Raw genomic sequence first — 54,626 nt, forward strand, 5'->3', positions numbered from 1 at the left:
GGATGATGATCGCCGGCTCGATCCTGATGGGCCGTGCGCTGGGGCCCATCGACCAACTGATCGGCGTGTGGAAGCAGTGGGGCGCGGCGCGCGATGCCTATCGCCGGCTGAGCGGCCTGCTCGACGAATTCCCTGCCCGCGAGCGACGCATGGAATTGCCCGAGCCGCGTGGCCACCTGCTGCTGGAATCGGTGGACGCGGCGCCGCCCGGCAGCGAGGCGCGCACCCTGCGTGGCCTGACCCTGGCGATCCCGGCCGGCTCGGTGGTCGGCGTGATCGGTCCGTCCGGCTCCGGCAAGTCGAGCCTGGCGCGGGTAGTGCTGGGCATCTGGCCGACCCTGCACGGCAGCGTGCGCCTGGACGGCGCCGAGATCCGCCAGTACGAGCGCGAGACCCTCGGCCCGCGCATCGGCTACCTGCCGCAGGACATCGAACTGTTCGCCGGCACGGTGGCGGAGAACATCGCCCGCTTCGGCGAGGTGCAGGCCGACAAGGTGGTGGAGGCGGCGCGCCTGGCCGGGGTCCATGAACTGGTCCTGCGCCTGCCGCAGGGCTACGACACCGTGCTCGGCGTCGGCGGCGCCGGGCTTTCCGGCGGCCAGCGCCAGCGCATCGCCCTGGCCCGGGCGCTGTACGGCGCGCCGACCCTGGTGGTGCTCGACGAACCCAACTCGAACCTCGACGACAGCGGCGAGCAGGCGCTGCTGGCGGCGATCCAGGCGCTCAAGGCGCGTGGCTGCACGGTGCTGCTGATCACCCACCGGGCCGGCGTGCTGGGTTGCGCCGACCGCCTGCTGGCGCTGAATGCCGGCCAGTTGCACCTGTACGGCGAGCGCGACCAGGTGCTCGCTGCCTTGAACAACCAGCGCGCCGCGTCGGCGTCGCGGCAACGCGCGGACTACCGGGTGGCCGGCTACGGCGCGCCGCAGGTGGTGGCCGCGCCGCGCCAGGGAGGTGTGGAATGACCCGCACGATGAAACGCGACGAGAACGCCTATGCGCGACTGGGCTGGCTGCTGGTCCTGTTCGGCTTCGGCGGCGCGCTGGTCTGGGCCGCCTTCGCGCCGCTCGACCAGGGCGTGGCGGTGCCGGCCACGGTGATCATCTCCGGCCAGCGCAAGTCGGTGCAGCATCCGCTGGGCGGGGTGGTCAAGCACATCCTGGTACGCGACGGCCAGCATGTGGAGGCGGGCGAGCCGCTGATCCGCATGGAACCGACCCAGGCCCGGGCCAACGTCGATTCGCTGCTCAACCGGTACGCCAACGCGCGGCTCAACCAGGCACGCCTGCAGGCCGAATACGACGGCCGGCGGACCCTGGAGATGCCCGCGGGGCTGGCCGAGCAGGCCCCGCTGGCGACCCTCGGCGAGCGCCTGGAGCTGCAGCGGCAGTTGCTACGTAGCCGCCAGACCGCGCTGGCCAACGAACTCTCCGCATTGCGGGCGAACATCGAGGGGCTGCGCGCCCAGCTCGAAGGGTTGCGCCAGACCGAGGGCAACCAGCGCCTGCAACAACGCCTGTTGAACAGCCAGCTGAGCGGTGCGCGCGACCTCGCCGAGGAAGGCTACATGCCGCGCAACCAGTTGCTCGAACAGGAGCGCCAACTGGCCGAGGTGAATGCCCGGCTGTCGGAGAGCAGCGGTCGCTTCGGGCAGATCCGCCAGAGCATCGCCGAGGCGCAGATGCGCATCGGCCAGCGCGAGGAGGAGTACCGCAAGGAAGTCAGCGGGCAACTGGCGGAAACCCAGGTCAATGCGCGGACACTCTGGGAGGAGCTGTCCTCGGCGCGCTACGAACTGCGCCACGCCGAGATCCGCGCGCCGGTCAGCGGCTACGTGGCCGGCTTGAAGGTGTTCACCGATGGCGGGGTGATCGGCCCCGGCGAATTGCTGATGTATATCGTGCCCAACAGCGACAGCCTGGAAGTGGAGGGCCAACTCGCGGTGAACCTGGTCGACCGGATCCACAGCGGGTTGCCGGTGGAGATGCTGTTCACCGCCTTCAACCAGAGCAAGACCCCGCGGGTCACCGGCGAAGTGACCATGGTCAGCGCCGACCGCCTGCTCGACGAGCAGAACAAGCAGCCCTACTACGCGCTGCGCGCCCAGGTCGACGCGACCGCGATGGGCAAGCTGAAGGGCTTGCAGATCCGCCCGGGGATGGCGGTGCAGGTGTTCGTCCGCACCGGCGAGCGCTCGCTGCTCAACTACCTGTTCAAGCCCCTGTTCGACCGCGCCCACGTGGCGCTGGCGGAGAACTGACCGATGACCATGCGCCGCTTGATGACCTGGCTGTTCGGCGCCTTCCTGTTGCTGCTGCGCGAGGACGCCTTCGCCCTCGGCCTGCTGGACGGCTATCACCTGGCCCTGGAGAACGACCCGCAGTTCCAGGCCGCGATCCAGGAGCACGAGGCCGGCAGGCAATACCGTGCGCTCGGCCGCGCGGCGCTGCTGCCGCGCCTGGTGTACAGCTACAACCGTGGGCGCAGTTGGTCCGATGTGACCCAGACCACCACCCGCGGCGATTTCAAGGAAGACCGCGACTACGACAGCTACGTCTCCACCCTCAGCCTGCAACAGCCGTTGTTCGACTACGAGGCCTTCAGCCGCTACCGCAAGGGCGTGGCCCAGGCGCTGCTGTCCGACGAGCGCTTCCGCAGTCAGAGCCAGGAGCTGCTGATCCGGGTCCTGGAGGCCTATACCGGCGCGCTGCTGGCCCAGGACCAGATCGAACTGGCGCGGGCGCAGAAGCGCTCCTACCGTGAGCAGTTCCAGCTCAACCAGCGCCAGTTCGAGCGCGGCAACGGCACCCGCACCGACACCCTGGAGACCCAGGCCCGCTTCAACCTGGCCCAGGCCCAGGAAATCGAGGCGCGGGACAGCCAGGATGCCGCCCTGCGCGAGTTGGAGCGGCTGGTCGGGGCGCCGCTGGAGATCGCCGACCTGGCGCCGCTCGGCGAACGCTTCCAGGTGCGACCGTTGAGCCCCGCCAGCTACACCGCCTGGCGTGACCTGGCGCTGGCCGAGAACCCCGAGCTTGCCTCGCTGCGCCACGCGGTGGACGTGGCCCGCTACGAGGTCGAGCAGAACCGTGCCGACTTCCTGCCGCGCCTGGGCCTGTACGCCAGCACCGGCAAGTCCAAGTCCGGTTCGGAAAACACCTACAACCAGCGCTACGAGACCGACAGCGTCGGCATCCAGTTGAGCGTCCCGCTGTTCTCCGGCGGCGAGACCCTGGCGGCGACGCGCCAGGCCACGCATCGCATGGAGAAGAGCCATTACGACCTGGACGACAAGGTCCGCGAGACCCTCAACCAGGTGCGCAAGATGTTCAACCAGAGCAGCAGCAGCGCGGCGAAGATCCGCGCCTACGAGATGACCGTGGAGTCGGCGCGGACGCTGGTGATGGCCACGCGCAAGAGCATCGCCGCCGGGATGCGGGTCAACCTCGATCTGCTGAACGCCGAGCAGGCGCTGTACAGCGCGATGAACGAGCTGTCCAAGGCCAAGTACGACTACCTCACGGCCTGGGCACGCCTGCGTTTCTACGCTGGCGTGCTGGACGAAGCCGACCTGGAACTGGTGGCGGCGAACTTCGTTTCCGGCGAGACGCCGGCGCGCCGCCGCGACTGCGCGACAACGGATTGCCCGGCACCGCTGCACACCCTGTCGCAGACCGAGACGGAGGAAAACCGGAGCGCGCTCAATTGAGAGCGCGAAGGACGTGCAGGCAATTGTTCGCCCGGCGTGAAGTCGATGTCGCGGGCGGGTCGACAGAAGTCGAACAATATGCACGGAATTGTTTTTTCAATAAGGCGCTATTTATATGAAACGGTTTTTATAACATTCCAGTGTCTTCGGTTGTTTATCTTTCCTGCATGATTTCATATATGCGGAAGTCGTTCGCTCATATGCTTTAAGTGTCGCTTAATTTTTTTCATGAAACCTGTGGACATTGGAAAATAAGCTGTGTCAGTTTGGACTTCGGCCTGATCCGGCCGATAACTGCAATTATCCAACCGATAATTGTATCCGAGTTATTTCCTTTACAACTTAAAGGGATATGACAATGTCCAGCAATTCTCTTGCATTGAAAGGTCGTAGCGATGCGTATACCCAGGTAGACAACTTCCTGCATGCCTATGCGCGGGGTGGGGACGAACTGGTCAATGGCCATCCGTCCTATACCGTCGACCAGGCGGCGGAGCAGATCCTCCGCGAACAGGCGTCGTGGCAGAAAGCGCCGGGCGACTCGGTGCTGACCCTGTCCTATTCGTTCCTGACCAAACCGAACGACTTCTTCAATACGCCGTGGAAGTATGTCAGCGATATCTACTCGCTGGGCAAGTTCAGCGCCTTCTCCGCACAGCAGCAGGCCCAGGCCAAGTTGTCGCTGCAATCCTGGTCGGACGTCACCAATATCCACTTCGTCGACGCCGGCCAGGGCGATCAGGGCGACCTGACCTTCGGCAACTTCAGCAGTAGTGTCGGCGGTGCGGCGTTCGCCTTCCTGCCGGATGTACCGGATGCGCTCAAGGGGCAATCCTGGTACCTGATCAACAGCAGCTACAGCGCCAACGTCAATCCGGCCAACGGCAACTACGGACGCCAGACGCTGACCCACGAGATCGGCCATACCCTGGGCCTGAGCCACCCCGGCGACTACAACGCCGGCGAGGGCGATCCCACCTACGCCGACGCTACCTACGCCGAGGACACCCGCGCCTATTCGGTGATGAGCTACTGGGAAGAGCAGAACACCGGCCAGGACTTCAAGGGCGCCTATTCCTCGGCACCGCTGCTGGACGACATCGCGGCGATCCAGAAGCTCTACGGGGCCAACCTGACCACCCGCACCGGCGACACGGTGTACGGCTTCAACTCCAACACCGAGCGCGACTTCTACAGCGCCACCTCGTCCAGTTCCAAGCTGGTGTTCTCGGTGTGGGACGCCGGCGGCAACGACACCCTGGACTTCTCCGGCTTCAGCCAGAACCAGAAGATCAACCTCAACGAGAAGGCGCTGTCCGATGTCGGCGGGTTGAAGGGCAACGTGTCGATCGCTGCCGGGGTCACCGTGGAAAACGCCATCGGCGGCTCGGGTAGCGACCTGTTGATCGGCAACGACGTGGCCAACGTGCTCAAGGGCGGCGCCGGCAACGACATCCTCTACGGCGGCCTCGGCGCGGACCAGTTGTGGGGCGGCGCGGGAGCCGACACCTTCGTCTACGGCGATATCGCCGAGTCCTCCGCGGCGGCGCCGGATACCCTGCGCGACTTCGTCAGCGGCCAGGACAAGATCGACCTGTCCGGGCTGGACGCCTTCGTCAACGGCGGGCTGGTGCTGCAATACGTCGACGCCTTCGCCGGCAAGGCCGGCCAGGCGATCCTGTCCTACGACGCGGCGAGCAAGGCCGGCAGTCTGGCGATCGACTTCAGCGGGACGCCCATGCCGATTTCGCGATCAATCTGATCGGCCAGGCGACCCAGGCCGACATCGTCGTCTGACGCGCTGAAACGGGCGCGGTTCGGTGCGGCGGTACGAACCGCGGCCCTTCGGCCGGCCGGGCACTGTTCGAATTGATAGGTGTCTTCCACAGGAGCGAAGTTGTGAACTGTGGCGCGCCCGTGGGCCGGCGGCCTGGCGGACGAACGGAGGCCCGCGGCGCCTGGCGCGCGCTGGCGTTCGAAGCGAGGATGGCGGGCGGCGTTCGCCGTGTCATCCGATGTTCCAGGCTTGAAGGAGATCTCTCGATGTCGGCAAGCGCGAAGCTCTCCAGGATGGTTTGCTTGCTCTGCGGTTTTTTCAGCACAGGTATCAGTATGGCCAGCAGTCTGATTCTTCTCAGCGCTTCCGAACTCGCCGGGCAATGGACCCTGCAGCAGGACGAGGCGCCCGCGATCTGCCACCTGGAGCTGCGCGACAGCGAAGTGGCGGAAGCCAGTGGCTACGACCTGGGCGGCGATACCGCCTGCCTCACGCGCTGGCTCCCCAGCGAGCCGCGCGCCTGGAGGCCTACCCCGGCCGGGATCGCGCTGCTCGAACGCGGCGGCCTGACCCTGATGCTCCTCGGTCGCCAGGGCGAGGGCGACTACCGGGTGCAGAAGGGCGACGGCGGGCAGTTGGTGCTGCGCCGCGCGACGCCCTAGCTCGCTTGCGGGTCAGATCACGAAGCGACCGATCATGCCCTTGAGGTCGTTGGCCAGGCGCGACAGCTCGTGGCTGGCGCCGCGGGTCTGCTCGGCGCCCTGGGTGGTCTGCACGGCAACGTCGCGGATGTTCACCAGGTTGCGATCGACCTCGCGGGCGACGTGGGCCTGCTCCTCGGCAGCGCTGGCGATCACCAGGGTGCGCTCGTTGATTCGCGTGGCGTGCTCGGCGATCTCGCCCAGAGCGTGATCGGCGGCCTCGGCCTCGTCGAGCATCTGCCGGGCGCGCTGGTCGTTCTCGCGCATCGCGGACACCGCGGTGTCGGTGCCTGCCTGTACGCTGGCGATCATGCCTTCGATCTCGTGGGTCGACTGCTGGGTGCGATGGGCGAGGGCGCGCACCTCGTCGGCGACCACCGCGAAGCCGCGGCCCTGCTCGCCGGCGCGGGCGGCCTCGATGGCGGCGTTGAGGGCCAGCAGGTTGGTCTGCTCGGCGATGGCGCGGATCACGTCGAGTACTTTTCCGATGTCCTGCGCCTGGCTGGCCAGGCCTTCCACCAGGCGCGCGGTCTGGCCGATCTCCTGGTTCATCTGGCGGATCGAGCGGACGGTCTGTTCGACCCGGGCGCGGCCATTGCTGGCAGCCTGTTCCGAGAGACTGGACGCCTCGGCGGTGGAACTGGAATTGCGCGCGACTTCCTCGACCGCGGCGCTCATTTCGTTGACCGCGGTGGCGGCCATCTCGATCTCGTCGTTCTGCCGGCTCAGCGAGCGGTTGCCTTCTTCGGTCACGGCGTTCAACTGTTCCGCCGCGGAGGCCAGCAGCGTGGCCGAATCGCCGATCTGCTCGATGGTGTCGTGCAGACTGGCTTGCATGCTGCGCATGGCGTTCATCAACTGGGCCGGCTCGTCGCGGCCTTCGCCGACGATCTCGCCAGTGAGGTCCTTCGCCGCGATGCGGTCGGCACAGTTCACCGCCTGGCGGATCGGCACGACGATGCTGCGGGTCAGCAGCCAGGCGATGCTCACGCTGGCTGCCAGCGCCACCAGCAGCACCAGGAGGATCGCGCGGGACGACCTCGAGTAGACCTCGGCGGCGTCCTCCACAGAGGCGCGGGCGGCCTCGCGATTGACTCCGATCAGTTGCTTGAGGGTCTGCTGGACCTGCTCGTAGCGTTGCAATTGCGCGCCTCCCATCAGGCTGCTGGCCTCTTCGGTGCGGTTCTGGCGCGACAGCGCGAGCAGGGCGGTGTGACCTTCCAGATACTCCTGCTGGCGCTGGACGAACTGGTCGAGCAATTGGCGTTCTTCATCCAGCGCCAGGAGCGGACGATAGTCGTGCTCCACCTTGGCGAGCGCGGCGACGATGCTGTCCATCCGTTGTTCCTGCTGCTCCATGCGTTGCATGTCGTGCAGCAGCACATGGTTCATCTCGCCCAGGCGCAGTTCGCTCATCAGGTTGCTGAGCTGGCCGGAGGCCTCGACGCTGGGCAGCCAGACCTCGCCGATCTCCTCGGCGGCACGGTTCAGAGAACCCATGCGGGTGTGGGCGAACAGCCCAAGGGCCACCAGCAGCAGGGCGATGATGGCAAAACCGATAATGGCGCGTGGGGCGATGGCGATACGACGAAGAATCATGGGTGGGGTCTCCGACCGGGCTGTGGGAAGTCGCTCGATACCTGTAGCGGGGAGCGGAAGGGTTTCTTGATGGTTGCCGGGATTAATTGGATTTTTCCTACTGTGCTTGTAGGGGTTTCATGTAGGTTTCGTGCGGGAGTGAGCTTTTCGGAAAGCGCTGTGCCGTTTTCGGCATCGTCCGGGTCGATTGCAGTCAAGAGAACCCCGGCGCGCCAGGCGACCCTACGGGGTCGACGCAGAAGAAAAAGGAGAAACCTGTGATTCGAATGACGCTGGACGAGGTCCGCGAACTGGCCGTGCGCATCCTGCGCCGGCACGCTTTCAGCGAAGCCCATGTGCAGGCGGTGGCCGACACCCTGGTGGCGGGAGAGCGCGACGAATGCGCCTCCCATGGTATCTGGCGGTTGCTCGGCTGCATCGCCACGCTGAAGGCCGGCAAGGTATCCGCCGACGCCGAGCCGGAACTGCACGACATCGCTCCCGGCCTGCTGCGGGTCGACGCCCATGGCGGGTTCTCCCAATGCGCATTCCGGCTGGGGTTGCCGCATCTGCAGGAGAAGGCCCGCAGCCAGGGCATCGCGGCGATGGCGGTGAACCGCTGTGTGCATTTCTCCGCGCTATGGGTGGAGGTCGAGGCGCTTACCGAGGCGGGTCTGGTGGCCCTGGCGACCACGCCGAGTCATGCCTGGGTGGCGCCGGCGGGCGGACGCAAGCCGATCTTCGGCACCAACCCGATCGCTTTTGGCTGGCCGCGTCCGGACGGCCCGCCGTTCGTCTTCGACTTCGCCACCAGCGCCGTGGCGCGTGGCGAGATCCAATTGCACGAACGCGCCGGCAAGCCGATCCCGCTGGGCTGGGGCGTGGACGAGCAGGGCGAGCCGACCACCGATGCCAGCGCCGCGTTGCGAGGTGCCATGCTCACTTTCGGCGGGCACAAGGGCTCGGCCCTGGCGGCGATGGTCGAACTGCTCGCCGGTCCGCTGATCGGCGACCTGACCAGTGCCGAGTCGCTGGCCTACGACGAGGGCAGCCGTTCTTCTCCCTTCGGTGGCGAACTGCTGATCGCCATCGATCCGCGGCGCATGCTCGGCGCCTCGGCGGAGGAGCACCTGGCGCGCGCCGAGACGCTGTTCGAAGGCATCGTCGAACAGGGCGCGCGATTGCCCTCGCAGCGACGATTCGAAGCGCGCGAACGCAGCGCCAGGGACGGCGTGACGATTCCCGAGGCGTTGCACCGGGAGCTGCTGGCGTTGCTGGAGTGAGCGCAAGGCGAGGGGCACGCCGGACAGCGTGGCGCAGTGAGGACGGGTCCGGCAGGCACGGCGTTATCCGCCATCCAGGTTTCCAGGCGCGCTCAAACCAGGGCCTCGCGCGTACTCCGGCCATCGACCAGGCGCAGCAGGCCCAGAGGGTTGGCGTTCTTCAGGGCGTCCGGGAGCAGGCTGTCGGGGTAGTCCTGGTAGCACAGCGGGCGCAGGAAGCGCTCGATGGCCAGGGTTCCCACCGAGGTGCCGCGAGCGTCGGAGGTGGCCGGGTAGGGGCCGCCGTGGACCATGGCGTCGCACACCTCGACGCCGGTCGGATAGCCGTTGAATAGCAGGCGCCCGGCCTTGCGTTCGAGCAGCGGGACCAGCCCGGCGAACGCCGCGAGGTCGTCCGCTTCGCCGATCAGGGTCGCCGTCAACTGGCCGTGCAGGTGGTCCAGCGCGCGGGCAAGTTGTTCCTCGTCGGCTGCCTCGACGACCACGGTGGCCGGGCCGAATACCTCTTCCTGGAGCAGTTCGTCGCCTTCCAGCAACAGGCACACGTCGGCCTTGAACAACTGCGGATGGGCCTGCTGCCCTTCCTGTGGCGCTCCGGCCAGGCGCTGGATGCCGGGGTGGCGCTCCAGGTGTTGCAGTCCTTCGGCATAGCTGCGCAGGGTACCGGCGTTGAGCATGCTCTGCGCCGGCCTGGCGGCCAGGGCCTCGCCCAGCGCCGCGACGAAGGCGTCGAATCCCGGGGAGCGCAGGCCAAGCACCAGGCCCGGCTTGGTGCAGAACTGGCCGCAGCCGAGCGTCACCGACGCGGCCAGTTCCTCCGCCACCTGCCGGCCGCGCCGGCGCAGGGCATCGGGGAGCACCACCAGCGGATTGATGCTGCTCATCTCGGCGAACACCGGGATCGGCTGCGGCCGCGCCGCTGCCAGGTCGCACAGTGCGCGCCCGCCCTTGAGCGAACCGGTGAAGCCTACCGCGCGGATGGCCGGATGGCGCACCAGCGCCTCGCCGACGCCGTTGCCGTAGACCATGTTGAATACCCCGGCCGGCATGCCGGTGTCGGCCGCCGCCTGGAGGATCGCGTCGGCCACGCATTCGGCTGTGGCCATGTGCCCGCCATGGGCCTTGACCACCACCGGGCAGCCGGCGGCCAGGGCGGCGGCGCTGTCGCCGCCGGCGGTGGAGAAGGCCAGCGGGAAGTTGCTGGCACCGAACACCGCCACCGGGCCGAGACCGATTCGCCACTGGCGCAGGTCGGGGCGCGGTGGGGTACGCCCGGGTTGTCCGCGATCGATGCGCGCGCCGTGGAAGTCGCCACGTCGCAGGACTTCGGCGAACAGCCGCAACTGGTTGGCGGTACGTGTCCGTTCGCCCTCGATACGTGCAGCGGGCAGCGCGGTCTCGCGACGGACCAGGGCGACGAAGTCGTCGCCCAGGGCGTCGAGGCGCGAGGCGATCGCCTCGAGGAATCCGGCGCGGCGCGCGGCGGACAGTTGCCGGTAGTGCGGATAGGCGCGTTCGGCGGCGCGGGCGGCGGCGTCGACCTCCTCCGCGGTGGCCTGGACGAAGGCGTAGGGCAGCGCTTCGCCGCTGTCGGCGTCGAGGCTGCGCAGGATGACGCTGCCGGCGGCGCTGCGGGCGCCGCCGACATAGTTGTGACCGAGGATGCTGGGCATGGGGCCTCCCTGGGGACGGTGAACGGTATGCTCTGCCGCTGGCCCTCGCCGGGCGCTCCCCGGGGAGCGAGGCGGCGAGGGCGGGGCGCCGGCTACAAGCCGACGTCCGGCAGCGCCGGCCGGCTGGCCAGGGCCTTGGCCATGATCCGCTCCACATGCTCGCGATCGGCGCCGCGCAGGGCCAGGCGCGGCGGACGGGTGAGGGCGCTGCCGCGACCGGCGAGTTCCTCGCAGAGCTTGATGCACTGCACCAGGTCGGGACGTGCGTCGAGATGGAGGATCGGCATCAGCCACTCGTAGATCGGCATCGCCTCGGCGAAGCGCCCGGCCCTGGCCAGGCGGAAGATGGTCTCGCCTTCCTTCGGGAACACGTTGGACATTCCCGAGATCCAGCCCTGGGCACCCACCGCCACGCTTTCCAGGACCACGTCGTCGAGGCCGGCGAAGAGGATGAAGCGCTCGCCCACCTGGTTGCGTACGTCGATGAAGCGGCGGGTGTCGCCGGAGCTGTCCTTGAAGCAGACGATGTTCTCGCAGTCGGCCAGGGAAACCAGGATGTCCGGGGTGACGTCGTTCCGGTAGATCGGCGGGTTGTTGTAGACCATCACCGGCAGGTCGGTGCCGCTGGCCACGCTGCGGAAATGCTCGGCGGTCTCGTGCGGCTTGGAGGAATAGACCAGTGCCGGCATCACCATGATGCCGTCGACGCCGACCCGCTCCACCGCCTTGGCCACCTTCGCCGCGCCGGCGCTGGTGAACTCGGCGATCCCGCAGATCACCGGCACGCGGCCGCCGGAGGCATCCTTGGCGACCTCGGTGACGGCCATCTTCTCCTCGATGGTCAGCGAGGTGTTCTCGCCGACGCTGCCGCATACCACCACCCCGGACACGCCGTCGCGCACCAGGTTGGAAATGACCGTGTGGGTTTCCTCCAGGTTCACCGAGAAATCGGCGTTGAATTGGGTGGTGACCGCGGGGAATACACCGCTCCAGTTGACGTGCTTGCTCATGGTTTCTCCTTTCTTCGTATTTCGTATACGAATTCAGTCGGACCGCAGCGGTCCGTGACACAGGGCGACGGCAGCGTTCGCCGTCGTGGGCGATCCGGTACGCGCCGGATCGGTTTCCGCCCGGCCGCTGCCTGCGGTCGGGCGGGGTGGTCAGCAGTGGCCGTCGGGCCAGGTGTCGGACAGCCGATAGCCTTGCGGCCAGGGATCGTCCGGGTCGAGCAGGTACTGGTGGATGCCGGTGATCCAGGCACGCCCGGACAGGCACGGGAGGATCGCCGGACGGCCGCCGAGTTCGGTCAGCGACTCGATGTGGCAGTGGAATTCCGAACCGATGATGGAGCGCCCGACGAAGCGTTCGCCGACCCGCAGCTGGCCTTTCGCCTGGAGCACCGCCATCCGCGCCGAGCAGCCGGTGCCGCAGGGCGAGCGGTCGATCTTGCCGGGGCGGATGACCACCGCGTTGCTCGCGCCGAGGACGCCGTCGCGGCGCTCCGGCGGTGCGGCCAACTGGCAGAAGGACAGATGGTCCCAGTCCGGGTTGGTCGGGTGGCGGAAGCCCAGTTGTTCGTTGGCCGCGTGGGTGATCTTCAAGCCGGTGGCGACCAGCTCGGCGGCTTCGTCGGCGCGCAGGGCGAAGCCCAGGCGCCGGGCGTCGGCGATGACGAAGCTGTCGCCGCCGTAGGCGGTGTCGACCTGTAGCGAGCCGAGGCCCTCGACTTCGATCCAGGCGTCGAGGCGGTCGGCGAACGACGGCACGTTGCGGATTTCCACCCGCTCGGCCTTGCCGTCGCGGCATTCCGCGCGGGCCTCGATCAGCCCGCCCGGCGCTTCCAGCAGCAGCCGGGTCAGCGGTTCGCGCATCGGCAGGATGCCGCTGTCGAGCAGTACGGTGGCCACGCACAGCGAATTGGAACCGGACATCGGCGGGGTGTCGGCCGGCTCCATGATGATCCAGCCCATCTGCGCGCGCGGGTCCTTGGCCGGCACCAGCAGATTGACGTGGCGGAACACCCCGCCGCGCGGTTCGTTGAGGACGAAGTTGCGCAGGTCCTGGTCTCTGGCGATCCAGCGCGACTGTTCCCAGAGGGTGGCGCCGGGCGGCGCGGCGACGCCGCCGACGATCACGTCGCCGACCTCGCCTTCGGCATGGCAACTGACGATGTGGACGATCCGCTGCGAACGCATGACTATCTCCTGTGCGGGGGCGGGCTCAGAGCACCGAGCGGAGGAATTCCACCGTCTCCGGCCGCTGCGGGTTGCCGATCACCTGGTCGGGGGTGCCGATCTCGTGGACCAGGCCATTGCGGAAGAACGCCACCCGGTCGGACACGTCGCGGGCGAAGCGGATCTCGTGGGTGACCAGGACCATGGTCATGCCTTCCTCGGCGAGCAGGCGCATGGTGTCCAGCACCTCGCCGACCAACTGCGGGTCGAGCGCCGAGGTGGCTTCGTCGAACAGCATGTAGTCCGGCGACATCGCCAGCGCCCGGGCGATCGCCATGCGCTGTTGCTGGCCGCCGGAAAGGCGCTGGGGGAAGACCTTGAGCTTGTCGCCGAGACCGACGTGGGTGAGTTGCTTCAGTGCCATCGCCTCGGCTTCGGCGCGGCTCTTGCCGAGCACCTTGCGCGGCGCGAGCATGACGTTTTCCAGCACGGTCAGGTGGGGGAAGGCATTCCACTGCTGGAAGACGATGCCGATCTTCCGCCGCAGGCGGTTGAGGTCGGTGCCGCGGGCATGCACGTCGATGCCGTCGACGCGGATGCTGCCGCGCTGGATCGGCTCAAGGCCGTTGATGCACATCAGCAGGGTCGACTTGCCGGAACCGGAGCCGCCGATGATCGACAGCACCTCGCCCTTGTCCACCCTCAGGTCGACGCCCTTGACCACCTCGAACTGGCCGTAGGCCTTGTGCACGTCGCTGATCTCGATCATTGCTGCCATCTCCGTTCCAGCCGGGCGCCGAGTCGCGCGACCACCCAGCTCATGAGGTAATAGACGAGCCCCGCGATGCAGAGCACGAAGAGCGGTTCCTGGATGCGCGTGACGATGGTCTGCGAGGCGCGCAGCAGTTCGACGATGCCGATCCAGAGCACCAGCGAGGTGTCCTTCATCACCGACAGGGTCAGGTTGACCCAGCCGGGGAAGGCCACCCGGGCGGCCATCGGCAGGACGATGTGGAACAGGTCCTGGCGATAGCTCAGGCCCAGCGAACGCGCCGCCCGGCGCACGCTCGGCGGTACCGAGAGGACGCCGCCGCGGACCACCTCGGTGCAGTAGGCGGCGGCGTACACGCCGAGCACCAGGCAGGCCACGGCGAAGGCGCTCCAGTCGAGGCCGAGGATGCTCTTGAAGGAATTGAGCAGGACGAACTGGATCAGCAGCGGCACGCTGCGGAATACGTCGAGCAGCGCCGCCAGCGGCAGGCTGGCGCGTGGCAGCAGGGCGCGGAGCAGGCCGAAGACGACGCCCAGCAGGGTGCCGATCAGCATCGCCATGGCGGTGATGGCGAGGGTGGTCCAGGCGCCTTGCAGGAGGAACAGCAGGTCGTTGGCGGTGAGGCTGGTGGTGAACACGGCATTCCCCTCAGTAACGGAACAGGCGCCAGCCCAGCAGGCGGGCGGCCAGCACCAGCAGCTTGGCCATGGCGAAGTAGAGGACGGCGGCCAGGGCGAAGTATTCGAAGGTGCGGAAGGTCTTGACGTTGAGCGCCTGGGTGACGCCGGTGAGGTCGTCGGTCAGGCCCACCACCACGCCGAGGGAGGTCATCAGCATGGCCCAGACCAACTGGTTGGTCAGCGGGTAGAACACCACCCGCAGCAGCTGCGGGATCACCACCAGGCGATAGGCCTGCGGCGCGCTCATGCCCAGCGAGCGGGCCGCCCGCAACTGGGTCTCGGGCACCGCCTGGAGGCCGCCGCGGAAGGTCTCGGCGAGGTAGCCGGCGTTGTTGAAGGTGACCCCGGCGAGCAGGGCGAACCAGGAACTGACGTGCAGGCCGAAGGAGCCCAGGCCGAAGTAGAGGATGTAGATCTGGAACAGCGCCGGGGTATTCCGCGCGATGGAGATCCAGGCTCCGGCGGCGGCGCGCAGCGGGCGGTTGCCGCCGAGCCGGGCGAAGGCCAGGAGCAGGGCGATGAGGATGCCGAAGAGCATCGACAGCGCGGTGACCTGGAGCGTCACCAGGCTGCCGGCGAGCATCTCCGGCAGGGCGTTGAACGCCGAGCGCCAGTGGAAGGTGTAGTCGAACATCAGCAGTCCTCGCTCAACCAGGCGGGCAGCCCGGCGGGGGCCCGCCCGCCGACGGCGGCCTCGACGCAGCCGGCGAGGCCGGCGAAGCGTACCTGGCGGCCGGTCAGCCCGGGGGCGTAGTGGGCATACTTGGCGGAGTTGGTCATCAGGGTGCGCGCGCCCGGCGGTACCAGCGGTTCGTCGAGCATGCACCAGCAGGTGTCGGTGACCAGCCGCGCGCCGAACGCCCGCAGCGTCGCCAGGTGCCCGGCCGCTTCGGCCTGGGCGACGACCTGCCGGCTGCTGGTGATCACCAGCGCTACCTCCGGGTGTCTGCGGCGGCCGTGGCAGAGCGCGGCGAGCTGGGCGAATTCGCTGGCGGAGAAGTGCGGGTTGCCCAGCGCCACCAGGTCGATCCGCGCCTCGCCGGCGCTGTCCAGCTCGCGCCAGGCGTCGCGCAGGCGCTCGCGACCGACCCGTAGGGTCCGCCGCGGCGCGCGGCCGCCGAAGGCTCTGGCCAGGTCGGGGGCTTCCGGGGTGACGCCGATGACGTGGAACATCGGCACCGAGGAACTGGTGCCCAGCGCCGCGCCGAACGCCTTGAGCGCGTCGCGGTCCGGCTGCCGCTGCCGCAGGCCGTCGATCGCCGGGATCTGTCCGTCGCAGAGCAGGCCGCAGAGGTAGCCGAGGGTCGGGTAGAAGGCATCGTCGATGCTGCCGAGGTCTTCCACTTCGATCAGTACCCGCGCCTGGCGCTGCTCGTCGAGATGGCAGCCGGCCAGCGGCGCGCGACCGGTGAGGGCGCAGCAGAGGTCCATGAAGTCGGCGTACTTGTTGGTGCGTGCGCCGAGCACGCTGTTGGCGAAGAGCACCGCGTTGGACTCGGCCCAGACGATCTGTTCGCCGGCCCGCGCGCTGTCGTCGAGCAGGTAGGGCGCGCAGGTGAAGCTGGGCTGCGCGCCCATGTCGAGATAGGCCTGGGCCTGGGCCGCGGCCGGTTCGCCGAGGGCGGCGGGTACGCCCTGTTCGCGCCAACGGCGCTGGTCCACGGAGATGGCGTTGAGGGTGGTCGGTACCCGCACCCGGGCACCGAGGTCGCGCAGGGTCTCGGCGAAGCGCAGGCCGGCCGGGCCGGTGTAGATGCAAGCGTCGATGTGCGCGCGCTGGATGTCGATCAGCCGTTGCGCGCCCTGCAACGCCGCCATGCGCAGGACGATGCACATCGCCAGGCGCGCGGCTTCGCCGTGTTCGCCGGCGAGCAGGGCCCGGTCGAAGGCGTCCAGTCGCGGGCCGGCATCGGTCGCCAGCGCTTCGGCGGGCCGGGCCTCCAGCGGCGGCGGGGGATCGCGGTGGAGTTCCAGGCGACCGTCGGCCAGGCGCGCCCAGGGATAGGCGGCGAGTTCGTCGAAGCGCTCGCCGAGACAGGCGATGGGTAGCGAGCGGCCGAACAGTTCCTCGGCGACGATGGCGCCGAGGGCGAGGATTTCGTCCGGTTCGCGCAGGAGGATCGCTGCCGGCGCACGTCCGCCGAGGATAAGTTCCAGCAGTACGCTGCTGCCGGTGCAGGAGCCGCGCCCACCGGGAATCGCCAGCAGCCTGCCGTGCAGATGGCGGCCGCTGAGCGGGTGGTGGCGGTCGATCACTTCCGCGCTGCGTGGGTCGACGCCGCCCCAGAAGCTCAGGCCGGTCGGTGCGTACAGCAGTTCGCCGGACGCGCTGCCGGCGACCAGGGTACGGGTAACGATGAGGTGTGCGTGCTTCATCGGCGCATCCAGGACGGGGGGAAACGGCGCGGCCCGGCGGCGGACCGCGCCCTCGGCTTCAGCGATAGACCGCGCTGGTGGTCAGCTCCGGCGCCGTGCCGCCGACCCATTTCTGCGCCAGCTCGGCGTAGCGGCCGGTGCGCACCTGCTGGTTGATGAACAGGTTCAGGTAGTTGAGCAGGCCGTATTCGTTGCGCTTGGCGCCGAGGGCCACGTAGTCGATGTCATAGGGCGCGTCGCCGGCGATCTTCAGGCCCTTGTACTTGCCCGACTTGATCCACGAGGCGGCGACGGTGGAAGAGACGACCGTGGCGTCGATATGCCCCTGGCTGATCGCCAGGGCGGTGTCGGCCTCGGACTGGTAGGCGCGGAAGCTGCCCTTGGCGTCGCCCCAGGCCTTGCTGTCCTTCTCCAGGGCCAGCGCCTCGAAGGTGCCGGCGGTGCCGCCGACCGGGCGGCCCTTGAGGTCCTCGTAGCTGGCGATGCCGGTGTCCTCGCGGGTCAGTACCACCTTGACGAAGGCGAAGTAGGGGATGCTCATGCCGATGGTCTTGGCCCGCTCCAGGGTGTCCGAGGTGGACGCGACGATCACGTCGGCGCGACCCGATACCAGCGCCGGGATGCGGTCGGGAAAGGGCGTCTCGACGATCTCCGCCTTGACGTCCAGGGCTTTCGCCAGGTCGTTACAGTAATCGACGTCGAAGCCCACCGGGTTGTTCTGCGCATCCCGCGAGCCCATCGGCGGAAAGTCCAGGGTGACGGCGCAGCGCAGCTTGCCGGACTCGATGATGTCGTCGAGCTTGTCGGCCTGGGCGAGACCGGCGAGAGAACAGCCCAGGGCGGCGGTGAGGGCTAGGGCAAGGGTCTTCTTGGTATTCATGGGGGCCTCTGGCGATGCGGTTGAGTGGGAGGGCGGCAAATCCCGTATTTGTAATTTCGTATACGATATTTTAAGTGAGCAATGGCTGTGCCAGAACCTCGTCCGACGGCGATAAAAAACCTTTCGCTGGAGCGCGACCGCTTTGGCTGGCGCGTCGCTGTGCCATGTCGCGCCGGACTGCGCCGCGATCGGGGGCGGCCGGCGGTGTTACAAAAGGGAGCAGGATTGCTACCGCCGCCCCCTGGCGGGGCGAGGCGTTACGCTTTTCGGGGCTGGCGATGGGTCTCGCGGTACTGGCTCGGCGAGAGTCCGGTGAGCGCCTTGAACTGGCGGCTGAAGGCGCTGTGGTCGGTGTAGCCGCAACGCAGGGCGATCTCGGTGATCGGCGCGTCGCCGGCGAGCAGTTGCGAGGCGGCGCCGAGCCGCGCCTTGTGGATCATCTGCCGTGGGGTGAGCTGGAAGATGCGCTTGCAGTGACGTTCCAGTTGCGCCACCGAGAGCCCGGCGATGGCAGTGAGATCGGCGAGGCTGAGCGGCTGGTCGTAGTGCTCGCGGATATGCGCATCCACCGCCGCCAGCCGGCCGTAGGCCGGGTGCGCCGACTGCGCCGCCGGCAGGTCGTGGGAGATGCCGGCCATGCCGATGATCGCCCCGTTGGCGTCGCGCAGCGCCTGCTTGTGGGTCAGGCACCAGCCCGGCTGGCGACCGGGATAGAGGTGCAGCTCCAACTGGTTCTCCAGCGTCGTGCCGCCGCGCAGCACGCGCCGATCCTGCTCGGCATAGAGCGGACCGAGGCTGGAAGGGAAGACCTCGTCGGCGCTGCGGCCGAGCAGTTCGGCCTTGTCCTTCACGCCGCAGCGGCGTGCCAGGGTGCGGTTGACCAGGACGTAGCGGGCGCGCTCGTCCTTGACGAAGAACACCACGCCGGGCATGGCGTCGAGCAGCGCCTCGACCTGGCGCAGGCTGGCCAGCAGGCTGGCGAGGTCGGCGGGGGGCGGGGCGGCGAGCAGGTCGTGCATCGGGGCGAAGGCCTGGCTGGGGGACCGCGCCAGCATACGGGGCGCCGGCGGCCGGGAACAGGGCCCGGCCGGGTGCCTCAGTTGCCCGGCGAGTCGCAGCGCAATGGCGCCGTGCGCACGCGGCGCAGGTAGAAGAGGCAGGTGGCGCCGAGCAGCAGCGTCATCAGGACGAACTCGACGGCCAGCGTCGTCTGCGTCGCTTCCAGGTAGTCGCCATGGCGCTCCAGCCTGTGCGCGAACACCGCGCCGAGCAGCGCCGAGCCGAGGCCGAGGGAGGCCTGCTGAACGGTGGCGAGCATGGCGCTGCCGGCGCCGGCCTGGGCGGCCGGCACTTCCGAGAGGCCGATGCGGAAGAAGCTGCTGACGATGAACGCCTGGCCGAAGCCGATCACCAGGGTCGCCGGCACCAGGTTGAGGATGCCCGGCTGCGGCCAGACCCGTTGCAGGGTCAGCATCAGGCCGAGCAGGCCGCACATCTGGATGACGCAGCCGAACAGCAGCAGGCGTACCGGGCCGATCCGCGCCGCCACCCGGGCGGTGAGCAGCGCCGAGACGAAGTAGGAGGCGCCGAGGGCGATGAAGGCATTGCCGGCCTGTACCGGCGAGAGACCGGCGCCGGCCTGCAGGGCCAGGGCAAGGGCGAACATGAAGCCGCTCCAGCAGGCGAAGAACAGGATCGCCAGCAACAGGCCGAAGCGGATGCTCGGCAGGCGCAGCAGCGACGGCGGCAGCAACGGCCAGGCCTGGCGGCGTTCCTGGCGCAGCTCGGTGCGCCACAGCCAGGCCAGCAGCGGCACCGCCGCCGCCAGCAGCAGGGCGCAGGGCCAGGACCAGTGCAGCGATGGGCCGAGAGCCAGCGGCAGCAGCAGGCAGAGGATCAGCGCGGCGAGCAGCAGGGTGCCCGGCGCGTCGACGCGGGCGGCATGCTCGGCGCGGGTCTCCGGTACCCAGCGGCGGCTGCAAAGGAGAATGCCGAGGCAGATCGGCAGGTTGATCAGGAACACGCTGCGCCAGCCGAGGCCGCCGATATCGGCGGAGACCAGGAAGCCGCCGAGCACCTGGCCGACGACGAAGGCCAGGCCGCCGATGGCGCCGTAGGCGGCCAGCGCGCGGGAATGCGCGTGGCCGCTGAGGCTGACATGCAGGGTGGCGAGGATCTGCGGCACGACCAGCGCCGCGCCGACGCCCTGCAGGGCGCGCGCCACCAGCAGCAGCCAGACCGAGCCGGCCAGCCCGCAAAGCAACGAGGCGACGGCGAACAGGGCGACGCCGAGATCGAACAGGCGGCGACGGCCGTAGTTGTCGCCAAGCCGGCCGCCCATCGCCAGGCACACGGCGAAGGCCACGCCGTAGACGGCGACGATCAGCTCCAGTTCGGTTTCGCTGGCGTCGAGGGAATGGGCGAGGGCGTCGAGGGCGACGTTGACGATGGAGAAGTCGATCATCGGCAACAGTTGCCCCGCCAGCAGGATGCAGAGCCCGGCGAGGCCGAGCCGCGACGACGAGACGGTGCTGGGCATGGGCGGAGTCCTTGTGCGGAGGGGAGTGGGCTGGCAGCATGCGCTTCTGGCTAACCCGGTACCAGTTCTTGCTTATCCTGGTATTGGCGCTACCCGTCTGCCCTCCGGAGGACTTCGCCATGCCCCTCGACGCCCCTGCCAGCCACTCTGCGGAAAGCCCCGCGCAGCCGTCCCGCGCCGAACAACTGGGGGCCTTCCTGCGCCGCCGGCGGGAAAGCATCGAGCCGCAGCGGGTCGGCATTTCCCGCCTCGGCCGCCGACGCACGCCGGGCCTGCGTCGCGAGGAGGTGGCGCAGCTCGCCGGGGTCGGCGTGACCTGGTACACCTGGTTGGAGCAGGGCCGCGCGGTACGTGCCTCGGAGCAGGTGATCGGAGCCATCGCCCGGGCCCTGCTGTGCAACGAGACGGAAACCCACCACCTGTTCAACCTCGCCGGGCTGGCCGCGCCGACCTCGGCGCGGCGGGCGGTCTGCGAGAAGCCCTCGGCCGCCACCCAGGCCATCCTCGACGCCCTCGACCCGTTGCCGGCCATGGTGCAGAACGCACGCTTCGACATCCGCGGCTACAACCGCGCCTACTGCCGGCTGGTGGGCATCGACCTGGCGGAGATCCCCGAGGAAGACCGCAACTGCATCTACCTGGCGCTGACCCACGAGCGCTGGCGCTACTGCATGGCCAACCGCGAGGAGGCGTTGCCGCGGATGGTCGGCTTCTTCCGCGCGGCAATGGTCGAGCGCATGGGCGATCCGCTGTGGGAGCGGCAGTTGCAGCGCTGCCTGGAGGCTTCGGCGGAGTTCCGCGAGATCTGGCGGCGCAACGAGGTGATGGGCATCGAGAACCAGCTCAAGCGCTTCCGTCATGCGCGCTGCGGCGAATTCGAACTGCAGCAGACCAACTGGTGGTCGGCGCCGAAGAACGGCGATCGCCTGCTGGTCTTCGTCCCCCTCGACGACCACGCCCGCGACTGCCTGGGCCGGTTGTGAGCTTCCGCCATGTCTCGTAGCCGGCTCCTGCTCGAGCTGCTGCAGATTCTCCGCCGGCACCGTTACCCGGTGGCCGGGCATGTGCTGGCCGGCGAACTCGGCATCAGCCTGCGTACCCTCTATCGCGATATCGCCACCCTGCAGCAACAGGGCGCGCACATCGAGGGCGGCGCCGGGCTCGGCTACGTGCTGCGCCCGGGGTTCGAGCTGCCGCCGCTGATGTTTTCCCTGGAGGAGGTCGAAGCCCTGGTGCTGGGCATGCGCTGGGTCGGCCGGCGTGGCGACCGACGCCTGATGCAGGCCGCCCGCGATGTACTGGCCAAGGTCGGCGCGGTGCTGCCGGCGGCCCTGCGCGAGGAACTGGAGAGCAGCACCCTATTGATCGGCCCAGCGCCGGCCAGCGAGATCGCCGACGAGCTGCTGGCCCGGGTGCGCGACGCCATCCGCAGCGAACATCGCCTGCGCTTCGGCTACCGCGACGCTCAGGGGCAGGCTTCGGAACGGGTGGTCTGGCCGTTCGCCCTGGGCTACTTCGAGCAGGCCCGCGTGCTGGTCGCCTGGTGCGAGTTGCGCCAGGCGCCGCGGCATTTCCGCCTCGACCGGATGGACGCGCTGCTCGATCTCGGCCAGCGTTACCCGCGCCGACGCCAGGCGCTGCTGCGCGAGTGGCGCGAGCGGGAGGGCATCGCCGCGCAGTGAGCGACTGCTGCCGGAAACTGACAGGCGTGCGTCCTAGCCTGTGCGCATCGAGCGACGATTCCCGTCGCCGTGCACCAGGAGATTCATCCATGATCGCCCCCAGCCTGCTCAACCTGTACGTCGACGATCCCGCGCGCAGCGCCGCCTTCTACCGGCGCCTGCTGGCGCGCGAGAGCGTCGAACAGTCCACCGAGTTCGCCCTGTTCGTCTGCGCCAACGGCTTCAAGCTCGGCCTCTGGGCCCGCGCCAGCGTGGCGCCAGCGAGCGCGGTGCGTGGTGGCGGCGACGAGCTGTGCTTCCAGGTCGATAGCGACGACGAGGTGCGGCGCCTGCACCAGCGCTGGCACGAACAGGGTGTGGAGATCGTCCAGGCGCCGCAGTCGATGGACTTCGGCTACACCTTCTGCGGCCTCGATCTCGACGGCCACCGCCTGCGGGTCTACTGCCTGGCGCTGTAGCGGCTCAAAGCCGGAACTCCTCGGCGATCAGCTCACCGAGACGCTCCAGCGCCGGCGGCCGGTCACCCGGAGCGAAGGCCAGGCGAATGCGGTGGGCGGGCAGTTCGGCGAAGCCCTCCGCCGGCCCCAGCACGCGCATCGTCGGGCCGACCCGCGCACGGTCGATCACGCCGATCGCCAGGCCGCCCTCGATGGCCGCTTCCAGCGCCGCCGTGCCGGGACTGCTGACCACCGTGCGCCAGCGCCGGCCCGTCGCGCCGAGGGCTTCCAGCAGCGCCTGCCGATAGGGACAGCCATGCCCGTGCAGGGCCAGCGGCAGCGGACGTTGCGGGTCGATCCGCAGGCCGTGGCCGGCGACCCACACCGGCTGGGTGCCGCCGATCTCGCGGGAGTGCCCGTCGTACGGGGTTTCGTCTTGCGCTTGTACCAGCAGGGCGAGGTCCAGCTGGCCACGCCGCAGGCGCCCGGCCAGCCTGCCGCTGGCGTCGGTGAGCACCTCCAGCTCCAGCGCCGGCAGTTCCGCACCGAGGCGCGGCAGGAGGCGGCCGAGCAGCTTGCCGGCGTATTCCTCGGAAATGCCGAAGCGCACGCGCAGCGGCTCTTCCCGTCTGCGCAACCCGGCGAGCACGCGGTCGTGGGTCTCCAGCAGCTCGGCGGTCTGGCGCTGGAAACGCTGCCCCAGCGGGGTCAGCCGCACCGACTGGTTGTCGCGCTCGAACAGCCGGCCGCCGGCCAGTTCCTCCAGGCGCCGGACGTGGGTGCTCACCGCCGAGGGGCTGCGGTTGAGGTGGCTGGCCGCGGCGAGAAAGCGGCCGAAGCGCAGGATGGCATGGAAGGTACGCAGCAGCTCGATATCCAGGTTGGCGCTCATGGTTCCGATTTCCTGCATGACTGGTGCAGATAGTTTCGTTTGATAGTAGCGGCGGAGGCCGCCTAGCCTCGACTCGAACCTGACCGACGGAGGCGAGCGATGCGCGCGACCACCTGCACCCCGCGAGCGATGCCCGGGGCGACCCGCCTGCTGGCCGTGCAACTGGGCATGGTACTGGCCTGGAGTTCCGGCTTCGTCGGCTACCGCTATGCCATGGAGCAGGCGCCGGTGTTCCTCACCAGCTTCTGGCGCTTCGCCGTCTGCCTGGCGTTGCTGCTGCCCTTCGCCTGGGACGGGCTGCGCCGGTTGTCGGCGCGCCAGTGGCGGCGCCAGGCGCTGATCGGGGCGTTGGCCTACGCGGGCTACATCGCGCCGATCGCCAAGGCCATCGAACTCGGCGTCTCGCCGGGCGTGGCGGCGCTGATGGCCGACCTGTTGCCGCTGCTGGTGGCCTTGCTGGCGCTGCTCCTGCCGGGGCAGCGAACGCGGCCGGGGCAGTGGCCGGGGATCGCCCTGGGCGTCGCCGGGGTGCTCTGGGCCGGGCATGCGGCGCTGGCGCTGGGGCGGGCACCGGGCTGGGCCTACGGCCTGCCGCTGCTGGGCATGCTGGCGCTGGCCCTGGCCACCCTGTTGCAGAAGCGCTGGGACGACGCGCCGGGATCGCTGGCCGTGGTGCTGTTCGTGCAGATCGGCGCCGCACTGCCGGCGTTCGCCGGCCTGGCGTTGGCGGAGGGTAGCCTGCGGCCGCCGCTGTCCGGCGGATTCCTGTTCGGGCTCGCCTGGCTGGTGCTGCTGCCCACCTTCGGCGGCTACGGCCTGTACTGGCTGGGCCTGCGCCATCTTTCCGCACAGGGCGGCAGCGCGGCGCTGTACCTGAGCCCGGCGCTGACCCTGCTATGGGCGCACTGGATGTTCGCCGAGCCGCTGACACCCATGCTGCTGGGTGGCCTGCTGCTGTCGCTGGCCGGCCTCGGCTGGCTGTATCGCGCCGAGCGTCGCTAGCCGGCGTCGCCCTGCCAGCGGGCCAGGGTCTCCAGGCGCGCCGGGCTGAACGGCGGACGTGGCGCCGGAGGCGTCCAGCCGAACAGGAATTGCGTGGCGCCGCCGCATATCCGCCCCTGGCAGGCACCCATGCCGCAACGGCTGTGCAGCTTGGCCTCGGTCCAGCCGGCGTGTCCGGCCAGCGCGGCCAAGGGGACGTCTTCGCAACGGCAGACCAGGGTATTCGCGTCCGCCAGTTCGCGCAGTTCGGCACGCAGGGCGAAATGGCGCGCGAGGCTGTCGGCGAAGCCCTGCCAGCGTCGCCGTCGTGGCCACAGGCGGCGAGCCGCGTCGCGCTCGTCGACGGCGGCATGGCCGGCGATGGCGCCTTCCACCAGGGCCAGTTCGCTGCCGCCGAAGCCAGTGCATTCGCCGGCGGCGTAGTGGTCGGGCAGGCTGCCGGCCTGCCATTCGTCGACGGCGAGCGCCGGGCCGTCGAGGCGATAGCCGAGGGCCTGGCCGAGTTGCACGTTGGGCACCAGGCCGAAGCCACAGGCCAGGCGTTCGCAGGCGATCTCGCGGACCCGCCCGCCTTCGCGCAGGCGCACGGCTTCCAGATGCTCCTCGCCGAGGGCGGCGAGCACGTAGCTGTCGGCGCGGTAGCTGCGCGCGAACAGACCGGCGGCCTGCCACAGCTTGCCGGGCCAGCGCGGCAGGCGCATGGCGAAGGCGGCCAGGGTTCTCGCCGGCGCCTGTTCGGCGATGCGCAGCAGACGCGCCCCGCACTGGCTGGCGCTGGCGGCGCTGGCCAGCAGCAGCGGGCCGGAGCCGGCCACCACCAGGCGCTGGCCGGCCAGTGGCAGGCCGCCCTTGGCCAACGCCTGCAGGCCGCCGGCGCCGGTGACGCCGGGGAGGGTCCAGCCGGGAAACGGTAGCAGTAGTTCGCGGGCACCGGTGCAGAGGACCAGGCGTCGGTAGCCGACCTGCCAGCCGCGTTGCGGGTCTTCCAGCAACAGGCGCCTGCCGGGACCGCAGGCGATCACCCGGGTCGCCGGGAAGTGCTCGACATTGGCCTGCCCGGCCAGGCGTTGGCGCATCTGATGGGCACGCGGCGGCAGGCTGGCGCGCGGGCCGTCGCGCCAGATCTGTCCGCCGGCGGCCGGGTTGTCGTCGACCAGGGCGATGCGCGCGCCGCTCGGCGCGGCGGCCAGCGCTGCGGCCAGGCCGGCGGGGCCGGCGCCGACGATCAGCAGGTCGTAGTCGGCGCTCATGCCCGGGTCTCCACGTGCATGCCGGCTTGGCAGAGGGTCTGGCAGGCCAGGCGTCGCCGACCGTCGATCGTTACCCGGCATTCCTGGCACGCGCCCATGCCGCAGAACGGCGCGCGCCGCCCGCCGCCGACCGCGCTGCGGGAACAGCCGTCGCCGCCGAGGGCGAGGGCGGCCGCCACGCTGGTGCCGACGGCGACCCGCAGCGGACGCCGGTCGATGAACAGTTCGATCATGGACGGGCACTCCCGGAGCTGGAGAGGAAACGTTGCGGCAGATAGGGCGTGGGATCCAGCGGCGGCGCTTCGCCCAATAGACGGGCGGCGAGCAGGCGCGCGCTGCCGGGCGCTGTGGTCACGCCCAGGCCCTCATGGCCGACCGCCAGCCACAGGCCCGGCTGCGCCGGGTGCTCGCCGAGCAGCGGCAGGCCGTCCGGAGTGGCGGCGCGGAAGCCGGTCCAGGCACGGATCGCATTGAGGCCGGCGAGCCCCGGCAGGTAGTCCAGGGCACGCCGCAGCATGCGCGCCAGCACCGGGCCTTCCACCTGCGGGTCGAGCGTGTCGAATTGCCGCGAAGAGCCGAGGAAGACCTGCCCGGTGGGCCGTGGCTGGGCGTTGAAGGCTACCGAGGTACCGCTGCTGGCGTGGGCGCTGCTGACGTAGCCGAGTTCCACCAGTTGATGGCGGAGGGTGCCGGGATAGCGATCGGTGATCAGCAGGTGGCCCTTCTTCGGGCGGATCGGCAGTTCCGCGCACAGCTCGCCGGCGTGGATGCCATTGGCCAGTACCAGCGCCTCGGCGCTGAGCCAGCGGCCGTCGGCCAGGCGCAGGCGGCTGCCGTCCACTTCGCTGACCTCGGCGTGCAATCGGCGCAGGCGCGGGCCGGCTCGTTCGAGCAGCCAGCGCGCCGCGTTGGGCGCGTAGAGGATGCCGTCGCCCGGCACCTTCAGGGCGCCGGTGAGGCCTGGCCGCAAGGCCGGTTCCAGGGCACGCAGGCGCGCGGCGTCGAGCATCTCGCAGGCGACGCCGGCGGCCAGCAGGGCCTGGCGCTTGCGCTCGGCTTCGGCGAGTTCGGCGGCATCGGCGGCCAGCCAGAGGGTGCCGCAGCCGCGATAGGCGCAATCCTCCGGCAACTCCGCTGCCCAGGCACGCCAGGCCTGGATGGAATAGTCGCTGAGGGCCAGTTCGGCCGGGTTATCGTCCATCGCCACCAGATGCCCCATGCCCACCGCGGTGGCGCCGCCACGGCGGCTGTCCAGCACCAGTACGTCGAGGCCGCGACGCGCCAGTTCATGGGCACAGGCGCTGCCGACGATGCCGGCGCCGACCACGATGACCTCGGCGTTCACCGGCGAATGCCCCAGGCGAACGGATCGTCGTCCGCCAGCAACAGGGTGGCTTCCGCGCTGACGTGGGCGCGGCCGCGGATGGTCGGCACGATGCGCCCGCCGGGCTGGCCGTCGAGCCATTCGTAACGCCCCTCGAACTGGCTGCCGATCACGCTCGCCTGGCGCCAGGGCTGGCCGGGCAGCAGCTTGCCGTCGGCGGCCAGGCAGGCCAGCTTGGCGCTGGTGCCGGTGCCGCAGGGCGAGCGGTCGTAGGCCTTGCCGGGACAGAGCACGAAGTTGCGGCTGTCGGCGTGGGGGTCGTCGGCGAACAGTTCGATGTGATCGATGGCGCCGCCGTCCTCGCCGCGGATGCCCTGGTCTTCCAGCGCCTGCTGGACGGCGACGGCGTAGGCGGTGAGGGCGTCGAGGTTGTCGCCGGCGATGCGCTGGCGGTGTCCGGCGACCAGGAAGAACCAGTTGCCGCCCCAGGCGATGTCGCCGCTGACCCGGCCGATGCCGGGCACTTCGACGCTGACCTGGCGACGGTAGCGGTAGGCCGGCACGTTGCGCACGCTGACCGAGCCGTCCTCGTGGAGGGTCGCCTCGACCTCGCCGACCGGCGTCTCGATGCGGTGCACGCCGGGGCCGATCCGCCCGAGGTGCGCCAGCGAGGCGACCAGGCCGATGGTGCCGTGGCCGCACATGCCGAGGTAGCCACTGTTGTTGAAGAAGATCACTCCGGCACAGGCTTCGGGATCGACCGGTGCGCAGAGCAGGGCGCCGACCAGTACGTCGCTGCCGCGCGGTTCGAGGATGCAGGCGGCGCGCCAGGCGTCGTGGCGCTCGCCGAGCAGGCGCCGGCGCTCGGCCATGTCGCCGTGGCCGAGATCGGGAAAGCCGCCGATGACCAGGCGGGTGGGCTCGCCGCCGGTATGCGAATCGATGATGCGGATGCGTTGCATGGTGGCCCTCGCCTGTACCGGGGAATGCGCCACAGGGTGGCGTTTCGGTGGGGCGGGGCGCTTGAGGGTTTTCGCTCAGGCGGATGACGAAAACGGCATAGCCGGGATGGCCCGGCTCAGGTGCTGGCCGGGCGGTTCGGCAGGTGTTCGTAGAGGGTCCGGCAGACCCCGACGATATGTGCCTCGATCAGTGCCGCGGCCCGTTCGGCATCGCCGGCGCGACAGGCGGCGACGATCTCGCGGTGTTCCTGGTCGGCGCGCTGCTTGCCTTCGGACAGGCTCATCTGCATGCGCAGGTAGCGTTCCAGCTTGTCGTGGATGGAGCGGATCAGGTTGACCAGGAACGGCCGCTGTGCCGGTTCGTAGAGGCAGGCGTGCAGTTGCCAGTTGAGTTCGGCCCAGCGGCCGACGTTGTCTTCGCCGACGAAGTCGGCGCAAATCGCCTCGGCGCGGGCGAAGGTGGCCTCGTCCATGTTCGGCACCGCCAGGCGGATCGCCTGCGCCTCGAGCAGCACCCGCACTTCGAACATCTGCGCCAGCTCCGGTTCGGAAATGCGCGTCACTACCGCGCCCTTGTTGCGCTGGAACAGCACCAGGCCTTCCGCCTCCAGGCGCTTGAGGGCCTCGCGGACGGGAATCTTGCTGACGTTGAAGAGTTGCGCGATGTCGTCCTGGCGGATCGGTTCGTCCTCGGCGAAATGCCCGGCGATGATCGCTTCGCGCAGGTGCTTGGCGATGATCTCGGAGGCCGAGGGGGCGATGCCCAGGTTAGGGGCGTTGAGCATGGAGAGAGGCAAGCGGGGCAACCTGCGTGGCTATGGGAAAATGCTGAATATTGTATACGAAGGCTCGACGGGTGCCGTTGCCGGCTGGCGCTTTCTGCGTGGGCGGATTCGCCCGGGGTATTCGGGGCGATGGTTGAATTTCGCAGGGCGAAACGCCTTTCTGAAAAGTTCCGGAAGCGTCTGGACAAGAAAATAGTAGCTTGCTAATAATTCGCTCGCTTATGTATTTCAGGGCGCCTGCGATGGCCAAGCCTTCCTTTCTTTCCTCGGACCTGCTTCAGGTGCTGCTGTGCCCGCGCCTGCACGAACTGCAGTTCGCCGTGAAGGCCCTGCTGGCCGGCGGGTTGGCCCTGTACCTGGCCTTCAGCCTGGAGCTGGAGCAGCCGCAATGGGCATTGATGACGGTGTTCGTGGTCAGCCAGCCCTATAGCGGCATGGTCCTGGCCAAGGGCATGTTCCGCCTGCTCGGTACCTGCGCCGGCGCGCTGGTGTCGATCGGCATGGTCGCCCTCTATGGCCAGGCGTCGCTGCCCTTCCTCCTGCTGATGGCGCTCTGGCTGGCGTTCTGTACCGCCGGCGCGTCGCTGCTGCACAACCATGCCTCCTACGGTTTCGTCCTGGCCGGCTATACGGCGGCCATCGTCGCCCTGCCGGCCAGCGCCGATCCGGCGACGGTGTTCGACCAGGCGGTGGCCCGCTGCTCGGAGATCGGCCTGGGCATCCTCTGCGCGGCGCTGGTGAATGTGCTGCTCTGGCCGCGGCGCCTGGAGCGCCAACTGGCGAACCAGGGCAAGGCGGCCTGGGAGGCCGGCTTGCAGGCGGCCGCGGCGGAGCTGCGCGGCGCCGACGAACGCGCCGAATTGCTCGCGGCGCTGGGGCGGATCGCCGCGGCGGACGCCCAGCGCGACCACGCCTGGTTCGAGGGTGCGCTCGGCCGCGCCCGTTCCCAGGCCTTGCGCGTGCTAGGCCTCGACCTGCTCGGCCTGCTGCGCGCGGCGCGCAAGGTGGCTCGCGAGCGGAGGCTGCTCGATCCGGCCAGCGCGCACGCCTTGCAGCCCTGGCTGGAAGAACTCGAGGCACTGTTGCGCGAGGGCCGCCAGGCCGAGTTCGAGGCCTGCCGGCAGCGCTTGCGCCTGGCGCTGGACGCGGCGCACGGACAGTTGCACCTGTGCCTGGTCTGCCTCGAACGCCTGCTCGGCGAGGCGAGGGCGGCCGGGCGCAGCGTCGAGGCGCTGGTCTATGGCGCGCCCACCCGCCAGGCGCCGGGCGCCATCGCCTGGCACCGGGACATCGAGCGCGGCGTGCTGTTCGGCCTGCGCAGCGCCCTGGCGTTCCTCTGCGTGGCCGCGTTCTGGCTGGCCAGCGCCTGGCCGAGCGGGTTGGGCGCGGTGTCGATCACCGGGGTGGTGCTGAGTCTCTTCGCCAGCCGCGACAACCCGGCCCAGGCCGGCCTGAACTTCCTTCGCGGGATCCTCCTGTCGATCCCGCTGGCCGGCTTCGTCGCATTGTTCTACCTGCCCGGCGTGGACGGTTTCCCGCTGCTCTGCCTGGGCCTGGGCGTACCGCTGTTCTTCGCCGCGCTGTGCGTGAACCGGGCGAGCCTGGCCGGGATCGCCTCGCCGTTCTGCATCTTCTTCGTGAAGAACGTCGCGCCGAGCAACAGCATGAGCTACGACCTCGCGCACTTCCTCAACAACGCCCTGTCGACGGTGCTCGGGGTGGCCTTCGCCGTGCTGGTGTTCAACCTGGTCAGCCTGCGGCCGGGCGAACGCCATTACCGGCGCATGCTGCAGGCCACCCTCGGCGACCTGGCGCGGCTCACCCTGCGCTCGCCGGCGCAGGCCGAGGCCTGGTTCGGTGGGCGCACCGCGGATCGCCTGATCCGCCTGGCGCAGCGCTACGACCGTTTGCCGGAGGGGCGCCGCCAGCCCTGGTCGGACGGCCTGATGGGACTCGACTTCGGCGACGAGCTGCTCTACCTGCGGCAGTGCCTGGAGGAGGTCCCGGTGTCCCTGGCGCAGGCCCGCGACAGCTACCTGCGGCGCCTGCGCCTGGCGCTGCTGGGCGATGGCCCGCGGGCCGAGCGTGAACACGCCCTCGACCCGCCGACCGCGCGCCTGCTCAAGGCCCTGGCCGCCAGCCCGCTGGCCGGCAGCGAACGCGGCGAGCTGGCCGGCGCCGCGCTGGTGCAGTTGCAGGCCACCTGGCGGCAGTGGTGCCGCAGCCATGCCCCGGCCGGGACGACGCTGCGCACGGACCCGCTCCCCGGAGCCGGGCGCTAGTTCTGCGGCGGCCGCCCACATTGACCGCGCAAGCCCCGAACCACTAAGCTGCGCGCCTTGCGACAGGTGCCCCGCAAGGGGTGAAACAGGGAAGCTGGTGCGTTCCTTCGGAACCAGGCCAGCGCTGCCCCCGCAACGGTAGGCGAATCAGACAGCCGCTCGATGACCACTGTGCTCCGGCATGGGAAGGCGCGGCTGGAAGCGTCCAGCGCTTCGCTCGCGAGCCCGGAGACCGGCCTGACGCATCCACGGCATCGCGGAGGGCGCTGTCGGACGTCTCCTGCCGTCGCTTCGTCCTCCGTCTGCCTCAACCCAGGTCGCGCGGGTGAGAGCGACGGAGCAGCGCAGAGCATGAACAGAGTTTTCCTGACCCCGGCAGCCGTGGCGCTGTGCGGCGCGTCTTCCCTGAGCCTGGCCGAACCGGTCAGCCTTGCCGACCAGGTGGTGACCGCCACCCGTACCGCCCGGACCGCTGCCCAGAGCCTGGCGGCGGTGAGCGTCATCGACCGCGAGGATATCGAGCGCAGCCAGGCGCGCAGCGTGCCGGAGCTGTTGCGCCAGGTACCCGGCGTGTCGCTGGCGAACAACGGCGGTTTCGGCAAGAACACCACGCTGTTCCTGCGCGGCACCGAGTCCGACCATGTACTGGTGCTGATCGACGGCATCAAGGTCGGCTCGGCCAGCGCCGGCCTCACCGCGTTCCAGGATTTGCCGGTGGAGCTGATCGAGCGCATCGAGGTGGTCCGCGGGCCGCGTTCCAGCCTGTACGGCTCGGAGGCCATCGGCGGGGTGATCCAGATCTTCACCCGGCGCGGCGACGGCCAGGGCGCCAAGCCGTTCTTCTCCGCCGGCTACGGCACCCATCAGACCCTGGAGGGCAGCGCCGGGGTCAGCGGTGGCGCCGGCAACGGCTGGTACAGCCTCGGGGTGAGCAGCTTCGATACGGCGGGGATCAATACCAAGCGCGCCGGTACCGTGGGCTACGAGCCGGACCGCGACGGCTACCGCAACCTGTCCGGCAACCTGCGCGGCGGCTATCGCTTCGACAATGGCCTGGAACTCGACGGGACCCTGCTGAGGGCCAAGTCGCATAACGATTACGACCAGGTTTTCAACGGTTCCGGCTTCGGCACCAACTCCGACAATGAGCAGAACCTGATTGGCGGCCGCGCCCGCTTCACTCCGCTCGATCCCTGGCTGGTGACCCTCCAGGCCGGGCGCAGCGAGGACAAGGCCGATGCCTATCAGGATGGCCGTTTCTACTCGCGCTTCGATACCCGTCGCGACAGCCTGTCCTGGCAGAACGACCTGACCCTGGCCGAAGGCCATGTGCTGACCCTCGGCTACGACTGGCAGAAGGACGAGATCGGCAGCAGCGAAGCCTTCAGCGTCGACTCGCGGCTGAACAAAGGCTGGTTCGCCCAGTACCTCGGCCAGTACGGTCGCCAGGATTGGCAACTGAGCCTGCGCCGCGACGACAACCAGCAGTTCGGCGTGCACGACACCGGCAGCGCCGCCTGGGGCTACGCGCTGAGCGACGCGCTGCGCTTCACCGTCAGCTACGGTACGGCATTCAAGGCGCCGACCTTCAACGAACTCTACCTCCCCGACTACGGCAATCCCGACCTGGACGCCGAGACTTCGCGCAGCCTGGAGGTCGGCCTCAGTGGTACGCACGACTGGGGGCACTGGGCGGTGAATGCCTATCGTACGGACATCGACTCGCTGATCACCTATACAACCCGTCAGGGGCTTTATGTGCCGTTCAACATCGACGAAGCGCGCATCCGCGGCGTCGAACTGGTCCTCGGCAGCCAGTGGCTGGGCTGGGACTGGAACGCCAACGCGACCTTCCTCGACCCGCAAAACCGTTCCGGCGGCGTCAACGACGGCAACGAGCTGCCGCGCCGGGCACGGCGGATGTTCAACCTGGAACTGGACCGGCGCTTCGAGCGTCTTGCGCTGGGCGCCAGCGTGCACGCCGAAGGCCGACGCTATGATGATCCGGCCAACAAGGTGCGCCTGGGCGGCTACGCCACCCTCGACCTGCGCAGCGAGTACCGGCTGAACGACGAATGGCGCCTGCAGGGCCGGATCGCCAACCTGTTCGGTGCCGACTACGAAACCGCGTACGGCTACAACCAGCCTGGCCAGGCGGTCTACCTCAGCGTGCGCTACCAGGCCCTGTAAGGCCGGGTATTTCGAATCAATGAGGCGGCGGCGAGGTGCCCGTCGCCGCAAGGAGTGATCGACGATGAACGAATCCCCCGAGAAGGACCAGCGCCACCGCGAGCGGATGGAGCGCAAGAAAACGGTGGTCGACGAGAAGATCGCCCAGGCCCGCGACGAACGCGGCGTGCTCCTGGTGCATAGCGGCAACGGCAAGGGCAAGAGCAGCTCGGCCTTCGGCATGGTCGCGCGGGCCCTGGGCCATGGCATGAAGGTCGGCGTCGTGCAGTTCATCAAGGGCGCCGCCAGCACCGGCGAGGAAGCCTTCTTCCGGCGCTTCCCCGAGGAAGTCAGCTACCACGTGATGGGCGAGGGTTTCACCTGGGAGACCCAGGACCGCCAGCGCGACATCGCCAAGGCCGAGGAGGCCTGGAAGGTCGCCGCGCAGTTGCTGGCCGACCCGGCCATCGGCCTGGTGGTGCTGGACGAACTGAACATCGCCCTCAAGCACGGCTACCTGGAGCTGGACAGGGTTCTCGCCGATATCCAGGCGCGCCCGGCCATGCAGCATGTGGTGGTGACCGGCCGCGGCGCGCAGCCGGGGATGATCGAGGCCGCCGACACGGTGACCGAGATGAGCCTGGTCAAGCACGCGTTCAAGGCCGGGATCAAGGCGCAGAAGGGAGTGGAGTTCTGATGCCGGCGCCGTGCGCGGAGACGCTTCGCCCATGACCCAGGCACGCTGTCCGGCCCTGCTGATCGCCGCCCCGGCCTCCGGCCAGGGCAAGACCACCGTCACCGCCGCCCTGGCCCGCCTGCATGCGCGCCAGGGGCGGCGGGTGCGGGTGTTCAAGTGCGGGCCGGACTTCCTCGACCCGATGATCCTCGCCCGCGCCTCCGGTGCGCCGGTCTACCAGCTCGACCTGTGGATGGTCGGCGAGGCCGAAGCGCGACGCCTGCTGGCCCAGGCTGCCGGCGAGGCCGACCTGATCCTCATCGAAGGGGTGATGGGCCTTTTCGATGGCAACCCCTCGGCGGCAGACCTGGCGCGGCGTTTCGGCGTGCCGGTGCTGGGGGTGATCAACGGCGCGGCGATGGCCCAGACCTTCGGCGCGCTGGCCTACGGCCTGGCGCATTTCCAGCCGGACCTGCCGTTTTCCGGGGTGCTCGGCAACCGCGTCGGCAGCCAACGCCACAGCGACATCCTGCGCGATTGCCTGCCGCCCGGCATGCGCTGGTTCGGCGGCCTGCCGCGCTCGGCCGAGTTCGAACTGCCGAGCCGCCACCTGGGCCTGGTCCAGGCCGAGGAACTGGCCGATCTCGATGCGCGCCTGGACGCCGCCGCCGACGCCTTGCGGGCCAGCGCCGAGACCGACCTGCCGGAGCCGGTGACCTTCGAGTTGCCCGCTCCGATGCCGCTGCAACGCAGCCTGGAAGGCGTGCGCATCGGCGTGGCCCGCGATGCCTCGTTCGCCTTCCTCTACCAGGCCAATCTCGACCTGCTGCGCGAACTCGGCGCCGAACTGGCGTTCTTCTCGCCGCTGCAGGACCAGGCGTTGCCCGCCGTGGACAGCCTGTACCTGCCGGGCGGCTACCCCGAACTGCACCTGGGGCGCCTGCAGGGCAATCGCGCCATGGCCGAGGCGATCCGCGCCCACCATGCCGCCGGCAAGCCGCTGCTGGCCGAGTGCGGCGGCATGCTCTACCTGCTCGACTGCCTGGAAGACGCCGACGGCGAGCGCGGCGAACTGCTCGGCCTGCTGCCGGGCCGGGCGCGCCTGCAGAAGCGCCTGACCGCCCTGGCCTTGCAGGAGGTCGAGCTGCCGGAAGGGCGCCTGCGCGGGCATACCTTCCATCACTCGACCCTCGACTGCGCCGTCGAGCCTCTGGCCCGTGGCGTCTGCCCGAACGGCCGGAACACGGCGGAGGCGGTGTTCCGCCTTGGCCGGCTGACGGCTTCCTATATCCACTTCTACCTGCCTTCCAACCCGCAGGCCGCCGCCGCGTTGCTGGCGCCTGCGCGAGACGCCGACTGACATGTCCGATTCCTCCCACGCCTTCAGCGCCACGGAACGCGCCGCCGTCTACCGGGCTATCGCCGAGCGCCGCGACATGCGCCACTTCAGCGGCGGCAGCGTGGCGCCGGAGCTGCTCGCGCGGCTGCTGGAGGCCGCGCACCAGGCGCCCAGCGTCGGCCTGATGCAACCCTGGCGCTTCATCCGCATCACCGAACCGGCGCTGCGCCGGGCCATCCACGGGCTGGTCGAGGAGGAACGCGGACGCACCGCCGAAGCCCTCGGCGAGCGCTCCGACGAGTTCATGCGGCTCAAGGTCGAGGGCGTGCTGGATTGCGCCGAACTGCTGGTCGCCGCCCTGATGGACGACCGCGAGCGCCATGTGTTCGGTCGCCGGACCCTGCCGCAGATGGACCTGGCGTCGCTCGCCTGCGCGATCCAGAACCTCTGGCTGGCCAGTCGCGCCGAGGGCCTGGGGATGGGCTGGGTATCGCTGTTCGATCCGGCCGCGCTGGGCGAGTTGCTCGGCCTGCCGCCCGGCAGCGAGGCGGTGGCGGTGCTCTGCCTGGGCCCGGTGGCGGAGTTCTACCCGGCGCCGATGCTGGCGCTGGAGGGTTGGAGCGAACCGCGTCCGCTGGCCGAGCTGGTCTACCAGAACCGTTGGGGCGAGCGAGCATGAGCGCACTGCTGGGTATCCTCGGCGTGGTGCTGGATGCGCGCTTCGGCGAGCCGAAGGGCTGGCACCCGCTGGTCGCATTCGGCCGCCTGGCCGATCGCCTGGAGCGCCGTTTCAACCGCTCGCGCCTGGCTGGCGAGGGCGATCCCGGGGTCGGCTGGCGTAGCCACGGGGTGACCGCCTGGGTCCTCGCGGTACTGCCGCTGACCCTGCTGGCCTGGGCGCTCGCTGAACTTCCCTACCTCGGCTGGCTGGTCCAGGCCCTGGCGCTGTATGCCGCGCTCGGCCTGCGCAGCCTCGGCGAGCACGCCGAACCGGTGGCGCAGGCCCTGCGCGCCGGCGACCTGGACGAGGCGCGGCGACGTGTCGGCTACCTGGTCAGCCGCGATACCCGCGAACTGGACCAGGCCGGGGTCGCCCGCGCGGCCACCGAATCGGTACTGGAGAACGGCAGCGACGCGGTCTACGCCGCGCTGTTCTGGTTCGCCGTGGCCGGTGCGCCGGGGGTGGTGCTGTATCGCCTGAGCAATACCCTGGACGCGATGTGGGGCTACCGCAACGCGCGCTTCGAGCGCTTCGGCTGGGCCGCGGCGAAGATCGACGACATCCTCAACTACCTGCCGGCGCGGCTGGTGGCGCTGACCTACGCGCTGCTCGGCGACGCCCGCCAGGCCCTGCGCTGCTGGCGCGAGCAGGCGCCGCAATGGGACAGCCCCAACGCCGGCCCGGTGATGGCCGCCGGCGCCGGTGCGCTGGGCGTGTCCCTGGGCGGCGCGGCGATCTACCACGGCGAGCTGCACCAGCGGCCGCTCCTCGGCAGCGGCCCGCAGCCGCAGGGCCGCGACATCTATCGGGCCCTGGCGCTGGTGCGCCAGGGCGTGCTGCTCTGGCTGCTGGTGCTGGCCGGACTCTGGGCCATGGGGTGGCTGCATGCTTGAACACGGAGGGCGGTTGCGCGAGGCGGCGCGCCGCTACGACATTCCGCTGGCGGACTGGCTGGACCTGTCCACCGGCATCGCGCCCTGGCCGTTTTCGCTGCCGGCGATCCCCGAGCAGGCCTGGACCCGCCTGCCGGAGAGCGACGATGGACTGGAAGCCGCCGCCTGCCTCTACTATGGCGCCGAACGGGTATTGCCGCTGGCTGGCAGCCAGGCGGCGATCCAGGCCCTGCCGAGGTTGCGGCGGGGCGGGCGGGTCGGTGTCCTGTCGCCGTGCTACGCCGAGCACGCCCACGCCTGGCGCCAGGCCGGGCACCTGGTGCGGGAGATCGGCGAGGCCGAGGTCGAGCCCTATCTCGACAGCCTCGACGTGCTGCTGGTGGTCAACCCGAACAACCCCACCGGGCGGGTCTTCGAGCCCGCCGAGCTGCTGGCCTGGCATGCCCGCCTGCAACGTCGCGGCGGCTGGCTGCTGGTCGACGAGGCGTTCATGGACTGCACCCCGCAGTCGAGCCTGGCGGCCTGCAGTAATCGGCCCGGACTGATCGTGCTGCGCTCGTTCGGCAAGTTCTTCGGCCTGGCCGGCGCGCGGCTCGGCTTCGCCCTCGGCGAACGGCCGCTGTTGCAGGCGCTGGCCGAGCAGCTCGGCCCGTGGACGGTCAATGGTCCGGTGCGCCATGTGGCCCAGAGTGCCTTGCGCGACCGCCAGCAACAGCGTCAGCAGCGCGAGCGCCTGCTGGCTGCCAGCCAGCGCCTGGAGGAACTGCTGCGCCGCCACGGCTGGCCGCCGGCGGGCGGCAGCGCGCTGTTCCAGCGCCTGGTCGATCCACGCTGCGCGGCGTTGCACGACTACCTGGCGCGGCGCGGCATCCTCACCCGCCAGTTCGAGCAGCCGGCCAGCCTGCGCCTCGGCCTGCCCGCCGACGAGGCCGCCTGGGCCCGGCTCGATGCCGCGCTGCTCGGCTTCAAGGAGCCTGCTCATGAGTGATCGCGGGCGGACCCTGATGGTCCAGGGCACCACCTCGGACGCCGGCAAGAGCACCCTGGTGACCGCGCTGTGCCGCTGGCTGGCCCGGCGCGGCGTCGCGGTGGTGCCGTTCAAGCCGCAGAACATGGCGCTGAACAGCGCGGTCACCGCCGACGGCGGCGAGATCGGCCGCGCCCAGGCGGTCCAGGCCCTGGCCTGCCGGCTGGCGCCGCACACCGACATGAACCCGGTGCTGCTCAAGCCGAACACCGATATCGGCGCCCAGGTGATCATCCATGGCCGTGCGGTGACCAGCATGGACGCCGCCGCCTATCACGACTACAAGCGCGTGGCGATGGAAGCGGTGCTGGCTTCCCATGGGCGGCTCGCCGCCGCCTACCGGGTGGTGATGGTGGAGGGCGCCGGCTCGCCGGCGGAGATCAACCTGCGCGCCAACGACATCGCCAACATGGGCTTCGCCGAAGCGGTGGATTGCCCGGTGATCCTGGTCGCCGATATCGATCGGGGCGGGGTCTTCGCCCACCTGGTCGGCACCCTGGAACTGCTCTCCGACTCGGAGCGGGAGCGGGTCAAGGGCTTCGTCATCAATCGCTTCCGCGGCGACATCGCCCTGCTGCAACCCGGCCTCGACTGGCTGGAGGCGCGCACCGGCAAGCCGGTGCTCGGCGTGCTGCCCTATGTCAGCGACCTGCACCTGGAGGCGGAGGACGCCATCGATACGCGCCAGGCGGCCAAGGCCGGGCCGCGCCTGAAGGTGGTGGTGCCGGTGCTGCCGAGGATCAGCAACCACACCGATTTCGATCCGCTGCGCCTGCATCCCCAGGTCGAGTTGAGCTTCGTCGGCCCCGGCCAGGCGCTGCCGCCGGCGGACCTGATCGTCCTGCCCGGCTCGAAGAGCGTGCGCGCCGACCTCGCGGCGCTGCGCGAGCGCGGCTGGGACGAGGCGATCCTCCGCCACCTGCGCTACGGCGGTCGCCTGCTGGGGATCTGCGGCGGCCTGCAGATGCTCGGCGAGCACCTGCACGATCCGCTCGGCCTGGAAGGCGCGGCCGGCAGCAGCGCGGGCCTCGGCCTGCTGGCGTTGGAAACGACCCTGGAGGCGGACAAGCAATTGCGCAACGTACAGGGCCGCCTGAGCCTGGAGGACGTGCCGCTGTCGGGCTACGAGATCCATGCCGGGGTCACCCGTGGCGAGGCCCTGGCGCGGCCGGCGGTGGTGCTCGACGATGGCCGCGCGGATGGTGCCCGCAGCGTCGACGGGAACGTCATGGGCACCTACCTGCACGGCCTGTTCGAATCCACCGCGGCCTGTTCGGCGCTGCTGCGCTGGGCCGGCCTGCGCGAGGTCCAGGCGGTCGACTACCAGGCCTTGCGCGAACGCGACATCGAGCGGCTCGCCGACCTGGTCGAGCGCCACCTGGATACCGGGCGATTGCTCGCCCTCTGCGGAGAACCCCATGCGTGACCTGATCCTTGGCGGCGCCCGTTCCGGCAAGAGCCGCCTGGCCGAGCGCCTGGCCGCCGAGAGCGGGCTGGCGGTGAGCTACATCGCCACCGCCCAGGCCGGCGACGGCGAAATGGGCCGGCGCATCGCCGAGCACCGCGCGCGCCGCCCGGCCCACTGGCGAACTCTGGAAGAGCCCCTGGCGCTGGCGGCGACGCTGCGCAGCGAGGCCGAGGCCGGACGCTGCCTGCTGGTCGACTGCCTGACCCTGTGGCTGACCAACCTGCTGCTCTGCGACGATCCCCAGCGTCTCGACGGCGAGCGCGAGGCGCTGCTGGAATGTCTCGGCGAGCTGCCGGGGCGGATCATCCTGGTCAGCAACGAAACCGGGCTCGGCGTGGTGCCGCTGGGCGAACTCAGCCGGCGCTACGTCGACGAGGCCGGCTGGCTGCACCAGGCCATCGCCGAACGCTGCGAGCGGGTGACCTTCACCGTCGCCGGCCTGCCCATGCCGTTGAAAGGAGAACCGCTATGAGTCTGCAATGGTGGCGCGACACCTGCCGCGAGGCGGACCCGCAGATGCGCCGGCGTGCGGCCGAACGCCAGGACCGGTTGACCAAGCCGCGCGGCTCGCTGGGCCGCCTGGAGCAAGTGGCGATCGACCTGGCGGCATTGCAGGGGCGCGAACGACCGAGCCTGGAGAGGCTCTGGGTGACGGTCTTCGCCGGCGACCACGGGGTGGTCGCCGAGGGCGTCTCGGCCTATCCGCAGGCGGTCACCGGCGAGATGCTGCGCAACTTCGTCCGCGGCGGCGCGGCGATCAGCGTGCTGGCGCGCGAACTCGGCGCCGGCCTGGAGGTGGTCGACCTGGGCACCGCCGTCCCCCTGGAAGCCTTGCCCGACGTGCGCCACCTGCGCCTGGCGGCGGGTACCGCGAACTTCGTCGAGGCCCCGGCGATGGGCGCCGAACAGTGCCTGCTGGCGCTCGAGGCCGGGCGCGAAAGCGTGCGCCGCGCCGAGCAGGCCGGCAGCCAGCTGTTCATCGGCGGCGAGATGGGCATCGGCAATACCACCGCGGCGGCGGCCATGGCCTGCGCGCTGCTGGATGCGCCGGCGAGCGCGCTGGTCGGGCCGGGAACCGGGCTGGACGCCAGCGGCGTGGCGCACAAGACCGCGGTGATCGAACGCGCCCTGGCCCTGCACGGCGCCCATCGCGCCGACCCCTTCGAAACCCTCCGCCGTCTCGGTGGCCTGGAGATCGCCGCGCTGGCCGGCGCCTACCTGGCCTGCGCGCAGAAAGGCATGGTCGCCCTGGTCGACGGCTACATCTGCAGCGTCGCGGCGCTCTGCGCGGTGCGCCTGAACCCGGCCTGCCGCGACTGGCTGCTGTTCGCCCACAGCGGTGCCGAGCCGGGCCATCGCCATGTGCTCGAAGCCCTGGCGGCGCAACCGCTGCTCGACCTCGGCCTGCGCCTGGGCGAGGGCAGCGGCGCGGCGCTGGCGGTGCCGCTGCTGCGCCAGGCCTGCGCGCTGCACGCGGGGATGGCGACCTTCGCCGAAGCGGCGGTCTCGGACCGCCCGGCATGAGCCTGCGCCTGGACCTCCTGCGGCATGGCGAAACCGAGTCCGGCGGCGGTTTCCGCGGCAGCCTCGACGACGCCTTGACCGCGCGCGGCTGGGCGCAGATGCGCACGGCGGTGGAAGGCGGACGCTGGGACCTGCTGGTCAGCTCGCCATTGCAACGTTGCCGCGCCTTCGCCGAGGAACTGGCGCAGCGCCAGGGGATCGAGCTGGAACTGGAAAACGATCTGCGCGAACTGCATTTCGGCGATTGGGAGGGGCGCTCGGCGGCCAGCCTGATGGACGGCCACAGCGAGGCGCTCGGCCGCTTCTGGGCCGATCCCTATGCCTTTACCCCGCCGGGTGGCGAGCCGCTGTCCGAGTTCGAGGCGCGGGTGCTGGCCGCCCAGCGACGCCTGCGCCAGCGTCACGCCGGCCGTCGTGTGCTGCTGGTGACCCATGGCGGCGTCATGCGCCTGTTGCTCGCCCGCGCCCGTGGCCTGCCGCGCGAGCACTTGCTGCAGGTGGACGTCGGTCATGGCGCACTGTTCGGCCTGCGCGCCGGAGAGGGCGACGATCGCTGGCACGAATGCCGGGAAGGGGAATAGTCATGCGCGAAGCCTTGCGCTCACTGCTGGTCGCCTTGCAGTTCCTCACCCGCCTGCCGGTGCGCCTGTCGGCGATGCCGACGCCGGAACAGTTCGGCCGCGCGGTGCTCTGCTATCCACTGGTCGGGGTGCTGATCGGCGTCGTGCTGTACGCCGCGGCGCGGTCGCTCGACGGTACGCCGCCGCTGTTGCAGGCAGCCTTGCTGCTGAGCCTGTGGGTGGCGCTGAGCGGCGCGCTGCACCTGGACGGCCTGGCCGACATGGCGGACGCCTGGATCGGCGGGCTGGGCGACCGCGAGCGGACCTTGGCGATCATGAAGGACCCGCGCAGCGGCCCGGTGGCGGTGGTGGTCCTGGTACTGGTCCTGTTGTTGAAGTTCTCCGCCCTGGCGGCGCTGCTCGGCCAGGGCGAGGCCGGGCTATTGCCGCTGGCCCCGTGGCTGGCGCGCAGCAGCCTGCCGCTGCTGTTCCTGACCACGCCCTACGCGCGCCCCGGCGGCCTCGGCCAGGCCATCGCCGAGCACCTGCCGGCGCGCAGCCTGCCGTGGGTGCTGGGGGTGAGTTTCGGCCTGGCCCTGGCGTTCGGCCTGGCCGGCCTGCTGGCGTTGCTGGTGACGCTGATGCTCTTCGCCTGGCTGCGCAGCCGTTTCCTCGCGCGCCTCGGCGGCACCACCGGGGACACCGCCGGCGCGCTGGTCGAACTTACCGAGTGTGCGGTGCTGGTGGCGCTGGCTCTGTAGCCGGACGCGGCTGGCGCAGGACCGCCATGGCGCTGAGGAAGAGCAGCGCGGCGGCGGCCAGCAGCACGGCGACGAAGGCCTGGTCGAAAGCCTGCCGGGCAAGCTCGACGAGCCGCGATGCGATCTCCGGCGCCAGGCCCTCGGCGACCGACAGGGCGTCGTCGAGGCTGTCGCGGACCCGCGCCGGCAGCTCGGCCGAGGGCAGCCTCAGCGACATCCCGTAGACGAAACTCATCAGGCTGCCGAGCAGGGTCACGCCGATCACCCCGCCCAGTTCGTAGGATACGTCCTCGATGGCGGCCGCCATTCCGGAACTCTGTTCGTCCACGTTGAGCATCACCGCGGTGGAGGCGGCGGTCATCGCGCCGCCGAAGCCGACGCCGAGCAGCACCAGGCTGGCCAGTTGCGCTCCGGTGGCGGACTGGTAGGACAGGGCCAGGCCGAGCAATCCGGCGCTGCCGAGCAGCAGGGAGGCGCACATCACCCGGTTCTCGCCCCAGCGCGGCACCAGCCAACCGGCCAGCGGCCCGACCACCAGCGAGGCCAGCGGGATCGGCAGGACGAACAGGCCGGCCTTCAGCGGCGTCAGGCCCTGCACCAGTTGCAGGTGCTGGCTGAACACCAGCTCCATGCCGACCAGCGCCATGGTCGCCACCAGGGCCACCGCGACGCCGCGGGCGAAGCGCCGGTTGCGGAACAGCGCGAAGTCGATCATCGGTTCGCGGGCGCGGCGCTGGCGGCGGACGAACAGGTACAGGCAGAGCATGCCGCCGAGCGCGGCCAGGACGGCCAGCCCGAACTCCGGGGCGCGTGTGCTGAGTTCCTTGATCGCATACACCACCCCGACCAGGCCGACCATCACCTGCAGCGAGCCGAGGGCGTCCCATGGGCGCCGCGACTGGCCGCCGCAGGCCGGGATGGCCGGCAGCGCCAGCAACAAGGCGACGACCACCACCGGGACGTTGATGAGGAACACCGAGCCCCACCAGAAGAACTCCAGCAGCACGCCGCCGACCACCGGCCCCAGCGCCGCGCCGGCAGAGGCGACGGAGGCCCAGATGCCGATGGCCAGGGCGCGTTCGCGTTCGTCCTGGAAGACATGGCGGACGATCGACAGGGTCGCCGGCATCATCAGTGCCGCGCCCACCGCCAACCCGGCGCGGGCGGCGATCAGCGCCGCGGCGCTGGGAGCGAAGGCGGCGCACAGCGAGGCCAGGCCGAACAGCGGCAGGCCGGCGAGGAACAGCCGCTTGTGGCCAAGGCGGTCGCTGAGCAAGCCGGCGCCGGGCAGCAGGCCGGCGACCACCAGCGGATAGGCGTTGACGATCCAGAGTTTCTCCGCGGCCGTCGCGCCGAGGTCGTGGGTCAGGCGCGGCAGGGCCGTGTAGAGCACGGTCATGTCGATGATGATGAGGAACAGGGCGCTGGAGACGATGGCCAGGACCAGCCAGCGGTTCTGCCGGAACATGGGATAACCTCTGTGGCGAACGGTTCATCGCTCGCCGTGGATAACGGGAATTGCGTGCCATGGGCGGGCGCATGAAAATATAAATACATACGTATGGATTTAAACTCAAGAGGTAGCCATGGGACGCCGACGAACGATCGACCGTGACCAGTTGCTCGATGCCGCCGAGGCGGTGATCGCCCGCGAAGGCGCTGCCGGCCTGACCATCGATGCGGTGGCGAAGGAAATGGGCATCACCAAGGGCGGTGTGCAGTATTGCTTCGGTACCAAGGATGCGCTGATCGACGCGATCTTCGAGCGCTGGGGCAAGGCCTACGACAGCCTGTTCGAGGCGGTGGCGGGGAGCCAGCCGACGCCGCTGACGCGGGTTCGCGCACATGCCGAGGCGACCCAGCGTTCGGACGAGCTGTCCAGCAGCAAGGCGGCGGCGCTGATGGCGGCGCTGATCCAGACGCCCGAGCACCTGGAGGGCAGCAACCAGTGGTATCGCAGCCGGCTGGAGGGCCTGGACCTGTCCGCACCCGAGGGGCGCCGTGCGCGCCTGGCGTTCCTGGCGGTGGAGGGCGCTTTCATGTTGCGCTACTTCCGCCTGATGGACATTGGCCAGGAGGAGTGGGACTCGATGCTCGACGACGTTCGTGCGTTGTTGCTGACCCCGGCCGGCGCCAGCGGAGGCTGAGGCTCCGCTGGCGCGCGGCGGGTGGTCGCCTCAGTCGAAGGCGAAGTGCTCGCTCTTCAGGTCCATGATCGAACCGGTCGGCTTCGCCATTGCCGCCGCGTGGCCCTTGGCGCGCGGAAGCAGGCGGGCGAAGTAGAACTCGCTGGTGGCGATCTTGGCCTTGTAGAAGTCCGCCGACTCGCTGCCGCCCTGGCGCAGCCGCCGGCGCGCAGCGGCTTCCTGGAGGGCCCAGGAATAGGCCAGCGTGGCGTAGCCGGAGAACATCAGGTAGTCGTGGCTGGCGGTGCTCACCAGATCGCGTTGCTTGCGCGCGGTGAGGGCAATGCGCAGGGTCAGCAGGTTCCATTGGGCGCAGAGCTTGAGCAGCACCAGGGCGCGGCCGCGCATGCGCGGCTCGTTCTTCAGCAGGTCGACGGCGAACCGGGCCACGCCCCTGGTGAAGTCGCGCACGGCCTTGCCCTGGGTCATCAGCAGGACCTTGCGGCCGAGCAGGTCGAGGGCCTGGATGCCGGTGGTGCCTTCGTAGAGGGTGGCGATCCGCGCGTCGCGGACGATCTGCTCCATGCCGTGTTCGCGGATATAGCCGTGGCCGCCGAACACCTGCATGCCGAGGTTGGCGCTTTCCAGGCCGAGTTCGGTCAGGCAGCCCTTGAGGATCGGCGTGAGGAAGCCGAGCTTGTCGTCCCAGCGTTCGTACTCGGCGTCGTCGTTGCTGAGGATGCCCTGGATCATCCGGTCGGCGTACTGGGTGGCCAGGTAGACCAGCGCCCGGCCGCCTTCGGCGATGGCTTTCTGGATCAGCAACATGCGCCGCACGTCACCGTGGTGCATCAGGCTGTCGGCGACCTGGTCGGGTTCCTTGGTTCCGGAGAGCGCGCGCATGGAGCGGCGTTCGCGGGCATAGGCGAGGGCGCCCTGGTAGGCCAGCTCGGCGGTGGCCACGCCCTGGATGGCGGTGCCGATGCGGGCGCTGTTCATGAAGGTGAACATGCATTCCAGGCCCTTGTTCGGCGGTCCGATGAGGAAGCCGGTGGCGCCGTCGAAGTTCATCACGCAGGTGGCCGAGGCCTTGATCCCCATCTTCTTCTCCAGCGCGCCGCAACTCACGCCGTTGCGCGGGCCGAGCGCGCCGCCTTCGCAGGGAAGGAACTTGGGCACGATGAACAGGGAAATGCCGCGGGTGCCCTTCGGTGCGTCCGGCAGGCGGGCGAGGACGATGTGCACGATGTTCTCGGTCAGGTCGTGTTCGCCGGAAGAGATGAAGATCTTCGTCCCGCTGATGGCGTAGCTACCGTCGGGGTTGGCCTCGGCGCGGGTCTTCACCTGGCCGAGATCGGTGCCGCACTGCGGCTCGGTGAGGCACATGGTGCCGCCCCAGCGGCCCTCGGTGAGCGGAACCAGGTAGGTCCGCTTCTGTTCCTCGGTGCCGTGCTGCATCAGGGTGTTCATCGCGCCGAGGGAGAGGCCGGGATACATGGAGAACGGCCAGTTGGCGGTGCCCATCATCTCCTGCTTGAGCGCGCCGAGGCTCATCGGCAGGCCCTGGCCGCCGTACTCCACCGGGTGCGAGAGGCCCTGCCAGCCGCCGGCGACGTAGGCTTCGTAGGCTTCCTTGTAGCCCTTCGGCGTCCGTACTTCGCCGTTCTCCAGGTGGCAGCCTTCCTCGTCGCCGCTGTGGTAGAGCGGGGCGATCACTTCCTCGCAGAGCTTCGCGCATTCGCCGAGGATCGCATCGACCATGTCCGGCGTGGCTTCGGCGCCGTTGACCAGGTTGCGGTAATGCTCGGGGAAATCGAAGACTTCGTTGAGCAGGAAGCGCGTGTCGCGCAGCGGGGCTTTGTAAACGGGCATGGCTACCTCGGCGATGGATGGAGGGCGCCGGGTGCTCCCGGTCGCCGCTGACAGCGCGAGTTATAGGCCAGCGCCCGGCGTCCGGCCTTGGCAGGGGCAACAGACGGCGTTGGCAGTTCGGACAATCCGCTTGACCGTCGAGAGGTGCGGGTATATACACGCATCCATGCTACCGACCCAATGCCTCTGTACCAAACTGCGTCGCGCCGCCCGCAGCGTTTCCCGCTTCTACGACGAGGCGCTGGCCGATACCGGCCTCAAGGTGGCGCAGTTTTCCCTGCTGCGGCACCTGCGGCGCCTGGACCGGCCGAGCATTTCCGAACTCGCCGAAGCCATGGGACTCGACCGCAGCACCCTCGGTCGCAACCTGCGGGTGCTGGAAGGCGACGGCCTGCTGCGCCTGACCGGCGGCGAGGACCAGCGCAACCGCCTGGTCGAGCTGACGCCCGCCGGGCTGGATGCCCTGGAACGCGGAACGCCGGCCTGGGAAGACGCGCAGCGGCGTCTCGCCGGGCGTCTTGGCGAGGAACGCAGCGGCGCCTTGGCGGCGTTGCTGGTGGAGCTGGAGCGATTGGACTGACAACCGACGAAGCCTCTCGCCGAGGCGCTTCGTTCACGATAAAGCGGGTATATACCCGTAGATGGAGCGACCCATGCCGCGTGCCGCCTTCTGGATCCTGCTGTCCGGAGCCCTGATCCTCGCCCTGTCCCTCGGCGTGCGACATGGCTTCGGCCTGTTCCTCGCGCCGATGAGCGCCGACTTCGGCTGGGGCCGCGAAGTCTTCGCCTTCGCCATCGCCTTGCAGAATCTGGTCTGGGGCCTGGCCCAGCCGTTCACCGGGGCGCTCGCCGACCGCCATGGCGCGGCGCGGGCGGTGCTGGTGGGGGGCCTGCTGTACGCCCTCGGCCTGGTCCTGATGGGACTCGCGCAGTCGGCCGGCGGATTGTCGCTGAGCGCCGGATTGCTGATCGGGCTGGGCCTTTCCGGTACCTCGTTCTCGGTGATCCTCGGCGCCGTCGGCCGCGCCGTGCCGGCGGAGCAGCGCAGCATGGCGATGGGTATCTCCAGCGCTGCCGGCTCCTTCGGCCAGTTCGCCATGCTGCCCGGTACCCTCGGCCTGATCGGCTGGCTGGGCTGGTCCTCGGCCCTGCTCGCCCTGGGCCTGCTGGTGGCGCTGATCGTGCCGCTGGCCGGGCTGATGAAGGATCGCCCGTTGCCGCCGCAGGGCCACGAACAGAGCCTCGGCGAAGCGCTGCGCGAGGCCTGCGCGCATTCCGGGTTCTGGCTGCTGGCGCTGGGCTTCTTCGTCTGCGGCTTCCAGGTGGTGTTCATCGGCGTGCACCTGCCGGCCTACCTGGTCGACCAGCACCTGCCGGCGCAGGTCGGCACCACGGTGCTGGCGCTGGTCGGGCTGTTCAACGTGTTCGGCACCTACATCGCCGGCTGGCTCGGAGGGCGCTGGTCGAAGCCGCGCCTGCTGACCGCGCTGTACCTGGTGCGCGGGGTAGTGATCGTGCTGTTCCTCTGGCTGCCGCTGAGCGTCTACAGCGCCTACGCCTTCGGCGTGGCCATGGGGCTGCTGTGGCTGTCCACGGTGCCCCTGACCAACGGCACCGTGGCGACCCTGTTCGGCGTGCGCAACCTGTCGATGCTCGGCGGCATCGTGTTCCTCTTCCACCAGTTGGGCGCCTTCCTCGGCGGCTGGTTGGGCGGGGTGGTCTACGACCGCACCGGCAGCTACGACCTGGTCTGGCAGTTGTCGATCCTGCTCAGCCTGCTCGCGGCGCTGCTCAACTGGCCGGTGCGCGAGCGCCCGGTGGCGCGCCTGCAGGCGGCCGGAGGCGCGGCGTGAAGCTGGCCTGGCTGCTCGCCGCCGGGACGCTGCTGGGACTTGCCTGGTGGGGCTGGCAGCGTGGCGGAATGGCGCTGCTGGAACTGGGCATGGGCGCATGCTGATAGGTGGCGATAGGCGCGGGGAAGGGTAAGCTGGGACATTCGTCGCCAAGGAGCCATTCCATGAAACCTCGCGTGCTGTTGTCCGCCCTGGCGCTCGCCGGGCTGCCGCTGAGCGGCTGGGCCGCCGATTGCCCGGAACTGTTGCAGGGCCAGTTGACCAAGCTGCGTTCCAAGGAAAACATCGATCTTTGCCAGCGTTACGCCGGCAAGCCGCTGGTGGTGGTCAACACTGCCAGCCACTGTGGCTTCACCCCGCAGTTCAAGGGGCTCGAGGCGCTCTACCAGCGCTACAAGGGGCAGGGTCTGGAAGTGCTCGGGGTACCTTCCGACGACTTCAAGCAGGAAGCCGCCGATACCGCCGAGACCGCGAAGATCTGCTATGGCAACTACGGCGTGACCTTCGCCATGACCCAGCCGCAGCATGTGCGCGGCGACGAGGCGATCCCGCTGTTCCGCCAGTTGGCCGAGCAGAGCGGCCAGGCGCCGCGCTGGAATTTCTACAAGTACGTGGTGGATCGCCAGGGCAGGGTGGTCGCGCAGTTCTCCAGCAAGACCACCCCGGACGATCCGCAGCTCCAGGCCGCCATCGAGAAGGCCATCGCCAGCCAGCCCTGAGGGACGGCCAGGCATGAAAAAGCCGGGCAATGCCCGGCTTCTTCGTTGGCGCGTGCGATCAGAAACGATAGGTGACCTGGGCGGTCAGGCCATGCGCGCTGTTGTCGTACTTGGCGCTGTAGGCCGGCTGCAGGGCGCTGCCTTCCTGGTTGACGCCGGCGGTGGTTTCCCACAGGTAGGCGTAGGCCACGTCGACGGTCAGGTCCTGGTTCGGCGACCAGCCGGCACCGACGGTGAAGACCTTGCGGTCGCCCACCGGGATGCGCACGTTGCGGTCCTCGTTGGAGGTCGGCGAGGGCTCGTAGGCAAAGCCGGTACGCAGCACCCACTCCGGGGTGGCCTGGTAGGAGGTACCTACCGAGAAGGACCAGGTGTCGCGCCAGTTCAGGTCTTCGCCGATGGTGTTGAAGCCCAGGGCCTGGCCGAGCGCCGGTACGCCGCTGTTGCGCACCTCGATCTTCTCCAGGCGGCTCCAGCGGGTCCAGACGGCGCCCAGGTAGCCCGTCCACTTGTCGTCGAACTTGTGGGTGATGGAGGTATCCACCGATTCCGGCAGGGTGATGTCCAGCTTGGCGTCGTACTTGCCGTTCAGGCCCAGGGCACCCGGAGCGTTCTTCACTTCGGTGTTGCCGCCCAGGTGGTACTTGACCTTGGAGTGGTAGGTCAGGCCCCAGGTGGTGTCGTCGGTCAGGTCGACCATCACGCCGACGTTGTAGCCGATGGCGGTGTCGTCGCCCTTGATGTTGATCTTGGTATCGCCGTTGCTGCCGAGCAGGCCATTGGTGGCCAGGGTGTTCTTCAACTGGCCGTCGATGCGGTTGAAGGTTGGACCGAAGCCGACGGAAACCTTGTCGTTGATCTTCCAGGCGATGGTCGGCTGCACGGTGATCACCTGCACCTTGCTATAGGAGCCGTGGGAGCTGCCCATGAAGCCGTTTTCGTAATCGTTGATGATGCCGTAGGGCACGTAGATGCCCAGGCCGAAAGTGAAATCTTCGTTGATCGGCGTGGAGAAGTAGCCGAACGGTACGGCGGCCAGCGGTACCGAGTCGCCCTTGTTGCTGCCCTGGGCGGTGCTGTGGGCCTGGCTGATGTCGTCCTTGGCCTTGACGATGGCCAGACCGCCGCTGACTTCGGTGCGTTTCAGCTTGGACAGGCCGGCCGGGTTGCCGTAGATGGTGCTGGCATCGAGCGCGGACGAGGCGCGGCCGGCGTAGGCGGTGCCGGCGCCGCTGGCGCTCTGTTCGTTGATGGCGATGCCGTTGGCGAGGGTGTAGGTCGAGACAGCGCTAATGGTCAGTGCGAGAGAGGTTTTAAACCATATTGTTTTCATTGTTGGAGCAACTCCTGTGTATAACGGCGCGCAAACTACCAAGATTCCCAGACCGGCGCCAGTGTTCCGAAGTTCCGCAGGGTGCGGAACAGAGCGGTTGGCTCCGGTGCCAGTGAAGCGAAGGTAGCGCAACCGTTCGTGTCTGTATGTAAAAAATTTTCTGACCGGCTGGTCTGTTTCGGACGCGGGATTTTTCCATTCGCCGTCAGGCGACCTGGCTGAGGCTGCCGATGCAACGTTGCCAGGCGTCGATGAACTCGTGCAGGCGGCCGTGCGGCTGGAATACCTGGCGCCACACGCGAGCCTGGGCGAGGTGGTCGTGCTGGTCGGGCAGCGGCAGTCGCGCGGCTTCCACCAGCGACCAGGCGATGGCCGTGCTGTAGCGCAGGTTCACCGTCAGTTCCAGGTGCGGCGCGGCGAGGAAGGCATGCTGGCTGGCCAGGCCGCGGACCCGGCTGGCGCGCTCCGGGTCCAGCGCCAGGTACTGGTCCCAGAGCTGCTGGTGGCGTTCGCTGGCGATCCGGTACAGGCCGTGGCCACGGCGGTCGTCGAGGGCGCTCCCCAGCGCCGACTGGCAGGCCGCCGCGCCCAGCAGCAGCGCTTCGGCGGCGGAGCTGTGGCAGGACAGGTAGTCCAGGGTCGGACGTATCACGTGCTGGCAAAGATCGTTGGCGGAAATACCCATGACGGCCTCGCGCAAGGTGGATCGGCGGGGCCGGGCAGTTTGGCAGCTTCTATTCCGATGGCCCCGCCGATAGCGGACTTAGCCGCTTGATTTGAAGTGTAGTGAAACAAATAGGCTGTAAAGGACTGTTTTTAAATTGTTTCCAGCTTTAGAGAACAGCTGATATGCCTGCCGGAAATTAAACCGGCGCGTCCTTGCTTCGCTTGTGTTGGGCGGAATTCTCAACCCCTGCGCAGGCTGTAGAGGAAGTCGCGGATGATGGCTTTCACTTCATTGGCCGCTTGCCGCTTGTTGCGTGCATCGCGAAGACTCATCGCGGCCTGGGTAAGGAAGCCGTAGAGCTGGCCGACCAGGGTTTCCCGGCGGTAGTCCTTGAGTTCGCCACTGGCCGCCAGTTCGTCCACCAGGCGCCCGACGTAGCGCAGCGTATGGCGCGAGTCGATGCGTTTCCATCGCTCCCAGCCGACGACCGTGATCACCTCCTGCAGCGACAGTTGCCGCTTGCCGCGCGCCATCACGCTGTCGATGAAGGCCTCGGCCAGCGCGGCGGCCTCCGCCCACTTGTCGACATGCCCCGGCACCCTGTCCAGGTCCTCGGCGATCGTCCGCACCTGGCGTTCGTAGCATTCGGCGAGCAGTTCCTGCTTGCTGCCGAAGTGGTGGTAGAACGCGCCCTTGGTCACGCGCGCCTCGCGGGCGATGGCGTCGATGGAGACGCCGCCATAGCCATGTTCGATGAAGGCGGAGAGGGCGCTTTCCAGCAGCGCCTCGCGGGTCGCCTCGGCATTTTCCTGCTGCCTGCTCTTGACATTCATACTGTTGCCTTCTTACATACCGTCGGTATGTTCATGCTAGCACGCCTGGCGATCCGTCGGGCATTGCGTCCGTCCCGGCTGGTCGAACCCGCACGGAAAAGGAGAGAGCGAATGAGTACCGCAGTGGAGATCGCCTGCCGTGACGGCGTGCGCCTGGCCGGCGACCACTTCCCGGTCGCCGGCGATGCGCAGGGGAGCATCGTGGTGGCCTGCGCGCTCGGCGTCAGGCGCGCCTTCTACCAGCGCTTCGCCGTCCTGGCCGCGGCTTCCGGCTACGAGGTGCTGTTGTTCAGCTACCGCGGCAGCGAAGGCGCCGACCCTGCCGTGGCTAGCTATCGCCTGGCCGACTGGGGGCGCGAGGACATCGATGCGGCGCTGGCCTGGTGCCGAGCGCGCGCGCCGGAGCTACCGCGCTATTTCGTCGGCCACAGCATCGGCGCGCAGTTGCTCGGTCTGGCTGGTCAGGCCAGCGGATTGAGCGGCGCCGCGTTCGTCGCCGGTTCGTTTCCGTACTGGAGGCGCTGGCGAGGCAGGCAACGCTGGCAGATGTTCGGCCTGTTCTGCGTGGCGGTGCCGGTACTGACCGGACTGCTCCGACGCTTTCCCAGTCGTTTCTTCGGCCTCGGCAGCCTGGATATGCCGAGTCATTTCATGCGCGACTGGGCGCGCTGGGTGCGGCAGCCGGACTACCTCCTGGCACCGTGCTTCGGATTGCAGCGGCAGGGTTACGAGGCGCTGGACATCCCCGTCGCCAGCTTCCTGTTCGAGGACGACGACTACGTGCCCTGGGCTGCGGCGGAAAAGCTTCACCAGGTCTATGCCGCGGCGCACCTGGAGTTGCGTCGCAAGGGACGGGCCGAGGGTGCGGTCGGGCATTTCGGGCTGTTCCGCAACGAGGCGTTGCAGAAGGAGTTGCTCGACTACTTCAGGAAGCTGCCCGACGCGGCGTAAGCCGCGTCTGAGCGTATGGCGTCAGTCGCCGGTGGCGACCGGGCGGCGCGGGTCGGTGATCCACTCGCTCCACGAGCCGGCGTAGAGGCGCGGAAGCGGGAAGCCGGCGAGGCTCAGGGCGAACAGGTTGTGGCAGGCAGTGACGCCGGAGCCGCAGTAGGCGACCAGTTCGTCCACCGGGCGACCGCGCAGCAGGGCGGAGAACCGCTGGTGCAATTGTTCCGGCGGAAGGAAGCGGCCGTCGCTGCCAAGGTTGTCGGTGAAGGCGGCGCACTGGGCGCCGGGAATGTGCCCGGCGACCGGATCTATGGGCTCGACTTCGCCACGGAAGCGCGGCTGCGCGCGAGCGTCGAGCAGCGCCAGTCCGGGGTGGCCCAGTTGGGCCTGGAGGGTGGCGGCGTCGATCAGCAGCGAGGCATCGGGCTGGCCCTGGAAATCGCCGGGTCGAACGCTGCTTTCGCCATTGGTCAGTGCCAGCCCCGCGGCCTTCCAGGCTGCCAGGCCGCCGTCGAGGAGGTAGACCCCGTCGCGCTTGCCCAGCCAATGCAACAGCCACCAGGCGCGGGCGGCGAATGCACCGGGGCCATCGTCGTAGAGCACCACCTGGCTGTCCTGGCGCAGGCCCCAGGCTTGTAGCTTGAGCGCTAGCTCGGCGGGATCCGGCAGCGGATGGCGACCGGTCACGCCCTTGCGCACGTGACCGGAAAGATCCCGTTCGAGGTCGGCGAAATGCGCGCCGGGAATGTGGTTCTCCTGATAGACGCGGGCACCGTAGGACGGGTCTTCGAGGGCGAAACGGCAGTCGAGGACCAGCAGGTCGGGTTCGCTGAGGCGGGCGGCCAGTTGTTGCGCGGTCAGCAGTTGGGCGGACGACATCGCGGACTCCTTGGGTCGGGAAGCAAAGCCGGTGGCGAATGGGTGGATCATGCCCTTTGGACCGCGTCGCGTCATCCCGGCGTCGCGCGGCGAGGCGGAGAAATGGCGAAAGGAAAGGGCTGGCTCCAGGCGAGGAAGATTCCTACTCGGTCATCAGCCTCGCCTGGCAGCGGGGGCTTTGTCCAGACATGCAGAATCGGCTCGTTCCGAGATACCCGCTCCTGTGTTCTATCCCTCGGGATGCTTGTCCGATTGGCTTGGCCCGGCACTTGCGCCGGGCTTTTTTTTCGCCTCGGCTGTTTCAGGGGATCGCCAGGCGGCCGATCCGGTCGTTTTCCAGGCTGCCGAAGTAGAGCTGGTCGCCCACCGGCTTCGCCGAAGTGATCATGCGCAGGTGGTGGCCGCTGGTGTCGTGCAGGCTACGGACGATCCTGCCCTGTTCGTCGATGGCGATGACCAGCCCGTAGGCAGTGGGCTTGGGCAGGAACATGCGCGGCAGCTTGGCCAACTGCGCCTTCAGCCAGGGATGCCGGTGGAGGAAGTCGGCGTCGGCCTTGCGCGGGGTCGGCAGGGCCACCCAGAAGGTTCCCTTGCGGTCGCCCTGGAGGTTGTCCGGCAAGCCCGGCAGGTTGTCGATGAACACCTCGTGCTGGCCGGCCTTCTCGCCTTTCAGCCAGTAGCGGGTGATGCGATAGCGGTAGGTCTCGTTGACCAGTACGAAGTCCTCGTTTGCCGAGAGTGCCACGCCATTGGCGAAGTACAGGTCCTTGAGCAGCACCTCGGTCTTGCCGGTGGACGGGTCGTAGCGCAGCAGGCGGCCGTGCGGTCGGGCCTCGAGCAGGTCGAGGATGTAGTCGGGCTGGTGGAACTTGCTGGAGGCGTCGCTGAAGTAGATGCGGCCGTCGCTGGCGATGTCGAGGTCGTCGGTGAAGGCGAAGGGGATACCGTCGGCCTCGGTGGCGAGGGTTTCCACCTTGCCCTGCGGATCGATGCGCAGCAGGCCTTTCCAGGCGTCGGCGAGAATCAGGTTGCCGGCGGCATCGAAGTCCATGCCCAGCGGCCGGCCGCCGGTGTCGACGAAGGTCTCGACCTTGCCGCTGGCGTCCAGGCGTACCACGCGGCCGTCGGCGAGACCGGCATAGACGCGACCCTGGCTGTCCACGGCGGTGTCCTCGGGGCCGTGCAACTGGCCCTGGCCAAGCAGCTCGGCCTTCATCAGGGTGTCGTTGGGTTCGAGGACCCCGGTCATCTGCGGAGCGGCCGGGGCATCCCAGGCGAGCGGGTCGATCGGGCTGGTCTTCAGGGCCAGGTAAAGAGCCGCGCCAGCCAGCAGGAGGACGATTATTCCGCTGAGCTTCTTCATGCAGTTCCCTTGTTCGGATTGTCGGACAAAGGGCGGAGTATGGACATTCGCTACGTTCATCGGCAAGCGCGGTGCCGAGCGGAATGCTCGCATGGCGCCAGCCTCTATATAATGCGCCGCACTTGACCAAGGAGATG

Annotated in this window: 49 protein-coding genes, 2 pseudogenes and 1 riboswitch; of the genes and pseudogenes, 27 read left to right on the forward strand and 24 right to left on the reverse strand. The window is 69.3% G+C overall.

All coding sequences use genetic code 11. The features are described from left to right. The 5 genes and pseudogenes from aprD to aprI all read left to right on the forward strand — a co-directional run. Window positions 1-965 (forward strand): annotated as a pseudogene (gene aprD, locus HMPREF2886_RS29655) (alkaline protease secretion ATP-binding protein AprD); the annotation flags it as partial. Further along, entirely contained in the window at window positions 962-2,260 is a 1,299-nt protein-coding gene (aprE, locus tag HMPREF2886_RS29660; protein ID WP_033969112.1) for an alkaline protease secretion protein AprE, read from the forward strand. The pseudogene aprD and the gene aprE, both read left to right, overlap by 4 nt. A 3-nt stretch (window positions 2,261-2,263) precedes the next feature. Beyond that, window positions 2,264-3,709, forward strand: a complete 1,446-nt coding sequence (aprF, locus tag HMPREF2886_RS29665; protein WP_070748919.1) for an alkaline protease secretion protein AprF — start codon at window positions 2,264-2,266, stop codon at window positions 3,707-3,709. A gap of 358 nt (window positions 3,710-4,067) precedes the next feature. Then, window positions 4,068-5,506, forward strand: a pseudogene (gene aprA, locus HMPREF2886_RS29670) (serralysin family metalloprotease AprA). A 246-nt stretch (window positions 5,507-5,752) separates the two neighbouring features. Then, window positions 5,753-6,148 carry an alkaline proteinase inhibitor AprI gene (gene aprI / locus HMPREF2886_RS29675; protein ID WP_033969108.1) on the forward strand — a complete coding sequence of 132 codons (396 nt, stop codon included), beginning with the start codon at window positions 5,753-5,755 and terminating at the stop codon, window positions 6,146-6,148. A gap of 12 nt (window positions 6,149-6,160) precedes the next feature. Here aprI and HMPREF2886_RS29680 read toward each other — a convergent pair whose 3' ends face one another. Then, a complete protein-coding gene (locus HMPREF2886_RS29680) occupies window positions 6,161-7,786 on the reverse strand; it encodes a methyl-accepting chemotaxis protein (RefSeq protein WP_033976751.1) in 1,626 nt (541 codons plus the stop codon). 257 nt (window positions 7,787-8,043) lie between these two features. Between HMPREF2886_RS29680 and lhpD the strand changes: the two genes are divergently transcribed. Further along, entirely contained in the window at window positions 8,044-9,048 is a 1,005-nt protein-coding gene (lhpD, locus tag HMPREF2886_RS29685) for a bifunctional delta(1)-pyrroline-2-carboxylate/delta(1)-piperideine-2-carboxylate reductase (protein ID WP_033976752.1), read from the forward strand. Between the two features lie 92 nt (window positions 9,049-9,140). On the opposite strand, the gene HMPREF2886_RS29690 is transcribed toward lhpD, so the two are convergent. The 10 genes from HMPREF2886_RS29690 to HMPREF2886_RS29735 form a co-directional block, all read right to left on the reverse strand. Continuing rightward, the gene (locus tag HMPREF2886_RS29690; RefSeq protein ID WP_033976753.1) at window positions 9,141-10,721 is read right to left on the reverse strand and encodes an aldehyde dehydrogenase (NADP(+)); all 1,581 of its coding nucleotides are present in this window, start codon (window positions 10,719-10,721) and stop codon (window positions 9,141-9,143) included. 92 nt (window positions 10,722-10,813) lie between these two features. After that, the gene (locus tag HMPREF2886_RS29695; protein ID WP_039027956.1) at window positions 10,814-11,731 is read right to left on the reverse strand and encodes a dihydrodipicolinate synthase family protein; all 918 of its coding nucleotides are present in this window, start codon (window positions 11,729-11,731) and stop codon (window positions 10,814-10,816) included. 150 nt (window positions 11,732-11,881) lie between these two features. After that, complete coding sequence (locus tag HMPREF2886_RS29700; protein ID WP_039027957.1) at window positions 11,882-12,916, reverse strand: trans-3-hydroxy-L-proline dehydratase; 1,035 nt, start codon at window positions 12,914-12,916, stop codon at window positions 11,882-11,884. A 25-nt stretch (window positions 12,917-12,941) separates the two neighbouring features. After that, window positions 12,942-13,664 carry an amino acid ABC transporter ATP-binding protein gene (locus HMPREF2886_RS29705; protein WP_003082555.1) on the reverse strand — a complete coding sequence of 241 codons (723 nt, stop codon included), beginning with the start codon at window positions 13,662-13,664 and terminating at the stop codon, window positions 12,942-12,944. Continuing rightward, a complete protein-coding gene (locus HMPREF2886_RS29710) occupies window positions 13,661-14,305 on the reverse strand; it encodes an amino acid ABC transporter permease (RefSeq protein WP_003082557.1) in 645 nt (214 codons plus the stop codon). Before HMPREF2886_RS29710 ends, HMPREF2886_RS29705 begins: the two co-directional genes overlap by 4 nt. A 10-nt stretch (window positions 14,306-14,315) precedes the next feature. Next, window positions 14,316-14,981 (reverse strand): amino acid ABC transporter permease, encoded by a 666-nt coding sequence (locus HMPREF2886_RS29715; protein WP_003082559.1) that lies wholly within the window; start codon window positions 14,979-14,981, stop codon window positions 14,316-14,318. Next, complete coding sequence (locus HMPREF2886_RS29720) at window positions 14,981-16,723, reverse strand: cis-3-hydroxy-L-proline dehydratase (RefSeq protein WP_070748921.1); 1,743 nt, start codon at window positions 16,721-16,723, stop codon at window positions 14,981-14,983. Before HMPREF2886_RS29720 ends, HMPREF2886_RS29715 begins: the two co-directional genes overlap by 1 nt. Before the next feature lie 58 nt (window positions 16,724-16,781). Beyond that, window positions 16,782-17,603, reverse strand: a complete 822-nt coding sequence (locus tag HMPREF2886_RS29725; RefSeq protein WP_003082561.1) for an ABC transporter substrate-binding protein — start codon at window positions 17,601-17,603, stop codon at window positions 16,782-16,784. Between the two features lie 257 nt (window positions 17,604-17,860). Then, window positions 17,861-18,658, reverse strand: a complete 798-nt coding sequence (locus HMPREF2886_RS29730) for an AraC family transcriptional regulator (RefSeq protein WP_039026964.1) — start codon at window positions 18,656-18,658, stop codon at window positions 17,861-17,863. Window positions 18,659-18,699: 41 nt separating this feature from the next. After that, entirely contained in the window at window positions 18,700-20,142 is a 1,443-nt protein-coding gene (locus HMPREF2886_RS29735) for an MFS transporter (RefSeq protein WP_042171062.1), read from the reverse strand. 38 nt (window positions 20,143-20,180) lie between these two features. Here HMPREF2886_RS29735 and HMPREF2886_RS29740 point away from each other — a divergent pair, with 38 nt between their 5' ends. The 3 genes from HMPREF2886_RS29740 to HMPREF2886_RS29750 all read left to right on the forward strand — a co-directional run bounded on the left by HMPREF2886_RS29740 (window position 20,181) and on the right by HMPREF2886_RS29750 (window position 22,282). Continuing rightward, window positions 20,181-21,125 (forward strand): helix-turn-helix transcriptional regulator, encoded by a 945-nt coding sequence (locus HMPREF2886_RS29740; RefSeq protein ID WP_083318640.1) that lies wholly within the window; start codon window positions 20,181-20,183, stop codon window positions 21,123-21,125. A gap of 9 nt (window positions 21,126-21,134) precedes the next feature. Continuing rightward, a complete protein-coding gene (locus HMPREF2886_RS29745; protein ID WP_070748924.1) occupies window positions 21,135-21,824 on the forward strand; it encodes a helix-turn-helix transcriptional regulator in 690 nt (229 codons plus the stop codon). A gap of 89 nt (window positions 21,825-21,913) precedes the next feature. After that, window positions 21,914-22,282: a VOC family protein gene (locus tag HMPREF2886_RS29750; protein WP_057389031.1), complete on the forward strand. Its 369-nt coding sequence runs from the start codon at window positions 21,914-21,916 to the stop codon at window positions 22,280-22,282. 4 nt (window positions 22,283-22,286) lie between these two features. On the opposite strand, the gene HMPREF2886_RS29755 is transcribed toward HMPREF2886_RS29750, so the two are convergent. Then, window positions 22,287-23,153 carry a LysR family transcriptional regulator gene (locus HMPREF2886_RS29755; RefSeq protein WP_033976758.1) on the reverse strand — a complete coding sequence of 289 codons (867 nt, stop codon included), beginning with the start codon at window positions 23,151-23,153 and terminating at the stop codon, window positions 22,287-22,289. Between the two features lie 99 nt (window positions 23,154-23,252). Here HMPREF2886_RS29755 and HMPREF2886_RS29760 point away from each other — a divergent pair, with 99 nt between their 5' ends. Next, complete coding sequence (locus HMPREF2886_RS29760) at window positions 23,253-24,155, forward strand: DMT family transporter (protein WP_070748926.1); 903 nt, start codon at window positions 23,253-23,255, stop codon at window positions 24,153-24,155. On the opposite strand, the gene HMPREF2886_RS29765 is transcribed toward HMPREF2886_RS29760, so the two are convergent. The 5 genes from HMPREF2886_RS29765 to HMPREF2886_RS29785 form a co-directional block, all read right to left on the reverse strand. Next, on the reverse strand, window positions 24,152-25,405 hold the full coding sequence (locus tag HMPREF2886_RS29765; RefSeq protein ID WP_033976760.1) for an NAD(P)/FAD-dependent oxidoreductase: 1,254 nt from the start codon (window positions 25,403-25,405) through the stop codon (window positions 24,152-24,154). The genes HMPREF2886_RS29760 and HMPREF2886_RS29765 overlap by 4 nt on opposite strands. Continuing rightward, a complete protein-coding gene (locus HMPREF2886_RS29770; RefSeq protein WP_033969075.1) occupies window positions 25,402-25,638 on the reverse strand; it encodes a (2Fe-2S)-binding protein in 237 nt (78 codons plus the stop codon). The genes HMPREF2886_RS29765 and HMPREF2886_RS29770 overlap by 4 nt, the downstream gene beginning before the upstream one ends. Further along, the gene (gene lhpB, locus HMPREF2886_RS29775; protein WP_033976761.1) at window positions 25,635-26,750 is read right to left on the reverse strand and encodes a D-hydroxyproline dehydrogenase subunit beta LhpB; all 1,116 of its coding nucleotides are present in this window, start codon (window positions 26,748-26,750) and stop codon (window positions 25,635-25,637) included. The genes HMPREF2886_RS29770 and lhpB overlap by 4 nt, the downstream gene beginning before the upstream one ends. Continuing rightward, complete coding sequence (locus tag HMPREF2886_RS29780; RefSeq protein ID WP_033976762.1) at window positions 26,747-27,691, reverse strand: 4-hydroxyproline epimerase; 945 nt, start codon at window positions 27,689-27,691, stop codon at window positions 26,747-26,749. The genes lhpB and HMPREF2886_RS29780 overlap by 4 nt, the downstream gene beginning before the upstream one ends. 116 nt (window positions 27,692-27,807) lie before the next feature. Further along, window positions 27,808-28,476 (reverse strand): GntR family transcriptional regulator, encoded by a 669-nt coding sequence (locus HMPREF2886_RS29785; protein WP_019371997.1) that lies wholly within the window; start codon window positions 28,474-28,476, stop codon window positions 27,808-27,810. A 242-nt stretch (window positions 28,477-28,718) separates the two neighbouring features. On the opposite strand from HMPREF2886_RS29785, the gene HMPREF2886_RS29790 reads away from it, so the two are divergent. The 12 genes from HMPREF2886_RS29790 (at window position 28,719) to HMPREF2886_RS29845 (ending at window position 41,896) form a co-directional block, all read left to right on the forward strand. Then, entirely contained in the window at window positions 28,719-30,758 is a 2,040-nt protein-coding gene (locus tag HMPREF2886_RS29790; RefSeq protein ID WP_070749015.1) for an FUSC family protein, read from the forward strand. Between the two features lie 47 nt (window positions 30,759-30,805). Continuing rightward, a riboswitch (cobalamin riboswitch) is annotated at window positions 30,806-31,014 on the forward strand. A gap of 95 nt (window positions 31,015-31,109) precedes the next feature. Further along, window positions 31,110-32,948 (forward strand): TonB-dependent vitamin B12 receptor, encoded by a 1,839-nt coding sequence (gene btuB, locus HMPREF2886_RS29795; protein ID WP_070748928.1) that lies wholly within the window; start codon window positions 31,110-31,112, stop codon window positions 32,946-32,948. A gap of 64 nt (window positions 32,949-33,012) precedes the next feature. After that, complete coding sequence (gene cobO / locus HMPREF2886_RS29800) at window positions 33,013-33,624, forward strand: cob(I)yrinic acid a,c-diamide adenosyltransferase (protein WP_033969070.1); 612 nt, start codon at window positions 33,013-33,015, stop codon at window positions 33,622-33,624. Window positions 33,625-33,655: 31 nt separating this feature from the next. Next, window positions 33,656-34,963 (forward strand): cobyrinic acid a,c-diamide synthase CobB, encoded by a 1,308-nt coding sequence (locus tag HMPREF2886_RS29805; protein WP_070748931.1) that lies wholly within the window; start codon window positions 33,656-33,658, stop codon window positions 34,961-34,963. 1 nt (window position 34,964) lies between these two features. Then, window positions 34,965-35,621: a 5,6-dimethylbenzimidazole synthase gene (gene bluB / locus HMPREF2886_RS29810; RefSeq protein ID WP_003082592.1), complete on the forward strand. Its 657-nt coding sequence runs from the start codon at window positions 34,965-34,967 to the stop codon at window positions 35,619-35,621. Next, window positions 35,618-36,556, forward strand: coding sequence for an adenosylcobinamide-phosphate synthase CbiB (gene cbiB, locus HMPREF2886_RS29815; RefSeq protein ID WP_070748933.1), 939 nt, complete (start codon window positions 35,618-35,620; stop codon window positions 36,554-36,556). Before bluB ends, cbiB begins: the two co-directional genes overlap by 4 nt. Beyond that, window positions 36,549-37,544: a threonine-phosphate decarboxylase CobD gene (gene cobD / locus HMPREF2886_RS29820; protein WP_023105457.1), complete on the forward strand. Its 996-nt coding sequence runs from the start codon at window positions 36,549-36,551 to the stop codon at window positions 37,542-37,544. The genes cbiB and cobD overlap by 8 nt, the downstream gene beginning before the upstream one ends. Beyond that, the gene (locus HMPREF2886_RS29825; protein ID WP_033969060.1) at window positions 37,537-39,009 is read left to right on the forward strand and encodes a cobyric acid synthase; all 1,473 of its coding nucleotides are present in this window, start codon (window positions 37,537-37,539) and stop codon (window positions 39,007-39,009) included. Before cobD ends, HMPREF2886_RS29825 begins: the two co-directional genes overlap by 8 nt. Next, window positions 39,002-39,523: a bifunctional adenosylcobinamide kinase/adenosylcobinamide-phosphate guanylyltransferase gene (gene cobU, locus HMPREF2886_RS29830; RefSeq protein WP_003082599.1), complete on the forward strand. Its 522-nt coding sequence runs from the start codon at window positions 39,002-39,004 to the stop codon at window positions 39,521-39,523. The genes HMPREF2886_RS29825 and cobU overlap by 8 nt, the downstream gene beginning before the upstream one ends. Beyond that, window positions 39,520-40,575: a nicotinate-nucleotide--dimethylbenzimidazole phosphoribosyltransferase gene (gene cobT / locus HMPREF2886_RS29835; RefSeq protein ID WP_070748935.1), complete on the forward strand. Its 1,056-nt coding sequence runs from the start codon at window positions 39,520-39,522 to the stop codon at window positions 40,573-40,575. Before cobU ends, cobT begins: the two co-directional genes overlap by 4 nt. Beyond that, on the forward strand, window positions 40,572-41,156 hold the full coding sequence (cobC, locus tag HMPREF2886_RS29840) for an alpha-ribazole phosphatase family protein (RefSeq protein WP_033976768.1): 585 nt from the start codon (window positions 40,572-40,574) through the stop codon (window positions 41,154-41,156). The genes cobT and cobC overlap by 4 nt, the downstream gene beginning before the upstream one ends. Before the next feature lie 2 nt (window positions 41,157-41,158). Next, window positions 41,159-41,896: an adenosylcobinamide-GDP ribazoletransferase gene (locus HMPREF2886_RS29845; RefSeq protein ID WP_003082605.1), complete on the forward strand. Its 738-nt coding sequence runs from the start codon at window positions 41,159-41,161 to the stop codon at window positions 41,894-41,896. On the opposite strand, the gene HMPREF2886_RS29850 is transcribed toward HMPREF2886_RS29845, so the two are convergent. Next, window positions 41,859-43,364 (reverse strand): MFS transporter, encoded by a 1,506-nt coding sequence (locus HMPREF2886_RS29850; protein WP_033976771.1) that lies wholly within the window; start codon window positions 43,362-43,364, stop codon window positions 41,859-41,861. The genes HMPREF2886_RS29845 and HMPREF2886_RS29850 overlap by 38 nt on opposite strands. 118 nt (window positions 43,365-43,482) lie before the next feature. On the opposite strand from HMPREF2886_RS29850, the gene HMPREF2886_RS29855 reads away from it, so the two are divergent. After that, window positions 43,483-44,043, forward strand: coding sequence for a TetR/AcrR family transcriptional regulator (locus tag HMPREF2886_RS29855; protein WP_033969052.1), 561 nt, complete (start codon window positions 43,483-43,485; stop codon window positions 44,041-44,043). Between the two features lie 30 nt (window positions 44,044-44,073). Here the strand turns inward: HMPREF2886_RS29855 and HMPREF2886_RS29860 are convergent, their stop codons facing one another. Beyond that, window positions 44,074-45,894 carry an acyl-CoA dehydrogenase C-terminal domain-containing protein gene (locus HMPREF2886_RS29860; RefSeq protein ID WP_070748937.1) on the reverse strand — a complete coding sequence of 607 codons (1,821 nt, stop codon included), beginning with the start codon at window positions 45,892-45,894 and terminating at the stop codon, window positions 44,074-44,076. A gap of 130 nt (window positions 45,895-46,024) precedes the next feature. Here HMPREF2886_RS29860 and HMPREF2886_RS29865 point away from each other — a divergent pair, with 130 nt between their 5' ends. The 3 genes from HMPREF2886_RS29865 to HMPREF2886_RS29875 all read left to right on the forward strand — a co-directional run bounded on the left by HMPREF2886_RS29865 (window position 46,025) and on the right by HMPREF2886_RS29875 (window position 48,466). Then, a complete protein-coding gene (locus HMPREF2886_RS29865) occupies window positions 46,025-46,474 on the forward strand; it encodes a MarR family winged helix-turn-helix transcriptional regulator (protein WP_073649661.1) in 450 nt (149 codons plus the stop codon). A gap of 73 nt (window positions 46,475-46,547) precedes the next feature. Further along, the gene (locus HMPREF2886_RS29870; RefSeq protein WP_079387293.1) at window positions 46,548-47,747 is read left to right on the forward strand and encodes an MFS transporter; all 1,200 of its coding nucleotides are present in this window, start codon (window positions 46,548-46,550) and stop codon (window positions 47,745-47,747) included. A gap of 164 nt (window positions 47,748-47,911) precedes the next feature. After that, window positions 47,912-48,466, forward strand: coding sequence for a glutathione peroxidase (locus tag HMPREF2886_RS29875; RefSeq protein ID WP_042164797.1), 555 nt, complete (start codon window positions 47,912-47,914; stop codon window positions 48,464-48,466). A 58-nt stretch (window positions 48,467-48,524) separates the two neighbouring features. Here the strand turns inward: HMPREF2886_RS29875 and HMPREF2886_RS29880 are convergent, their stop codons facing one another. The 3 genes from HMPREF2886_RS29880 to HMPREF2886_RS29890 form a co-directional block, all read right to left on the reverse strand. Continuing rightward, window positions 48,525-49,799 carry an outer membrane protein transport protein gene (locus tag HMPREF2886_RS29880; protein ID WP_003082638.1) on the reverse strand — a complete coding sequence of 425 codons (1,275 nt, stop codon included), beginning with the start codon at window positions 49,797-49,799 and terminating at the stop codon, window positions 48,525-48,527. Between the two features lie 205 nt (window positions 49,800-50,004). Beyond that, the gene (locus HMPREF2886_RS29885) at window positions 50,005-50,484 is read right to left on the reverse strand and encodes a hypothetical protein (RefSeq protein WP_022580879.1); all 480 of its coding nucleotides are present in this window, start codon (window positions 50,482-50,484) and stop codon (window positions 50,005-50,007) included. A gap of 221 nt (window positions 50,485-50,705) precedes the next feature. Then, window positions 50,706-51,299 (reverse strand): TetR family transcriptional regulator, encoded by a 594-nt coding sequence (locus tag HMPREF2886_RS29890; protein ID WP_033969046.1) that lies wholly within the window; start codon window positions 51,297-51,299, stop codon window positions 50,706-50,708. Between the two features lie 111 nt (window positions 51,300-51,410). Between HMPREF2886_RS29890 and HMPREF2886_RS29895 the strand changes: the two genes are divergently transcribed. After that, a complete protein-coding gene (locus tag HMPREF2886_RS29895; RefSeq protein ID WP_033969044.1) occupies window positions 51,411-52,250 on the forward strand; it encodes an alpha/beta hydrolase family protein in 840 nt (279 codons plus the stop codon). 21 nt (window positions 52,251-52,271) lie between these two features. On the opposite strand, the gene HMPREF2886_RS29900 is transcribed toward HMPREF2886_RS29895, so the two are convergent. Both HMPREF2886_RS29900 and HMPREF2886_RS29905 read right to left on the reverse strand, forming a co-directional pair. Then, the gene (locus HMPREF2886_RS29900; protein WP_033969042.1) at window positions 52,272-53,126 is read right to left on the reverse strand and encodes a sulfurtransferase; all 855 of its coding nucleotides are present in this window, start codon (window positions 53,124-53,126) and stop codon (window positions 52,272-52,274) included. Window positions 53,127-53,427: 301 nt separating this feature from the next. Beyond that, window positions 53,428-54,489 carry an SMP-30/gluconolactonase/LRE family protein gene (locus HMPREF2886_RS29905; RefSeq protein ID WP_033969040.1) on the reverse strand — a complete coding sequence of 354 codons (1,062 nt, stop codon included), beginning with the start codon at window positions 54,487-54,489 and terminating at the stop codon, window positions 53,428-53,430. Between the last annotated feature and the right edge of the window lie 137 nt (window positions 54,490-54,626).

The organism is Pseudomonas sp. HMSC066A08, assembly GCF_001813025.1.
GTDB classification, from domain to species: domain Bacteria; phylum Pseudomonadota; class Gammaproteobacteria; order Pseudomonadales; family Pseudomonadaceae; genus Pseudomonas; species Pseudomonas aeruginosa.

Bases quoted from the DNA above. Each gene is read 5' to 3' on its own strand.
- HMPREF2886_RS29715 (WP_003082559.1), bottom strand. From the start codon at position 14,981: ATGTTCGACTACACCTTCCACTGGCGCTCGGCGTTCAACGCCCTGCCG.
- HMPREF2886_RS29845 (WP_003082605.1), top strand. From the start codon at position 41,159: ATGCGCGAAGCCTTGCGCTCACTGCTGGTCGCCTTGCAGTTCCTCACC.
- HMPREF2886_RS29850 (WP_033976771.1), bottom strand. From the start codon at position 43,364: ATGTTCCGGCAGAACCGCTGGCTGGTCCTGGCCATCGTCTCCAGCGCC.
- cbiB (WP_070748933.1), top strand. From the start codon at position 35,618: ATGAGCGCACTGCTGGGTATCCTCGGCGTGGTGCTGGATGCGCGCTTC.
- HMPREF2886_RS29880 (WP_003082638.1), bottom strand. From the start codon at position 49,799: ATGAAAACAATATGGTTTAAAACCTCTCTCGCACTGACCATTAGCGCT.
- HMPREF2886_RS29690 (WP_033976753.1), bottom strand. From the start codon at position 10,721: ATGCCCAGCATCCTCGGTCACAACTATGTCGGCGGCGCCCGCAGCGCC.
- HMPREF2886_RS29760 (WP_070748926.1), top strand. From the start codon at position 23,253: ATGCGCGCGACCACCTGCACCCCGCGAGCGATGCCCGGGGCGACCCGC.
- HMPREF2886_RS29780 (WP_033976762.1), bottom strand. From the start codon at position 27,691: ATGCAACGCATCCGCATCATCGATTCGCATACCGGCGGCGAGCCCACC.
- HMPREF2886_RS29735 (WP_042171062.1), bottom strand. From the start codon at position 20,142: ATGCCCAGCACCGTCTCGTCGTCGCGGCTCGGCCTCGCCGGGCTCTGC.
- HMPREF2886_RS29740 (WP_083318640.1), top strand. From the start codon at position 20,181: ATGCGCTTCTGGCTAACCCGGTACCAGTTCTTGCTTATCCTGGTATTG.
- HMPREF2886_RS29755 (WP_033976758.1), bottom strand. From the start codon at position 23,153: ATGAGCGCCAACCTGGATATCGAGCTGCTGCGTACCTTCCATGCCATC.
- HMPREF2886_RS29885 (WP_022580879.1), bottom strand. From the start codon at position 50,484: ATGGGTATTTCCGCCAACGATCTTTGCCAGCACGTGATACGTCCGACC.
- HMPREF2886_RS29705 (WP_003082555.1), bottom strand. From the start codon at position 13,664: ATGATCGAGATCAGCGACGTGCACAAGGCCTACGGCCAGTTCGAGGTG.
- HMPREF2886_RS29725 (WP_003082561.1), bottom strand. From the start codon at position 17,603: ATGAATACCAAGAAGACCCTTGCCCTAGCCCTCACCGCCGCCCTGGGC.
- HMPREF2886_RS29905 (WP_033969040.1), bottom strand. From the start codon at position 54,489: ATGAAGAAGCTCAGCGGAATAATCGTCCTCCTGCTGGCTGGCGCGGCT.
- HMPREF2886_RS29875 (WP_042164797.1), top strand. From the start codon at position 47,912: ATGAAACCTCGCGTGCTGTTGTCCGCCCTGGCGCTCGCCGGGCTGCCG.
- cobC (WP_033976768.1), top strand. From the start codon at position 40,572: ATGAGCCTGCGCCTGGACCTCCTGCGGCATGGCGAAACCGAGTCCGGC.
- HMPREF2886_RS29900 (WP_033969042.1), bottom strand. From the start codon at position 53,126: ATGTCGTCCGCCCAACTGCTGACCGCGCAACAACTGGCCGCCCGCCTC.
- cobO (WP_033969070.1), top strand. From the start codon at position 33,013: ATGAACGAATCCCCCGAGAAGGACCAGCGCCACCGCGAGCGGATGGAG.
- HMPREF2886_RS29700 (WP_039027957.1), bottom strand. From the start codon at position 12,916: ATGCGTTCGCAGCGGATCGTCCACATCGTCAGTTGCCATGCCGAAGGC.
- HMPREF2886_RS29765 (WP_033976760.1), bottom strand. From the start codon at position 25,405: ATGAGCGCCGACTACGACCTGCTGATCGTCGGCGCCGGCCCCGCCGGC.
- aprF (WP_070748919.1), top strand. From the start codon at position 2,264: ATGACCATGCGCCGCTTGATGACCTGGCTGTTCGGCGCCTTCCTGTTG.
- HMPREF2886_RS29895 (WP_033969044.1), top strand. From the start codon at position 51,411: ATGAGTACCGCAGTGGAGATCGCCTGCCGTGACGGCGTGCGCCTGGCC.
- cobU (WP_003082599.1), top strand. From the start codon at position 39,002: ATGCGTGACCTGATCCTTGGCGGCGCCCGTTCCGGCAAGAGCCGCCTG.
- HMPREF2886_RS29855 (WP_033969052.1), top strand. From the start codon at position 43,483: ATGGGACGCCGACGAACGATCGACCGTGACCAGTTGCTCGATGCCGCC.
- HMPREF2886_RS29730 (WP_039026964.1), bottom strand. From the start codon at position 18,658: ATGCTGGCGCGGTCCCCCAGCCAGGCCTTCGCCCCGATGCACGACCTG.
- HMPREF2886_RS29770 (WP_033969075.1), bottom strand. From the start codon at position 25,638: ATGATCGAACTGTTCATCGACCGGCGTCCGCTGCGGGTCGCCGTCGGC.
- HMPREF2886_RS29890 (WP_033969046.1), bottom strand. From the start codon at position 51,299: ATGAATGTCAAGAGCAGGCAGCAGGAAAATGCCGAGGCGACCCGCGAG.
- cobD (WP_023105457.1), top strand. From the start codon at position 36,549: ATGCTTGAACACGGAGGGCGGTTGCGCGAGGCGGCGCGCCGCTACGAC.
- aprE (WP_033969112.1), top strand. From the start codon at position 962: ATGACCCGCACGATGAAACGCGACGAGAACGCCTATGCGCGACTGGGC.
- aprI (WP_033969108.1), top strand. From the start codon at position 5,753: ATGTCGGCAAGCGCGAAGCTCTCCAGGATGGTTTGCTTGCTCTGCGGT.
- HMPREF2886_RS29860 (WP_070748937.1), bottom strand. From the start codon at position 45,894: ATGCCCGTTTACAAAGCCCCGCTGCGCGACACGCGCTTCCTGCTCAAC.
- cobT (WP_070748935.1), top strand. From the start codon at position 39,520: ATGAGTCTGCAATGGTGGCGCGACACCTGCCGCGAGGCGGACCCGCAG.
- HMPREF2886_RS29720 (WP_070748921.1), bottom strand. From the start codon at position 16,723: ATGAAGCACGCACACCTCATCGTTACCCGTACCCTGGTCGCCGGCAGC.
- btuB (WP_070748928.1), top strand. From the start codon at position 31,110: ATGAACAGAGTTTTCCTGACCCCGGCAGCCGTGGCGCTGTGCGGCGCG.
- HMPREF2886_RS29680 (WP_033976751.1), bottom strand. From the start codon at position 7,786: ATGATTCTTCGTCGTATCGCCATCGCCCCACGCGCCATTATCGGTTTT.
- HMPREF2886_RS29745 (WP_070748924.1), top strand. From the start codon at position 21,135: ATGTCTCGTAGCCGGCTCCTGCTCGAGCTGCTGCAGATTCTCCGCCGG.
- HMPREF2886_RS29870 (WP_079387293.1), top strand. From the start codon at position 46,548: ATGCCGCGTGCCGCCTTCTGGATCCTGCTGTCCGGAGCCCTGATCCTC.
- bluB (WP_003082592.1), top strand. From the start codon at position 34,965: ATGTCCGATTCCTCCCACGCCTTCAGCGCCACGGAACGCGCCGCCGTC.
- HMPREF2886_RS29785 (WP_019371997.1), bottom strand. From the start codon at position 28,476: ATGCTCAACGCCCCTAACCTGGGCATCGCCCCCTCGGCCTCCGAGATC.
- HMPREF2886_RS29805 (WP_070748931.1), top strand. From the start codon at position 33,656: ATGACCCAGGCACGCTGTCCGGCCCTGCTGATCGCCGCCCCGGCCTCC.
- HMPREF2886_RS29750 (WP_057389031.1), top strand. From the start codon at position 21,914: ATGATCGCCCCCAGCCTGCTCAACCTGTACGTCGACGATCCCGCGCGC.
- HMPREF2886_RS29825 (WP_033969060.1), top strand. From the start codon at position 37,537: ATGAGTGATCGCGGGCGGACCCTGATGGTCCAGGGCACCACCTCGGAC.
- HMPREF2886_RS29695 (WP_039027956.1), bottom strand. From the start codon at position 11,731: ATGAGCAAGCACGTCAACTGGAGCGGTGTATTCCCCGCGGTCACCACC.
- HMPREF2886_RS29790 (WP_070749015.1), top strand. From the start codon at position 28,719: ATGGCCAAGCCTTCCTTTCTTTCCTCGGACCTGCTTCAGGTGCTGCTG.